The following is a 57,671-nucleotide window of genomic DNA, read 5'->3' on the forward strand; positions in this document are numbered from 1 at the left end:
CGGACCGTATTCGTCGGCGTCCACACCGATATCGCGCATGCGGTCGACCTCGAGGCACACCGAGCCCGACCGCACCGCGCGCACCGCGAGCGCGGCCGCGAACAGCACGGATTCGTCGGATTCGCGTCCGAGCCTGCCCAGACGCAGTGCGACGTGCACATCGGCCGCCGACAGCACACCGGCCTCGTTGAACGTCCGCAGCAGCCCGGTTCCGCGCTGCGCGATCTGGATCGAGGTCACGGCACCGCCCCGGCGAGCAGATCCGAAACCGCCTCGATCAGCGTGTGCGGCGGCCGCCAGGTGAGCACGCCGCGATCCGGCGGTGTGTCCGGGCCGATCATGCCGCGCACGAACAGGTACGCGCAGCCGCCCAGATGGCGGCCGGGTCGATAGCCGGGCAGCCGCCAGCGCAGATAGCGGTGCAGGGCGACCGAATACAGCAGCGCCTGCAAGGGATAGTGCGAGCGGGTCATCTCCGCGACCATGCGATCACGGGTGTAGTGCTCGACGGTGAGGTCACCGGTGCCGAGCCGATTGGTCTTGTAGTCGACGATGACGAAACGTGGCGTGTCGGCGGCCACGGACAGCCGCAGAACCGCGTCGATACTGCCGGTGAGGTAGCCGCGCAGCGGGGTGTCACCGAGTGCGGCGACCTGATCGGCGTAGCCGCGGAAGGGATCGTCGGCGGGCAGGTGGGCGCGCAGCAGGTCCGCGATCCGGCGCAGGGTGGCCGCGCCCGCGGTCGGCGTGTCGCCGCCCGCCAGCGGCAGCTCGAATTCCAGTTCGTTGAGCTGGTCGCGGGCGGCGATGTCGGCGAGGCAGCCGAAGCCGAGCGGTGTGCGCAGCACGGCGAGCAGGGCGAGCGCCAACCGGTCGACGTCGATCTCGCCCATGGTCTCGGCCACCGCCTCCCGGCAGCGCTGCCGCACCTCGGCGGCGAGGTCGGCGGCGTCGCGGTCGACGCGTTCGAGTACGCCGTGCACGAGGGTGCCGAATTCCGCGCCGTAGGGCAGTGCGTTCATCAGTGACGGGGCGCCCGCGAAGGTCTCCGGCTCCCAGACCGCGACCTCGGCGGGCTCGTCACCGGTACCGGGCCCGTCCTGCTCGTCGGCGGCGAGGTCGTGCGCACCGGCGGTCAGCGCGGAGTAGGACGTGCGCCGCCACAGATGATCCACCACCCGATCGAATCGCGCGGCGGCGAGATCCCCCGGCTCGGTCGAGGTGCGCGCGCGCCGCACCTCGACCGAGTCGGGCGCGTCGACGGCGGTCACCGACACAGCGCGCGGAACCACCGACGCCCAGGTCGTGAGCGTCGCGTAGGCGACGGCGTCGGCGGGCACGGCGGCGCGGACCGGAACCCGCGACCCGCCGTCGGGTCGGCCGAAGATCAGGCGGTGCAGCGGCGCGGTCGAGGTGGTGAACGCGGGCGCCCACCACGCCACCACCTGCGATCTCGCCCGGGTCAGCGCGACGTAGAGCAGCCGCAGTTCCTCACCGGCCTCCTCGTTCTCCGCGCGCAGTCGACGTTCGGCGAAGCCGGGGGCGTCCTGGCCACCGACATCGAGCATCCGCGTGCCGTCGTCGGCGTGGAAGAGCAGGATGCCGGGATCGGGTTTGGCGTTGTCCCACGCGAAAGGCAGGTAGACGATCGGGAATTCGAGGCCCTTGCTCGCGTGCACGGTCGCGATCTGCACGGCCGCGGCGTCGCGGTCGAGGCGGCGGGCGCGGTCGGCGACACCGCCGGAGGCGGGTTCACGGATGCGGTCGGCCAGCCACCGGGTCAGCGCGGTCAGGCCGAAACCCTCCGCCAGCGCGACCTGATCCAGCAACTGGGCGATATGGCGCACATCGGTGAGCCTGCGTTCGCCGTTCTCGACCCGCAGCAGCCGCCCGGCGAGATCGGCCTCGGCCGAGAGCTTTTCGAAGACCGCGGCGAAGCCCGCGCGCGCGAACAACCGCGCGGCCTCGCGCAACTGCGCGCTGACGCGCCCGACCAGATCGGCTCCGCCGCTGTCGATCTCGGCCGCGGTCACGCCGAGGACGGGCGTGCGGGCCGCCAGCCGCACCCGGTCGGACCGATGCGGCTGTTCCAGTGCGCGCAGCACCCACAACCAGTCGGTGGCGCTCTCGGTCTCGAAGACGCTCGTGCCGCCCGCGGGCACCGAGGCGATGCCCGCGCGATCCAGTGCCGCGCGCACGACCTCGATCTGTGATCGGCGACGCACCAGCACGGCGATGTCTCCGGGGCCGACCGGCCTGCTCTCGGTCTCGCCGTCGCCCGAGAGGTGCAGGCGCGTACCGGATTCCAGTAGACGCACCAGGTCGGCGGCCAGATCGTCGGCGACCTTGGCGCGCAGCCGTCCCACCGTGGGGAACCCGGACTTGTTGAGCGGTCCGGCGCCGGTGCGCGGCAGACAGCGCAGGCGCAGCGGGGCCGCCAGTTCCCCTGGGCCGGACAGCCTGCTCCACGGCCGGGTCGCGGTCACCGGATGCACGACGATCCCGGGGTGGCCGAGGGCCGCGCCGCCGTGCAGGTGGTCGAGCGCGGCGAGCAGACCCGCGTCACTGCGCCAGTTGTCGGTGAGTTCGCGGCGACCGTCGGCGTGCGCGACCGCGTCGAGATAGCTGAGCACCTCCGCGCCGCGGAAGGCGTAGATGGCCTGTTTCGGGTCGCCGACCAGAACCGTGGTGGCGCGGCCGTGGAAGGCGCGGCGCAGAATGTCCCATTGCAGCGGGTCGGTGTCCTGGAATTCGTCCACGAGCGCGACCCGGTAGCGCCGTCCGATCCGCGCGCACGCCGCCGCGCCGTGCACCGGGTCGGCGAGCACATCGTGCAGCAGCACCAGCAGATCATCGAAATCACGCAGTCCGGCCAGGCGTTTGCGCCGCGCGGTCTCCGCGCGCACCGCCGCCGCGAAGGCGACCCGTTCCGCCGCCACCGCGCCGACGTCGCCGGTCGGGGCGAGTGCGGCGTGCGGGTCGGCGACCGCGGCCAGCGCGAGCGCGTGCGCCTGCTTCAGGTCGAAGGGTGGTCCACTGCGGGCGTAGCGGTGCAGGTAGAGGTCGTCGGCGACGGTGCGCACCAGATCGTCCACGGATTCGACCAGGCGCGCGGCGGGGTCGTGTTCACCGGCCAGACCGAGTTCGTCGAGCATGCGCTGACAGAAGCTGTGGGTGGTGACGATGGTGCCCGCGTCGAAATCCGACAGTGCCGTCAGCAGCCGCTCGCGCCGCCGTCGGGTCCGCTCGTCTCCGTCGCGGGCCAGATGCCGCACCAGAGCGTCGCGGTCGGTGCGCGCCGCTCGCGGGTCGGCCAGTGCGGCGGCCACCGCGACGAAGCGGTCCCTGGCGCGTTCGCGCAATTCCTGGGTCGCGGCGCGGCTGAAGGTCACCAGCAGCAGTTCGGAGATGTCGATGCCGGTCTCGGCCACGTAGCGGACCGCGAGACCGACGATCGCGTGGGTCTTGCCGGTGCCCGCGCTGGCCTCGAGCACGGTGGTGCCGCTTGGCAGTGGTCCGAGCGGATCGAACGGCTCGGCGGCGCCGAGTGCGGGCGAGGCGAGTTCCGTGTCCTGAATCGTCATGTCGGACCCCGACTTCCACCGTCCCGCGCCCCCGGGCGCACCGCAGCGCACAGCCTACTGCGCGGCGGCCGCGAATCCGGGGAGCACACGCGGGCGGTGCGGTGATCGGTCACGGCTGCCCTTGCGTCTCGACCGCCAGCAGCGGGGCCCACAGCCTGCGCGCGAACGCCCCGAAACGCGTCCGCTCCCCCGCCTCGCCCGCCGGGGCGGGGGCGGCGGTGAGGTCGTCGAGCCGCGGTGCTGCGCCCCAGACATACCGCAGGTGGCGGTCGGTGTGGTCACCGTATTTGCCGGGACCGTTGGGGCCGCCGTCGAATTCGCGCTCCGCGGCCGCGAACGCCTCCTCGGCGCTGCCACCCCGGAATCGGCGCTCGGCGTATGCGGCGGTGGCCGTCGGCGAGACAGGCAGCGGTTCGGTGAGCCCGAGGTCGCGCAGCCGCACCAGTTCGCGCAGGATCGTGACGGCCTCGGGCGCGGCGGGCGCGGTGATCTCCGACCGCCACACCGGTCGCCGGAACTGGCCGCGGCCGGTGGTGACCGCCTGCCAGCCGCGATCCTCGGTAGCGGCCAGCGCCAGCACCGAGACCCACGCGGTGAGGCGGTGTTTGGGCGCGAGGCGCGAATACGTGGCGCGCACCAGCATCTCACCGCGCACCTCGGGCACGGTTCCGGTCAGTCTGCGGCCGTTGCCGAGATCGATGGCGATATCCACCGCGCGCGGCTGGGCCTCGTAGTGGCCCGCGCACGCCCGCACGAGGGTGTCGACGGTGTGCTCGATCTCGTCGAGCACCGCCGCGCCGAGTCCGAACGGCGGCAGCGTGCCGCGCCGCCATTCCGCCGCGCGCAGCGCCGCCGCGTCGGCGCCGGTCAGCCGGGCGGCCAACATGCGTTCGCCCAGTTCCCATTTGGCGAGGCCGTCCAATTCGATGGGAATCCGGTCGGCGATGTCCTGCTCGTGTTCGGGGACGCGCAGTCCGAGCCGTTGCCACAGGAAGGCCCGTACCGGATGTTCGACGAACGACAGCAGATCCGCCAGCGCCACATCGCCGGATCCCGGCGATGACAACGGTTCCGGCAGGAAGGCGGGCTGCGGCCGGGCGGGCGCGGCCGCGGCCACCGCGCCCGCGAGCGCGACGGTGTCGAAGCTGAAGGGCCGTTCGGGGTGGAAGTTCGCGCGGTCGAAGCTCTGCAACGGATGGCGAACGAGCACGCCGGACAGGTCCTCGCCGACGTATCCGCGCACCACGTCCAGCAATTCGGCCACCGGAATCGCGGGCGGGCGCTGCACCCCCGACACCGGATCGGCCCCGGTGTGCAGCAACAGCAGCGTCTCCCGCGCCGCCAGCAGCGAGTCCAGCAGCAACTGCCGATCCTCGGCGCGCGGATCGCGTTCGCCGACGAGGGGGTCGCGGGCGAGCGCGTCGTCACCGTCGGTGCCGCCCCCGCGCGGGAACACCTCGTCGTCCAGACCGAGCAGCACCACGACGCGATGCGGCACCGACCGCATGGGCGTGAGCGCGCACACCGTCAGCTCACCGGTGCGGAAGTTCGCTCGGGCGGGCGCCGCGGCCAACCGTCCGGCCAGCAGCACCCCGACATCGGCCAGCCGCAGCGGCGTATCGCCCGCGTGATCGGTGGCCGCGGCGAGTTCGCGCCTGGCCTCCGTGCGCAGCCACGCCTGACTGTCGGGCACGTCGGTGAGCAGGTCGAGCGCACGCCCCAGCACCGCGGCCCATTCGTGCGCGGGCCGGGGGCCGCGCAGGTCGCGCAGGCAGACCGCGAGCCGATCGATGAATTCGGCGAAGCGACCCGCGAGGTCGACGTCGTTGCTGTCGACGTCGTCGAGCGGCAGCGCCAGATCCAGCCAGTCCTCGGCGGTGTCGTCGGCCGTGACGCCGAGCAAGATCCGGTCCACCGCGCCGTTGAGGGTGTTCTGACCGAAATCGCTCAGACCGAACAACTGCCGTTGGCGCTGCCCGATCCCCCAGCGCGCACCCGATTCCGCGGCCCACTCGCGCAGGCGCTCGATCGCGTCGTCGTCGAATCCGCAGCGCCTGCGCACGGTTTCGGCCGCGGCCAGATCCAGGACCTGCGTCACCGTGACGCGGCCGTCGGCCAGTTCCAGCAATACCGCGATCACCGACAGCAGCGGATTGGTCACCGCCCGGCCGCGATCGGCGAGGCGGACCCGCAGCCCCTGCGCCGGATGCGCGCCGTCATCGCCTGTTTCGCCCGCCCCGGCCGTGCGCGCGCCGAAGGCGGCCATGATCAGCGGCGCGTACACCTCGACCTCGGGGCACATGATCAGCACGTCGCGCGGTTGCAGGGTGGCGTCGGCGGCGAAGAGGCCGAGCAGCGCCTCGCGCAGCACCTCGACCTGGCGGGCAGGTCCGTGGCAGGCGTGGACGCGCAGACTGCCGTCGGCGACCGCGCCGCAGCCGGGCGGCCACCGGTCGTCCCTGATATCGGCTTGTACCGCGCCGAGCAGGCTCGAGACGGGCGGCCCGGATTCCGCACGTTCGTCGGTCGCCGCCGCGCTCGCCACGCGCTGTTGCAGTTCCCGCGCCTCGCGGGCGAGCCCGGCCAGCAGCGGGTGGCGCACCAGGGCGGCGGAGCCGTCATCGGCGCGGCGACGCACGAGCGGCGCTCCCGACAACGCCGACCACATGGCCGGACTCGGGTGCGCCAGCCACAGATGCACATCGCGTGCCGCGCCGATCGCGACGAGGGCCTCGAGATGGTCGACGGGCAACCGTGTTACACCGAACAGCGAGATCCGTTGCGGCAGAGCGAGAATGGCGGGGTTCTCACGCAGTGCCGCACATCCCGGGGCCAGCCGTTCGGCCGGGCTCGGCACCCCGATCTCGGCGCGCAGCCGCCGCCACAGTTCCGGTTGCCAGCGCAGGTCCTCGGGCAGCGCGGCACCGGCGCCGTCGGTGTCCGCGCCCGCGGCCCAGCCGTTGAGCAGGGCGGGCCGCTGCGAGGCGTAGCCGTCGAACAGGTCGCACAGATGCGCGGCGGTGGCGTAACGGCGGCCGACGCGGTGTTCGGCGTCGACAGACTCGGCCGCGCCAAGGTGCCGGGTCAGCACCGCCGCCCACGGCTGCCCCACCGCGGCGTCGATCACCCGCAGCGCCGCCCATACCATCCGTTCGCGCGTCCACGGGTCGTCCTCGGGCGCGACGCCGCAGGCCGCCGCCAGCGCGGAGGCGACCAGCGCCGAGGGGGTGGGGAAGGCGATATTGGCCGTCACGCCGTCGCCGCCGACAGAAACGGAGCCGCCGACAGAAACGGAGCCGCCGACAGAAACGGAGCCGCCGACAGAAACGGAGCCGACAGATACGGACCGGTCGGTGGGTCCGACGCCGAGCGCGCGCGAAAGCCGTTGCACGAGCCAACGTTCCACACCCTTGGCAGGTACCGCGACCACCTCGGCGGCGAAGGGATCGGGCAGCGCGATCGCCAGCAGGTCCGCCAGCGCGTCCGCCAGGGCGCCCGCGTGCTCGGCCCGGTGGATGTGCAGCGGCATTGGTCGTTTATACGCCGGCGACCGCGTCGCAACCGACCCACCCTCCGCCGAAAAGTGAAATGAACCACAGCTCGACCGCACGCGCGGCCGTGTCGCGGCGGGCGCGCCCGGCCCGTATGCGACAGTGCTGCCCCGGGGAGGAACGGAGAGCAGGATCGAAAGGCTGGTTTCGCGTTCATGGATGCGTCGGTGATTCCCCTCGTCCCCAAAGACGGATTCACGGTTCGCCGGGTCGGCGAGCGCTGGGAGTTGATCAACTCCGGGTTCTACGGTCGCGGCGTCGTCGTGCACACCTGGCCGCGCGAGCGGCACGCGGAGGCGTTCGCGCACTGCTACCGGCTCAACGGGCGCGCCGTCGAGGAGCTGTACGCGGCCTTCCGGTGACGAAATCCGCTGTGGTGCATCGCTAGCGCTCGCCGCCTCGATGTGCCATTGTGGACCCTCGTGCGTTACCCCTCGGCCGACACCCGGACACCTTCCCGCGTGGCCACATCAGCTTGTGTCCTCGCCACCGCCGCGATCATGCTGTCGAGCGCGCCCGCCTTTCTGCCCGCGGGCGGATTACCCGGAGCGTCCGCCGCGCCGGTCGTGCCGGTGCGCGGCTGCCTGGCGGGCTTCGACTGCGATATGAGCCAGCGCATCGAATCGGTCGACAACTATCTGCGCGGCCGTCCCGGCAGCACCGGCTACGTGCTGCGCGACCGGGTCAGCGGCGGGATCTACGCCAACGAGAACGCCGAACAGTCCGTGTGGACCGCGTCCACCATCAAGCTCGCCATCGCCGTCGACCTGCTGAACCGTGCCCGTGTCGGCGCGATCACCCTCGGCCCCGACGACCGCGGCCTCATGGAATCCATGCTCGCCACCTCGAACGATCAAGCCGCCGACGTGCTGTGGAACAAGTACGCCGGACTCGACCGGATGGCCTACAACAACGCCTTCCGCGCCAACGGCATGTCCTCGCTGGTCCCCCAGCCCACCTCGACGGCGCTGTTCCCGGACTGGTCTTTCCAGAAGTGCACCGCCGCCGACCTGGACCGGCTCATGGACTTCGTGCTCACCCGCATGCATCCCGACGATCGCAACTACCTGCTCGACCGCATGCGCGCGGTGGATTTCAACCAGCACTGGGGCGTGTGGGGCGCCGGTGCGAGCATGCGGCCCGGCCTGAAGAACGGCTGGTCGGCCGAGGAGGGCGGCTGGGTCGTCAACTCGGTCGGCTTCGCGGGCCCCGGTGAGCGCTACACCTTGGCCATCATGAGTTCGCTCGGCTCCGAAGGCGGATACACCGAAGGCGCCGAGACCGACACCAAGGTCGCGCAGATGCTGCTCGCCGGACGCTGATCGCCGCCGCTGACGGGCCGGTAACCCGGGCGCGCGGCTCCCACGCGCCCGGCCCGGGTCGGCGTCGTGGCGCGCCGCCGAAGATCACGAACCGGGAGTTCGCCGCGACGGCCTCCGGTGCGCCGACTACCGTTGGTCGGGTCATGGAACCCTTTCGCCGGGGCAGACCCCGGGCCAGTCGAGGAGCACGACGATGAGCACTCAGGATGTCGAAACCCATCGCCACCGCGTTGTGGTGATCGGTTCGGGCTTCGGTGGCTTGTTCGGCACCAAGCACCTCAAGCGCGCCGATGTCGACGTCACCCTCATCTCCAAGACCTCCACCCACCTGTTCCAGCCGCTGCTCTACCAGGTCGCAACCGGCATCCTCTCGGTCGGCGAGATCGCCCCCGCCACCAGGCTGGTGCTGCGCAAGCAGAATAACGCCAAGGTCCTGCTCGGCGAGGTCATCGATATCGATCTCGAGTCGAAGACCGTCACCTCGCGACTGCTCAACCAGAACACCGTCACCGAATTCGACAGCCTCATCGTCGCGACCGGCGCGCAACAGTCCTATTTCGGCAACGACCGTTTCGCCACCTACGCCCCGGGCATGAAGACCATCGATGACGCACTGGAGCTGCGCGCGCGTATCCTCGGCGCCTTCGAGGGCGCCGAGCTCGCGACCACCCAGGAGATGCGCGACAGGCTGCTGACCTTCGTGGTCATCGGCGCGGGCCCCACCGGCGTCGAGCTGGCCGGGCAGATCGCCGAACTGTCCGATCGCACCCTCGAGGGCACTTTCCACAACATCGACCCGCGTGACGCGCGGGTGATCCTCATCGAGGGCGCGGGCGCGGTCCTCGGCCCGATGGGCCCGAAACTCGGCGGCAAGGCCCAGCGGCGGCTGGAGAAGATGGGCGTGGAGATCCAGCTCAACGCCATGGTCACCGATATCGACGCACACGGGGTCACGGTCAAGGACGCCGACGGCACCGTCCGCCGCATCGAATCCTCGTGCAAGGTGTGGTCGGCGGGCGTGCAGGCGAGTCCGCTGGGAAAGATGCTCGCCGAACGCTCCGACGGCACCGAGACCGATCGCGCCGGCCGGGTCATCGTTGAACCGGATCTGACCATCAAGGGGCACCCGAACGTCTTCGTCGTCGGCGATCTGATGTCGGTGCCGGGTGTGCCCGGACAGGCACAGGGCGCCATCCAGGGCGCAACGTACGCGGCCAAGCAGATCAAGGCGGGCCTGAAAGGCCAAGCGCCGCAGGACCGTAAGCCCTTCGCCTACTTCAACAAGGGCAGTATGGCCACGGTGTCGCGCTTCAGCGCCGTGTGCCAGGTCGGCAAGCTGGAGTTCGGCGGGTTCGTCGCGTGGCTGGCCTGGCTTGCGCTGCACCTGTACTATCTGGTCGGCTACCGCAGCCGGATCATCACCGTGATCCAGTGGTTCGTGACCTTCCTCGGCCGCAGCCGCGGGCAGATGGCGGCCACCGAACAGTGGGTCTTCGCCCGTCTCGCGGTTGAGGCGGTGCAAGCCGATCAGGATGAGGCCGACGAACTCGCGGCCGCGCTTGGCGCGCCACCGGCCGAGAACGGCCGCACCGCCGCGGAGAAGGCCGCCGCCGAGCGCCGCGCGGGCTGAACGGGAACGTACCCCCGCACCGTCGCACGCGGGGGCCGTCTCGCCCCGCTCCCACCGCCCTGTGCGAACGAACCGGTCAGACCTCGAGTTCTTCCTCGATGCCCTTGAGCCGGTGGCGGGCCAAGGCGAGGTTGGCGCGGTTGCGGTCCAGCGCCAGGTAGAGGAACAGGCCCTTGGATTTGCGGCCGGTCATCGGCCGGATGATGTGGTATTGCCCGGACAGCGTGATCAGCATGTCCTCGATGTCCTCGTTGAGCCCGAGCTGCTCGATGGTGCGCATCTTCGCGCGCACGACCTCGGTGTTGCCCGCGCTCGCGACCTGGAGGTCGAGGGCCTTGGAGCTACCGAGGGTGCCGAGCGCCATACCGCTGTTGTAGTCGACGACGGCCGCACCGAGCGCGCCGTCGATCACCATCATGTTCTTCAATGACAGATCCATATTGGACATGTCGATTCCCTTCTTATCCATCGGTGTTCGATGTCTGGTCTCGTCCGTCGGCGGTCGCCGACAGATGATCGGCGATACTGCGCGCCACCGGCCGCGACTCCAGGTGGAGCCTGCCCACGTTCGCCTCGGGCCCGGCCAGCACCGTCAGCGAGGTCCAGCCCGCCGCGTACACGACCACGTGCCCTTCGGTGCCGCGCACGACGACCTCGTGGAATCCACCGCCGTGCGCGGTCGTCGCCAGCCGGTAGGACAGCGCCAACTGCGAGGCCGACAGCGCGGCCATACCGTTGGGCTCGATGTGGGAGGGCAGATCGTGGGCGATGAGCAGTCCGTCGCTCGATGCCACGAGCGCACCGGTCAACTGCGGCAACCGATCTCGCAATGCCTTCAGTTCGGCCAGCACCACTTCGTTCGGATCGGGTACAGACACCGCCACCTTGGTCAACCTTCCCATCAATTCGCCGAGCAGTTTTCTCCGCGCGGTCACGCAAGCTCCTCCAAGGCCGCCAGGACGCGGACGAGCGTCCCCCGGTCGACCGGCTCCCAGCGGTCGGGCACGACTTCCGCGGTCCGGGTCCGCCGCCGGGGCAGCGGGGCGGGGCCCGCGACCGGCTCGGCGATCAGGCCCGCCGCGGTGAGGTCCCGTACCGCGACCAGACAGCCGTAGGTGGTACGGCCGAGGTCGCGCGCGATACCCGCCACGGTGCGTTCGGAGTCGGCGGCGGCCAGCACCTCGGCCTGGCCCCCGGGCAATGGGCGTCGCGGCAGTCCGCGCACGGGCACCACCGGGGCCCGGTCGACCAGATCCGCGGGCCACGGCCCGGATTCCGGGTCGCCGCGGCGCGCGCATTCGCGGACCAGGTCGCGCGGCGGCACGCGGCAGACCGGAGCCAGCCAATGCGGTGGCGCCGGGCGGAATTCGGGTTCGGCGCGAGCACCGGAGGCGAGCAGGAAGTAGCCCGCGTCGAAGACCGACAACAGGGCCAGCGCCTCCAGGCGTGGGTGGCCGAGCAGGCTGGCGGGATCGCCGCCCGCTTCGACGACGAGCCGGTCCAGTCCCGCGGTGCGGCGGCATTCGACCGAGGCGATGGCGCCGCCCGCGAGGTGGAACGCGCCGTCGCCCGCGCACAGCGTCCCGGTCCGCCCTTCCTGTTCCAGCCGCCGCAGTTCGACGGCCAGGTCAACGCCCATTGCCGACCTCGGCGAAGTCGGCGAGTATGCCGCGCAACCGGAATCGCGCAATGGCCAGGTTTCCGGTGTCGCCGTCGAAGACGACATGCACGAACAGCCTGCCGTCGAAATCGCCGGGGACCGGGTTGAGCAGGTGATAGCCGAGTGTGCCGCACACGATCAGTTCGGTGATGTCGTCGCCCTCGCGCGCGGTGCTCAGCGCCGGACAGCCGACCACCGCGCGGATGACGTCCGTGGTCGCCGCGGCGTCCTCGTGTTCGTCCACCAACTCGTGCCTGCCCGCCGCGGCGATCGCCAGACCGCTCGCGCCGTCGACCAACGTCACACTGCGCGCACCCGGAATCTCCATGATGCGTTGCAGGCAGCCGTCTATACCGATCACCACGCCCCGCCCTTGTCCTGTAAGGGTTTCAGGATTCGAGACGCTACACAGGATTCACGAGCCGTGTAAAGGTATCAACTGAGAATTCTCGGGGCTCGAGGCATTTTCCCAGCAATCGCGCCAAGAATACCTTTCGGTTTCAATTCCATTCGGCCCCGAATGCGACCACAGGTTCGAATACCAGCCGGTAACAATACCTTTCGGTCTATGAAGTGCGCATCGATCCGGCCCGACGGCGCACGGCCGCCCGAACCGAGCCGCCGCCGACCGCGCCGCGCGGCCGTCGCGCGAATCCGCACCCGGGAGCCGGCACGACAGCGCATGGCCCGCAAGCCCTCGACGGAGGGCCCGACGAGCAACGATACGGACACCCCGGGCGGCACCACCGCGGAAATTATCGGTACGGCACAACGGAACTCGATGAAATCCGCGACGACGCCCCACCCCGCGCCCGTCCATACCTCCCTCGATAACCGAATGGCGACGCCGCCGCGACCGGTCCGCATCCGAGGAACCGACGACCGCCGTTCTGCCGACTTCGGATCCGACCACCCCCGATCGAATACTTCACATACCCGGGCGCGTCGCCCCCGAAAGGTGGACGCCGCCATACCACGCACGGCTCTGTCCAGCGCTTATCGGTCACCACCACAATTCCGCGAAAAGGCGGATCACCCAGATTCTCCTTTATCGCAAAGAAATAGGACACATCAGGTATCCACGATTTCAGGCTGGCTCGATAATTCTCGCCCCGCAAATTTCGCGGTACGTGTCTCGCGCACCATAGAGCACTCCACGGGAAAGTGCATTCGCAATCTGGCGACCGCGAATTCGACCGGCCACGCGCCGCGCCGGAAAACTTGCCGCCACGCCGACGCGACCACGGCGACGCCATGCGGCGCCGCTCGGATAGCGGCGTGTTCGCGGTCAGCGGACGGTAATCGGCGACGCCACCGGGAGGACCGGTGCGTCGCGCCGGTCGGCCACCGGCAGTGTGCGGCCAAGGCCGGTGAACAGCGAGCCGCCGCCCGCCAACGGCAGCCGCGCCGCGGTCAGCCCGTCGACCGATGCCGGACGGTCGTCCGGGTAGACCAGTTCGCTGTCGAGGGCGCGCGGGGCGGCGAGCACATCGTCGGTACCGCACCCCACGCCGAGCGCGAGCCGGTGGCGCACCAGCGCCACACCGTCCACATCGGCCACCAGGTCACCGACCCAGCCGCCGCCGTCCTCCCCCACCCGGCCGATCTGCACCCGCTCCCGCAGTCGAATTCGCGCGTCCGCGGCCAGCAGCACCTCGGTGCGCGCATGATGGCGCGCACCGCCCGCCACGATCATCGGCTCCGGTTCGACCTCGAGCAACGCACCCGTGTCGACCTCGTAACGCCAACGCGCCCACGAGGATACGGTCGCGGCACCGGGCAGGGCGAGCGTCGCGGCCACCGACCGGATCACCAGTCGGGCGCCGGGGCCGACCACGATGCGAATGTCCAGGTCGTCCCCGCCGAGCGGGGTGGCCGCGGTGCCGATCAGATGGATCGTGTCGGGCGCGGTGTGACGGGCCGTGAGACCGCCGGTCGCCGTGATCCGCGGCAGTTCGCCCGCCCGCGCGAGGACGCGTAACTCAGTGCGCAACGACGGAATCCGCCGCGCTCTCGGCCGCGCGCAACTGCTCACGCACCCAGGCGAGCACCGGCGTGGCCGCGGGATCGGCGGTGAGCGAGATCAATACCGTCGGCCTGCCCTCGCGGACCCCCGCGGCGTCGCGTTCCATCACCCCGAGATCCGCGCCGACCATCGGCGCCAGATCGGTCTTGTTCACCACCAGCAGATCCGAGAACGTCACCCCCGGTCCGCCCTTGCGCGGCACCTTGTCCCCGCCCGCCACGTCGATCACGAAGATCTGCACGTCGATCAGACCGGAGGAGAAGGTCGCGGTGAGATTGTCGCCGCCGGATTCGACCAGGATCAGATCGAGGGGCGGATTCGCCTCGATCAGATCGTCGATGGCGTCGAGATTGGCGGTGATGTCGTCGCGGATCGCGGTGTGCGGGCAGCCGCCGGTCTGCACGGCGGCGATGCGCTCGTCCGGCAGCACCGCGTGCCGCCGCAGGAAGTCGGCGTCCTCGGTGGTGTAGATGTCGTTGGTCAGCACCGCCAGCGACAGTTCCTCGCGCAGCTGACGGCACAGCGCCGCCACCAGCGCGGTCTTGCCCGATCCGACCGGACCGCCGATGCCGATGCGCAACGGCTCCCCCGGTGTGCGCTCGCGCCGGGGACGGTCGTGCGAATGATCGTGCGGTGCGCCATCGATCAGATGCGGCGGCATGGCGAATTCCCTTCTCTCGGTAAACGCGGTCAGCTCGCGAACAGCGGCATCTCGCGATGCGGGTGCCGTTCGGCCAGAACATCCTGGAGCGGATCGGAGAACGCGGCGAGTTCGACCGCGGCCTCGGCCGCGGTTCGGTCGCACAGCTCGGTCAGGCGGAAGGTGCACGCGGCGACGGCGGCCGGGTCGAGGGCCAGCAGGCGCTGCGCCGCGGTCGCCGCCCCGGTCAGGGTGGTGTAGACGACCACACCCGCGATCTCCACCGAACTCGAATCGCAGGCCGCTCCCACCGCGCCGAAGACCGTCGACAGATGCGGCCGCGGCCCGAGTTCGTGCCATGGCTCCCGCGGCCACACCTGTTTGGCCAATCGCAGCAGCCCGCGCCCCTGCGCCCGCGAAGCTGCCCGCGCCGCGGGTGCGAGAGTGCGCGCGTCGGCCTCGGCCTCCGCCGCGGCGACCGTGAGCCCGCCACCGCACACCGCGGCCGCCAGCGAGGCCGCCACCAACGCGGAGGTGCGGATACGGCGGCTCAGATACGCCTCGACGGTCGCGATATCGCGCACGATCCCCGAGGACACGGCCTCCTCCATGCCACCGGAATGCACGTGCCCGCCGATCGGCAGCCGCGAGTCGGCCAGGGCCAACAGGATCGCCCGGCTCGTCGCACCGCTGTCTCGCATCCGCCGATCCTATGCCCGCACTCGCGACCGAGTAGTACTACGCATGCCGACGAGGTGGAACCCCGTTCGCGCGGGGCGCCGATCCGGGTGAGGATGGTCGGATGTCGAATCAGGGGGAATCAGCCGACCGCGCCTCGGTGGGTCAGTGGATCGCGCGCGGGGTCGCGGTGGCGATTCTCGTTCCGGTCCGGTTGCTGTGGGAAGCGCTGAAGCTGCTCGGCCGCACGACGGTCGCCGCGCTGGTGTTCCTTCTCGAACGGCTGCTGACGCCGCTGGGTTCACTGGTACGGCACTGGGTGATCCGGCCCGCCTGGCATCTGCTGAAGGATTTCGTATGGGACTGGTTGCTGCACCAGGTGCTGTGGGGTCTGATCCTCACCCCCGTGCTCGCCTTCCTGCTCGACTTCGTGCTGCGACCGCTGCGGCGCGCGATCGAGGAATGGCTGTGGCGGCGCGTGCTGGTGCCCGCGGCGCTCACGCTGTGGCGGCATGTGCTCGTTCCGGTGGCGACCCAGCTGTGGCGATGGGTGCTTCGGCCCGTGGCCCGCGTCGTCGTCGGCGTCGTGGCACTGCTGCTGGAATGGCTGGTCGCGCGGCCGATCGTCGCACTGTGGCGGTGGGTACTCGCGCCGCTGTTGCGGGTCTCGCGGGTCACGCTGCGCTTCGGCTGGCGGATGGCGACCCGCGTCGTCACCGTGCTCGTGGTCATACCGTGCGTGTACGTCTACCGCACGGTGTTGCGGCCGGTGTCATCGGCGCTGGGGACCGTCTGGAACGCGCTGGTCACGCGGCCGGCCCGCTGGGTCCACCGCGGTGTCGTCGTGCCCATGAACCGCTGGGCCTCCGAACTCGTCGGCTCGGTGTTCGGGCGATGAGACCGGCCCGGACGACCCGCGCGGCGCGGCGGCGCGTTCGGGTCGACGGTTCGCCATCAGCGCGATCACGGCCATGACCAACAGCAGCGCCGCACCGACCGAGGTCGCGACGTGCAGGCCCTCGACGAAGGACTGCCGTGCCGAGTCCACCAGCGCGGCGTCGCCGCCGGAACGCTCGACGGTCTCGCCGAGGGTCGGCGCGTAGTCGCCGCCGGAGCGGAACACCAGCGCGGCCAGCGAGCCGAGCAGCGCCAGACCCAGCGCGTTGCCCAGCTCGAAGCTGGTCTCGGAAATGCCTACCGCCGAGCCCGCGCGCTCCGGCGGCACCGAGGACACCGCGACATCGGAGACCAGGGTGAACGACAGGCCGTAGCCGATTCCCGCGATCGTCGAACCCGCGAGATACCAGGCGGGACCGCCGTCCACGCCGAGGCCGAGCAGCAGGAGATTGCCCACGCCCGAGGCGATCAGCGCGAGCACGAAGGTGGCGTGCACGCCGATACGGTGGCCGACCCGCGCGCCGCCCATCGAGCAGACGAACACCGCGAGGGCCATCGGAATGCCGAGCAGCGCCGCCGCCAGCGGCTCACGACCGGTGACCGACTGGAGGTACACGCTGGTCAGATAGCTCAACGCGGCCAGCGACATCATGCCGACCAGACTCGACCCGATGGCGACCGAGAACTGTGCGCGCTTGAACAGCCGCAGGTCCAACAGCGGTTCGGCCAGGTGGCGCTGACGCCGGACGAACAGGGTCAGCACCGCGAGACCCACCGCGAGAATCGCGATTCCCGCCGCGTCGACGCCCTCGGCCGCGGCGTGTTTCACCGCGTACACCACCGGCAGGATGCCGCCGATCGACAGCGCCGCACTCGGTAGATCGAGCGGTCCCAGGACCGCCGAGCGATGTTCGGGCAGGACGAACGGACCCAGCGCGAGCAGAATGACCAGCACCGGAATATTGATGAGGAATACCGCGCCCCACCAGAAATGGTGCAGCAGCAGCCCGCCGATGATCGGGCCGACGGCCGAACCGCCCGCGAAGAAGGCCGTCCACACGCCGATGGCGGCCGCCCGCTCGCGCGCGTCCGGGAACAGACCCGAGATGAGCGACAGACTCGACGGCAGCAGCGTCGCGCCGCCGATGCCCATGAGGGCCCGCGCCGCGATGAGCACCGCGGCGCTCGGCGCGAAGGCGGCAACGACCGAGGCGATGCCGAAGACCGCGGCTCCCGCGAGCAGGATATTGCGCCGCCCGACGCGGTCGCCGAGATTGCCCATGGTGATCAGCAGGCCCGCGATGAGGAAGCCGTAGATGTCGAGTATCCAGAGCTGTTGGGCGGCGGAGGGGTCGAGGTCGAGGGTCAGCCTCGGCATGGCCAGGAACAGCACCGAGATATCCATCGAGACCAGCAGCACCGGCAGCAGCAGCACCGCGAGACCGAGCCTGGCCCGCGGCGGGCGGACCGGCGCGACCCCCGCCGTCCGGGGCGCCTCGACGTGTGTCATCGCCGACATCCTCTCTACTCGCGTACACCGTACGCGTCGTCGGGTACAGTGTACGCATACCGGCACGACAAGCGGAAGCGGGTCATGGGATGACCGATAACAAGCTCACTCGCACGGCGATCGTCGACACCGCCATCACCCTCGCCGACGACGAGGGCATCGACGCGCTGTCCATGCGCCGCATCGCCGACCGCATGGGCGTTGGCGCCATGTCGCTCTACCGCCACGTGGCCAACAAGGACGAACTGCTCGCCGCCATGACCGACGAGGTCTCCCGGCGCAATCCCTACCCCGATGCCACCGGCACCCGCTGGACCTGGCGCGACCGCGTGCGCATCGCGGCCGAGACCGACTGGGCTCTCTACCAGCAGCACCCGTGGGTCATACTGGCCTTCGCGACTCCGCGCTACAGTTTCGGCCCCGCCGGACTGGCCTGCCTGGCCTGGCTGGTCGAGGGCTTCCGCGAACTCGACATCACCCCGCGCGAAGCCATGCAGATGTCGTTCTCGGTGTGGAACTACATCTCCGGCGCGACACTGCCGCAGATCAGTTCCTCGCTCATGACACGCCGCGGCATCGAACCCGACGCCAACAACGGCCTGCGCGCCCTGCTCACAGGCTGTCCGATGTGGACGCCGCCGCCCGCGCTCGCCGACCTGGAGGGCGCGGGCGTCAGCGAACTGACCTCCGAGGAATTGCTCTACGCGGGCCTGGACACGCTCTGCGACGGCATCGAGGCCCGAATCCGCGCCCGCACACCGCTGTTCGAGCCAGCCCCGTCGACCTGACCCGTCGATCGCCGGGACCATCGATACCAGCGCCACGGCGGTAATATAGTTTGATGCGCATATCTACGTATCGGCAAAAATCACGGTAGGCGTGCGGAATGACGGCGTCCGAAAAGCGCTCAGCGATAGCTGGGGTCGCGTTCCTCACGGTGCTCGGTGACGGTGAAGCGGATGAGCCGCTCCAGATCGAATCCGAGTGCCGACCGGTCCACCGGTTCGGCCTCGATCCTCCCGTCGCCCGCGCGGACCAGATAGCGGCCGTCGGGGTAGTCCATGACGTGGAATCCGCGGGCGGGTGCCGAACTGTTGTTCCAGGACGGACCCGGATACACCGCCACATGCACGACCAGACTGCGCGGTCGATCGAAGAACTTCTCGGCTTCCGCCCGCGCCGAGCGCCTCGCGTCGTCGTGTCCGATGCGGTAGGTCGCGTCGGCGATCTCCACATCGTGGCGCGACACCTCGAGACCGGGCCCGCTCCCCCGCGGGGCATCCGGCAGCAGGGTCACCAACCGCCCGGGTAGTCGATCCGCGTCGAACATCGTCATCCGCACCGCGCCACCGCGATACGGCGATCCGGTCGGCTCCTGCACCAGCAGCACGGCGTGGTGGTAATGCACCGCGGCGTGGATGCGCAGCTTGTCACGGGCCACCTCGCCCGCGACCTCGACCCGCGCCTCGGGCTCGGCCAGCACCCGCATCGCCCCGTACAACTCCTCGTCGAAGACGCGATGCAGGTTGTTGGCCTCGGTCTTCCACGCCTCGTCGTACTCGGCGACCGTGTCGAAGGTCGACCGGTACTGGAGCGGATAGGGCAGCACATCCCGTTCGGCGGCACGCCACAGCACCTTGAACGCCAGTGGGGAGAACTCCCACTCCCGCGGGCTCATAGGCCGGTCACCGACGGCACGGTCCTCGCTCGGCTCACCTCGTCCAATCCCGTCAGTTCCTCACCGCTACGCTGATCGCATATTCTGACATGATTCCGTGCCGAATTCGCCGCACATTCGGTGACTTCCGTCGTATCGAGACCGTCGACCTCCGGCAGCGTGAACGGGCCCTCGTTCGGGGCGTGCCACACGGGCTTCTCACGTAAACTTCCGTATCCCGCTGCTTTTCGATCCGCACTCGACCAGCGGTGCGACGGCGGGTCGTAGCAGGGGCGGGCGGGGCATTGGAGGCCATACCGAAAATGCCCGGGGGACGGGGGCTTCGGCGTTCTCGCCCGCGCGAAGTCGGCGATCGAATGGTGAACCGGAGGCTGTTTCTGCATGTTGTCGGACTATGTGGCCAAAGACCATCGGCTTGTCGAGGAATTCCTGGACCGGTTTCCCGAGATACTCGCCGCCCACGCCGGTGCTGTGGAAGGGCTCGAGGGGCTGGAACCCGCCTGGTCGACCGACGACGCGGCCGCGGTGGCGCGCGGCGACGACTCGGATCAGGGACTGGAGGCCATCATCGAGCGTTTCGCGCGCCCGGTATACCTGGTTCAAGACGGCCGGATAACCACTCCGGGCGACAGCTTCGCCAACAGTGAAGTCATCGAGAGCAAGGTCCGCTCCGCACGTTCGCCGATAGAGGCGGCGATCCCGAGTGTGGGCAGGATCGACCTGCGCGATCACCTCATGGACTGGGTGGGGACCGGATGGGTCGTCGCCCCCGACCTCGTGGTGACGAACCGGCACGTCGCCCGGGAATTCGCGGAGCCGAACGGAAGCGGATACGCATTCTCGGTGCACTACGACGGCAATCCGACCCGGGTCACCGTCGATTTCCGAAGGGAATACGCGCGCACCGCCGAGGCTCGGTTCGCCGTACCCGAAGTCGTGTGGATCGAACCGCCCGGCGGCTACGACGTCGCCGTCCTACGAATCACCGGAGTCGGAGCGAACGACGAAAGACCGATTCCGCGGCATCTGGAACTCGCGGAAGCCGGCGACGCGGCGCCGGGCTCGTGGATCGCGGCGGTGGGGTTCCCGTACCTCGACACCCGCTGGAACCTCGAGGACCAGCAACGCATCTTCGACGGCATATACGGCGTGAAACGGATGTCACCGGGGCGAATCACCGCGGCACACGCCGACGACATCGTCGAACACGACGCGACCACGCTCGGCGGATCTTCGGGCTCCGCGCTGGTCGACATGGAAAGCGGTCGCGTGGTGGCGATACATTTCGGCGCGGACCGGTACCGACATCCGACGAGCAACCTCGCCGTCTCCGCGAGTCGTATCGCCGATATCGTGCACCGGCATGCCCGATGAGGTCCGACCCGTGAACGACACGAGGCAATCCGGCGCGGGAACGCCGCCCGAAGACGGGCTCGAGGGTCTCGTCTCGCCCCGGTACGGATTCGAGGACGCCTCGACGAATCTTCGACTCGCCGCGGAACGGTCCCGCCGCACCTGCTTGATCCGTCGACACGGACATCCCGCGGGCAGCGGGGTACTGATCGGGTCCGACTTGATCCTGACGGCGGCTCACGTCCTCGACCCGAGGTCGTGGCCGCCCAGGGATGGGGTCGAGGGACTGACGGCGGCATTCGACTATCGTGCGGCGAGCGAGCCCGCCGCGAGCTTCGACGTCGAGGTGGACGTCATCGAGCTCTTGGAGGGCTCACCGGCGCATCAGTCGGAGATACTGGGGACCGCCGTGGTCGGCTGGGACGCCCCCGAGGACACGATGGACTACGCCGTCCTTCGGCTCGCACACGCCGTGGGAACCGAGCGCGGCTGGTTCCCGTTGTCCGAGAGGGGCTACGACTTCGCGCGCGCACCGCTGCTCTACCTGGTCCACTACCCGATCGGACATACGCAGACCATCTCGTACGTCCTCGAACCACCCAAGGTGAGTCCTCGGAGCACACGTGTCCGATACGTCACCAATACCGCACCCGGCTCCTCGGGAGCGCCGCTGATGGACATCCGAGGGCGCTTGGTCGCCATCCACCACTACAGTTCGAAAGGGGGCAATCAGGCCGTACCGACGGCCGCCATCGCCCGACGGCTCCTCGCCCGCGGGTACGCGAATATCGTTCGCTCCGTGGTTGATTCGGGCACCGGACACGGCCCGTCCGCCACCGGGAGCGAGCCGTCGATCGACGTCCCCGCTCCCCCGCCCTCCGTCGATCTCGCCAGGGAGATCCTGAAGGACTCTCCGATCGGCGTCGTCGCGATCGCGCCCGACACCTCTGCGGCACGGGACTGGAAATCGGTGCTCGACGGCAGCCCGCTGTCACCGATCATGGCCACCGAAGGAGCGATAGCCCCACGTTCGGTGGTCATCGACGGCACCGAAATGGACGAGGTCGAGTTCCTGCGGTGGCTCCGGGACAACCCCAAACAAACCGTGATGCTCGCGAGCGAACCGGGCGAGGGCAAGACCTCGTTCCTCAACCGTGTCGCCGCGAACTCCACCGACTCGCATGTGTTCTTACGCAACGCGCGCGGCCGGCGAGTCGAGATCGGCGAGATCGAGGAATTCCGTATCGCGCTCACCGAGCGCGCACGGCAAACCGGCCGGGACGGTGCGCCCGTCGTCGTGCTGGTCGTCTCGCTCGATATCGGCCGTGACGAAGCGCGCGACGCCGAACTCGTCGAGGAGTTGCGGGCGCGCAAACGGGACGACGGTGCGGTCACCGTCGTCATCGAGGGGCGTTTCGCTCCGGTCGCCCGCATCAGGGCGCGCGTCGGAGCGGTGAGCTCGGCCCACCTGACCCCGTTGGGCCCGTTGGACGCGCGGCAATGGGTCGAGATCTATCGCGAGGCGCTGGAGCAGGCGATCGCGGCGGGAATGGCGGACAACGCGATCGCGGCGCGATGGCCCAACCTCCGGGCCTTCCTGGACATGTCCCAGCAGCAGCAGGACGACATCCTGCTCGACCCGACCTCGCCGGTCATCGTCCGCGTCATACGGGCCGTCTACGGCGCGGATATGTTGCAGCGGCTCGTGGACGAGTTGGACCAACTCGCCCCGGAGGACCGACTCGCCTACTTCCAGATCTGTTTGGGTACGCTGGCTGAGAATAAACTGCTGGAATCGCATGTGCTGACGATGTTCCCGGGAGCCGCCGTCGAGGAACGATCCCGGCATGATCCGTGGGTCGAGGACGACGGCTATCACTTCGCCCGCCATCCGCTCGTCGCCCAAATCGTCCTGCAAGAGGTGGGCGGCGCGCACCGGATGCTGTCACACGCCATAGGTCTGCACATCGAACGCATGGCCGATTCACCGGAAGACGCCGATGCCGTCCTGAGACTGCTCTCGGTCGTCAACACGCTTCCGACGATCACCGAGTCCGCGTCGCAACGGCTTCGGGCCTCCCTCGTGGAGGCCCTGCGCCTGCGCCTGCTCGACTTCGACGAGTTGACCACGGTCATCTCCGACAGCGAGGACAGCGAGATCATCTACCGATGGGCATGCGCGGTACGCGAGCTGATTCCGAACGACGGTGAGAAGGGACGCGGGCGCAGCGGCAGAGGGGCGATGGCCGCGCGCCTGCGCGGGTTGGCCTCCGACCTGTTCGCACTCGCGGGCGAAGCGCCCGGCGCGCGCTGGCCCGACCGGGCGAGATTCGCGCGGCGATGCCTCGATCTGGACACCGCCGCGATCGACAATACCGTGACCAGCGACGACATTTACGAATTCGTCACCACGTTCGCCGAATTCCGTGCCGAGTCCTGGTGGACCCGAAGAAACCATCTGTATATGTACACCTGGGCGCACGCCGGTGTACGCGCACTGCCACTGCACGAACTGCGCGGCGAGGAACTCGCCAAGGGACGCGACCTGTACGAGTCGATGTTCATCTTCTACGAGTACGTCGCGTCGACATACTCCGATACCGATCGACACACGCGACAATTCCTGCGGTATGCGGGCACGATCATCGACCTCCATCTACCGGACGACGCTTTGACGATGGTGCAGAACGCGATTCGTCTCTCCATCGAGCTCGGCTCCCCGGACTGGCAACTGTGCGTGATCTATTCCGAATCCCTGCTCGACGGCCGATGCGACAACGCGCGAATGCGAAAGGTATTGGCAGCACAGGCATACCACAACCTCACAGAGGCGGCGCGCTACCACCCGAATCGCCACGAGATCCTCCTGCATCTGGCGTTGTTGCACACCCGCTTCGGGACGGGTTCGAGAACCCGACTCCTCGACCTCCTCCATGAGAACGTCCCCCCGTCCGGATCGTACGGCCACGGCTACTACCTGCACGCATTGGCGCTGCTGGACGACGACGACACGGCGAAGGAGCAACGCCTGCTGGACGCGGTGGCGAGTTACTGGCAGCGCACGTCGATCGAGAGGAAGCCGAACGACGACATCAGCAGGGAATTGCACGGCGCCAAGTGGAAGTTCTCACGAATCGAGATCCTGTGGAGGTTCGCGGTAGCGGAACTGACGAAGACGCAATCCGAACCCGCGAAGTCGGCGCAGCGCAAATTCTATCAACGCCGAGCCGAATACGAGTTCGTCGTCTGACGGCTCGGCGACCGATCGAGTTCGCCGACGGTCGACGATTTCGCCCCGTCAGAACAGGAAATATCGTTGTGCCATCGGCAGTTCGGTGGCGGGCTGTTCGGTCCAGACCTCGCCGTCGACGCGAACGGTGAAGGTATCGGGATCCACCTCGATGCGCGGCATGGCGTCATTGTTCGGCATATCCGACTTGGTGAGGCCGCGCACGTTCCGCACCGGCACCAGTTCTCGTCGCACGGCCAGGCGATCGGCGAGGCCGTCGGCGACGGCGTGTTCGGAGACGAAGTGCACCGAGGTCGCCGCCGCGGCGGGGGCCGCGGCGCCGAACATGGGGCGGGGCAGCACGGGCTGGGGCGTGGGGATCGAGGCGTTGGCATCGCCCATGGCGGCCCAGGCGATCATGCCGCCCTTGAGCACCGCGTGCGGGCGGACACCGAAGAACGCGGGCTCCCACAGGACGAGATCGGCGAGTTTACCGACCTCCACCGAACCGATCTCCCGGTCGAGTCCGTGCGCGACGGCCGGGCAGATGGTGTACTTCGCGACATAGCGGCGCGCGCGCAGATTGTCCGCGGCGCCGTCACCGGGCAGCGCGCCGCGGCGGCGCTTCATGACGTGGGCGGTCTGCCAGGTGCGCATGACGACCTCGCCGATGCGTCCCATGGCCTGGGAGTCGCTGCCGATCATGGAGATAGCGCCCAGATCGTGCAGCAGATCCTCGGCGGCGATGGTGGAGGGTCGGATGCGGCTCTCCGCGAAGGCAAGGTCCTCGGGAATCGAGGCGCTGAGATGGTGGCACACCATGAGCATGTCCAGGTGCTCGTCGAGGGTGTTGACGGTGTGCGGGCGGGTCGGATTGGTGGAACTGGGCAGCACGTTCGGGTGGGCGGCGACGGTGATGATGTCGGGGGCGTGTCCGCCGCCCGCGCCCTCGGTGTGATAGGCGTGGATGCCGCGTCCAGCGATGGCCGCGAGGGTGTCCTCGACGAATCCGGCCTCGTTGAGGGTGTCGGAGTGCAGCGCCACCTGGACCCCCGATGCGTCGGCGACCCGCAGGCAGGCGTCGATGGCGGCGGGGGTCGATCCCCAGTCCTCGTGGAGTTTGAAACCCGAAGCGCCGGAGCGCAACTGCTCCCACATGGCCGCTTCGCTGACGGTGTTGCCCTTGCCGAGCAGCGCGATGTTCAACGGCCAGTGATCGGTGGCCTCGAGCATGCGGGCCAGATGCCAGGCACCGGGGGTGACCGTGGTGGCCTTGGAGCCCTCGGCCGGGCCGGTGCCGCCGCCGACGAGGGTGGTGATGCCGCCGCCGAGCGCCTCGTCCATGAGCTGCGGGCAGATGAAATGGACGTGGCAGTCGACGGCGCCCGCGGTGAGGATGCGGCCGTTGCCCGCGATGACCTCGGTGGAGGGGCCGACCACCAGATCCGCGTGTACGCCGGACATGGTGTCGGGGTTGCCCGCCTTGCCGATGCCACAGATGCGGCCGTCGCGAATGCCGAGATCGGCTTTGACGATTCCCCAGTGGTCGAGGATCACCACGCCGGTGATGACGGTGTCGGGCGCGCCCTGCGCGCGGGTGGCGCGGGACTGGCCCATCGATTCGCGCAGCACCTTGCCGCCGCCGAAGACGGCCTCCTCGCCCGCGAGTCCCGGTCCGCCGCTGCGATCCTCGGTGATCTCGATGAGCAGATCGGTGTCGGCCAACCGGATACGATCGCCGGTGGTCGGCCCGAACAGCTCCGCGTAGCGGGCCCGACTCAGTTCACTCATGACCTACCTCCCGAGATGCCGTGCGGCGCACCGGCATCGACCGTGCGGTGCGTAGCATCGCCCTATGCATCGAGCCGACCGGGCGGTGTCAGGCTGATCCCGTGGACTTCCCGGGAGCCGCCGAGCGGAACCAGCGAAACCCGCTGCGCCAGCCCGGGTTCGAAGCGCACCGCGGTGCCCGCGGGTATGTCGAGCCGGTGCCCGTGCGCGGCGGCGCGGTCGAATTCGAGTGCGGCATTGGCCTGCGCGAAGTGCACGTGGCTGCCGACCTGCACCGGCCGGTCACCGGTGTTGACGACCTCGAGTTCGAGCCGCGGCGCGCCCGCGTTCAACGCCACGACGCCCTCGGCGCACAGGTATTCTCCCGGGATCACGTGCGCGCCTAGCCGATCGGGTGATGGACGGTGACCAGTTTGGTGCCGTCCGGGAAGGTGGCCTCGACCTGGACGTCGTGGATCATCTCCGGCACGCCCTCCATCACATCCGCACGGGTGAGGACGGCGCGACCCGAGGACATGAGTTCGGCGACCGAACGGCCGTCGCGCGCGCCCTCGAGGACATGGTCGGTGATGAGCGCGATCGCCTCGGGATGGTTGAGTTTGAGCCCACGCGCCTGCCTGCGACGGGCCAGTTCGGCCGCGTAACTCAGCAGCAGCCGCTCCTGCTCGTGCGGCGACAGTCGCATGCGGGCTCCTCACCGGATTCGGACGACACGGGTGACGGACATTCTGGCACGCCGGTTCGGGTGATGCGGCGCGAGCGTCAGCCGCGCGCGGTCAGATTCTGCAACCGCACCTGTCCGCGGGCGACCTGGCGCTGCTGTTCGTCGGTGATCACGACCTGCCACAGTTGCTGGGTGCGGCCGCGATGCACCGGGGTGGCCTCGGCGTAGAGGGTGCCGTCGCTGACGGCGCGCAGGAAGTCGGTGTTGTTGTTGACGCCGACCACGGTGCCCTTGTCGCCGAGCCAGACCGCGCCAGCGATGCTGGAGAGTGTTTCGATGACGGTGCAGTACACCCCGCCGTTGACGATGCCCATCGGCTGATGCAGATGCGGTTTGACGATCCACTCCCCGCGCACGCGGTCGGGGGTGACCTCGGTGTAGCGCAGCCCGATCAGATCGGCGAAGGTTCCCTCGGCGGCGGCGGTCATCTGCTCGGGTGTCATGCCGGCCAGAGACCGGGCGGACGAAGGCTCCTGTTGTGTCATGCGTCCACCTTGACATGCCGTGATCACGGCATCCGCGCAGGGATGGCTCCGATCGCCGACGATACCCGAACGACGAAGCGGCGGATCGCGGGTCACCGCAGCCCTCGGGACTCACGCCCGATCCGAACGCCGACATCAATATAGGTCAGGCTTACCTAACTAGGCAACTTCGCCGTACCGGTAGGCCGCGCTCCTCGAGCGCGAGCAGCAGACCCTGCCCGTGCCGCGCCCCCACCAGGGCGTCGGTGCGCGCCAGATCCGGCACGTAGGTCGCGGCGCCACCGATGGATTCGCCCACCAGCGACCAGAATCGGCGCGGACCGAGCCCGGCGCAGCGACCGAGTCCGTGCTGGACGAGCGAGAGCGAGGCCCCACAGCGGTGCGCGAGCCACAGGTACATCGCACGCTCGCACGGCAGCACCACGACACCGGGATCACCGACCCGGCGATCGCCGGCGACCACTCGGATCGTGGTGTCGGACAGCCCCGCCCAGTCGATGCCGCCGTCGTTGTCGTTGCGCACCCACAGGTTCTCCAGTCCGGGATCCCAGGCCGAGCCCTCGGCCACCAGCAGCGCCGTGACCCGTCCGATCACCGCGTGGATGAGCGCGGTGGCGACCACCTCGGCGGCGGTGTCGGCGCTGATCATCTCCGCGGCGTGACGCCGGAACATGAGCTCGATCCGCCCCTCGCGCAATCCCTCCGAGAGTTTCCACCACCGGCGTTTGCCCTGATCGGCCATGGCGGCGACGGCGTAGACGCGCGGATGCTCCGGTTGCAGTCCGCGCAGCCGGGTACAGGCATGACCGAAGACCGCCGGGGTGTGGCGGGGCGTGCAGGTCGTCATGGGCTCGCGCATCGAACCTCCTCGAGGTCGGCTCCGTCGTAGAGTCGGATTCGAAAGATAGGTTAGGCTTACCAGACCCAGTAACCTCGGCACCACCATCGGGCAGGAGTAACTCGTCGCCGTGACACCCCTCGGTTCCGTCAGGCGACGTCGCCTTGTCGGACTTCTGACACTCACCGCCCTCTTGGCCGCCGCGGTGATCGCGAGTATCGCCGTCGGTACCCGATCCTTGGCTCCGACCACGGTTTTCGACGCGCTGCACTCCGCGTTCGCCTGCCCCGACGGGCCGTTCACCTGCCCCGCCGAATCCACGGCCGCCGAGATCGTCCGCGGGCTGCGCCTGCCCCGAACGGCGCTGGCGCTGGTGTGCGGTATCGCACTCGGCGCGACCGGCGCGCTGATCCAGGGCTACACCCGCAATCCGCTCTCCGACGCCGGGCTGCTCGGGTTGAACGCGGGCGCGGCCTTCCTCGCCGCACTCGGCATGTACCTGTTCGGCCTGACCGCGCCGGAGCAGTACATCTGGTTCGCCTTCCTCGGCGCGCTGGTGGCGGGTGTCGTGGTCTTCGGCGCGGCGGCCGTCGGCGGCGGCAAGGCGGGCCCGCTGAGCCTGGTGCTGGCGGGCGCGGCGGTCACGGTCTTCCTCCAGGCCATGACCAATGCCGTGGTCACGCTGGACAACTCGGCGCTGGACACCTACCGCTTCTGGGTGGTCGGCACCGTCGCCGGACGCGATGCCGAGGTCTTCTGGCAGGTGCTGCCATTCCTGGTGATCGGCATGCTCACCGCCCTCGCCGCCGCGCCCGGCCTGAACCTGCTCAGCCTCGGCGACGACGTCGCGCGCGGTCTGGGGGTGAACATCGCGCGCAGCCGCGCGATCGGCCTGGCCGCGATCGTGTTGCTGTGCGGCGCGGCGACCGCGGCCGTCGGCCCCATCGCCTTCCTCGGTCTGGTGGCCCCGCACCTCGCGCGCGTGTTCACCGGACCCGACTACCGTTGGCTCGTCCCGTATTCGGGCCTGTTCGGCGCGCTGTTGCTGATGACCGCCGATATCGTCGGGCGCGTGGTGGCCCGGCCGGACGAACTCCAGGTCGGCGTGATGCTCGCGGCGCTCGGCGCGCCGGTCTTCATCGCCTTCGTACGCCGCCGGAAGCTGGTGAGCCTGTGATCACGCATGCGGAAACCGCTCGCGCACCGCATCTTCGAGCCGGTGCGGTGACCCGATGAACACGACCCTGCGATCCGGCGCGCAGGATTCCGGCCGCGCCCTGCGCACCGTCCGTCCCGCCCTGCGGATCGGACCGTTCTCGACCGTGCTGCGCCCGCGCGTGGTGCTCGTCGCGGCGGTGCTCGCGGTCTTGGTCTTCGGCCTGTTCTGCCTCGATGTCGCCACCGGCGAGACGCGTATCCCGCTGGACCGGGTGCTCGACGTGCTCTCGGGCGGCGGATCGCGCGCGCAGCGCTACATCATCTGGGAGTCCAGGATGCCGCGCGCCCTCACCGCGGTGGTGGTCGGTGCGTGCCTCGGCCTCGCGGGCGCGATCACCCAGTCGATCCTGCGCAATCCGCTGGCCGGTCCCGACATGCTCGGCATCACCTCCGGTGCGGGTCTCGGCGCGGTACTCGCGCTCACCGGCATCGGGAACACCGGCCTCGCGGCCACGGTCGGCGCGCCGGTCGCGGCGCTGGTCGGCGGTCTCGCCACCGCGCTCGCGGTCTACGTGCTGGCCTGGGGCCGCAGCGCGACCGGCGAATCCGGCGCCACCGGAATGCGATTGGTGCTGATCGGCATCGGCGTCAACGCGCTGATGCTGGCAGGCATCAGCTGGACACTGACCCGAGGCACCCTCGAGGACGCCGCCCGCGCGCAGCTGTGGATCAACGGTTCGCTCAACGCCGCCGACCGCAAGACCCTCGTCCCGGCGGCGATCGCGCTCGCCGCGGCACTGGTGATCACCACAGTCTCCGCGCGCACCCTCGCCGCGCTGCGCCTCGGGCCGGAGAGCGTGCGGGTACTGGGCGTGCGGGTGCAGACCCAGCAGGCGATCCTGCTCGGCACGGCGGTGGTCGTGGCCTCGGTCGCCACCGCCGCGGTGGGACCGGTCGGCTTCGTGGCATTGGCCGCACCGCAGATCGCGCGCATGGTGTTCCGCACCCCCGGCGAACCCGTCCTGGGCTCGGCGCTGTTCGGCGCGGCCCTGGTGGTCGGCGCGGACGTGGCCTCGCGCACCCTGCTCCCCGTCGACCTGCCGGTGGGCATCGTGACCGCGGCATTCGGCGGACCGTTCCTGCTGTACCTGCTCGTGCGTATGAACCGGAAGGCCACCCTGTCATGACCACCGCACCCGAATCCGACCGACACCGGCTCGCGGCCGAGGCCATCACGGTCGGCTACGGCGACCGCGTCGTCATCGACGGTCTGACACTCGAGATCGGCCAGGGCATCGTGACCACCGTCATCGGGCCCAACGGCTGCGGCAAGTCGACCCTGTTGCGCGCGCTCGGCCGATTGTCGCGCCCCGCGCGCGGCCGTGTCGTACTCGACGGCAAGGCGATCTCATCGATGAAGACCAAGGACGTGGCGCGGGTGATCGGCATGCTGCCGCAGACCCCCGTCGCCCCGGAGGGTCTCACGGTCGCCGATCTGGTCGCGCGGGGTCGTCATCCGCACCAGTCCTGGATCCGGCAGTGGTCGGCCGCCGACGAGGCCGAGGTCATGAGCGCGCTGGAACAGACCGGCATCGCCGATCTGGCGGGCCGACCCCTGGACGAGCTGTCCGGCGGCCAACGCCAGCGCGCGTGGATCTCGATGGCGCTGGCACAGGGCACCGACATCCTGCTGCTCGACGAGCCGACGACCTATCTGGATCTGGCGCATTCCATCGATGTGCTGGACCTGGTGGACCGGCTGCACGACGAGATGGGCCGCACGGTGGTCATGGTGCTGCACGATCTGAATCTGGCGATCCGCTACAGCGATCGGTTGCTCGTGATGCACGCCGGTCGCATCGTCGCCCAGGGCGCCCCGGCCGACATCATCGACGCCGACCTGTTGCGCGAGGTCTTCGGACTCGCCGCCTCGGTGCTCGAGGACCCGGTGTCGGGGCGGCCCATGATCGTGCCGATCGGCACCCGGCACGTGCGCGGGTCGGCCCGCGCGCCACGCCCGGTGTGCGAGGTATGACCAATACCACACAGTTACCAGACAGTTACGACAAGATGTAGTACGCCTTTGCGTCGTTGAGTCTCTAAACTTGTGGGATGGCAGGACTTGGTGAACTCGAGAAGGCGGTCATGGACCAGCTGTGGTCCAGCGATGAACCGCAGACGGTCCGGCAGGTGCACGAGGCATTGGCCGCCCGCCGTGAGCTCGCGTACACCACGGTGATGACAGTGCTACAACGACTCGCGAAGAAGAATCTGGTGGTCCAGCGGCGTGACGACCGCGCCCACCGGTACGCCCCCGTGCACACTCGCGACGAATTGGTCGCGGGTCTCATGGTGGACGCGCTGCAACAAGCCGACGAGGCGGGCAGTCGAGCCGCCGCGCTGGTCCACTTCGTCGAACAGGTCGGCCCCGACGAGGCCGATGCCCTGCGTGAGGCACTCGCTAAGCTCGAATCATCCGAAGGTTCCTGATACCTTCGGCGCGACGCCCACAAGGCCGTGGGCGTCTTGGCCCCACAACGCAGTGAGCTGAGTCGATGAACGCAACCGCGCCGGTCTTCGCCGGTCTCGCATTGCTTCTCGCGGGGCCTGCTCCAGCGCTGTTGAGCCGCGCGAAATGGCCCTACCGCACACCGCGCGCGGCGTTGGTCCTGTGGCAGGCGATCGCGCTCGCCGCCGTGCTCAGCGCCTTCGGCTCCGGCCTGGCGATCGCGGCGGAACTGTTGGTCCCCGGCCCCGACGGCCGTCCGACCACCTCGCCCACCCGGGAGATCGACGCGCTCGGCCTGCCGCTGTGGCTGGCCTACGTATTCGTCTTCGCGCTCACCCTGCTCGTCGGCGGGCGGCTGATCTTCTCGATCGTGCGCGTCGGGGTGCACACCCGCCGCAGACGCGCCCGCCACCGCATGCTGGTGGACCTGCTCGACCAGAGCGGCCCGCATCGGCGCGCCGCCGATATCCGGGTGCTGGCCGCCACCGAGCCCATCGCCTACTGTCTGCCGGGTCTGCGACGGCGCGTGGTGATCAGCGAGGGCACGCTGCGGAGTCTCGACGATGCCGAGGTCACGGCCATCGTCAGCCATGAGCGCTCGCATCTGCGCGCCCGCCACGATCTGGTGCTCGAGGCGTTCACCGCCGTGCACGAGGCATTCCCGCGCCTGGTGCGCAGCCGGGCCGCGCTCGGATCGGTGAAGCTGCTCATCGAACTGCTCGCCGACGACTCCGCTGTCAAGGTCACCGGTCCCGCACCGCTGGCCCGCGCGCTGGTGGCCTGCGCCAAGTCCACCGCGCCGCAGGGCGCCCTGGCCGCGGGCGGCCCCACCACGCTCATCCGCATCCAGCGGCTCGGCGACCGGATGGGTGATCTGCGGGTCGCGACCGCCGCCTATCTCGGGTCCATCGCCATCCTGGTGGTACCCACCCTCGCGGTCGCGGTACCCTGGCTGGTCGAACTCAGCAGACTGTTCCACGGCTGATCTCTCGACGTCATCGTCCCGACACGAGTGCCCTTCGGCGCATCGTGCGGTGGGCCCGGTCCACCGATACCGATCGGCGCCCATGCTCGCGCCACACAGAAAGGCACCCGTTGACCTCATCGCCCCCTGCCGCCGTGACCTTCGCGGACCTGGGTCTACCCGTCGCGCTCGTGCAGGCGCTGCGCCGCAACGGCATCGAGGCCCCGTTCCCGATCCAGGCCGCGACCGTGCCCGACGCCCTCGCGGGCAAGGACGTGCTGGGGCGGGGGCCGACCGGGTCGGGCAAGACACTCGCCTTCGGACTCCCCATGCTCGCGAGCCTGGCCAATGCCGCCGCGCGGCCGGGCCGCCCGCGCGGTCTGGTGCTGGTGCCGACCCGCGAACTGGCCGCCCAGATCGAGCGCGCGCTGGACGAGGCCGCGCTCGCCCTCGGACTGCGGATCGCCTCCGTGGTCGGCGGCGCCCCGATCAAACGGCAGGCCGACCGGCTCGCCCGCGGCGTGGATCTGCTCATCGCCACCCCCGGCAGACTCGAGGATCTCATCGCCCAGGGGTCGGCGAACCTGTCCGAGGTGCGCATCACCGCGCTGGACGAGGCCGACCACATGGCCGACATGGGCTTCCTGCCGCAGGTGGTCAAACTCCTGGATCGCACGCCCGGAGACGGTCAGCGCCTGCTGTTCTCGGCCACCCTCGACGGTGAGGTCGACAAACTCGTCAAACGGTATCTCCGCTCGCCGGTCACCCATTCCACCGCGCCGCCGTCGGCCTCGGTCGCGACCATGTCGCACCATCTGCTGTTCGTGCGCGACAAGGTCGTCAAGCGCGCCGTGGTCGCCGAGATCGCCGCGCGCGACGGCCTGACCATCATGTTCGTGCGCACCAAGCACGGCGCCGACCGGCTCGCCAAACAGTTGCGCGCGGTCGGTGTCGCCGCGGGCGCGCTGCACGGCGGCAAGGCCCAGAACAATCGCACCCGCACCCTCGCGGCCTTCGCCGATGGCGCCACCCCGGTCCTGGTGACCACCGATGTCGCCGCCCGCGGCATCCACGTCGACGGCATCTCATTGGTCGTCCACGTCGATCCGCCCGCCGAGTCCAAGGCGTATCTGCACCGGGCGGGCCGCACCGCGCGCGCGGGCGAGGACGGGGTCGTGGTCACCCTGGTCACCGCCGAAGAACGCGCCGAGGTGGAGAAGATGACCCGCAAGGCGGGTGTTGACATCGTCGGCGTCGAGGTCGGGCCCGGCGATCACGAGCTCAGCGAGATCACCGGATCGCGCACCCCGCCCGGTCGTCCCGTCCCGGCCGAACCCGTGCAGTCCACCGCGCGCGACACGGCAGCCGCGGATCGGCCGCGCCGGTCGGCCGCGCGGCAGTCGGAGGCCGTCGGTTCGCGAGCGGGCGGCCGGTCGCGCGCGTCGTCGGCGGGCACCGCACGGGGCGCGGCCTCGAACCGCGGGTCGCGGGCCATGGCGGGTGACCAGGGCGCACGGACCCGAACGGCATCCGGCACGGCGTCGACGAGCGGCGCCGAGGGATCGCCCGCGAGCCGCCGGACGCGGCGGACCGCCAATGCCCCCGACGCGCGGCAGACGCCGGATACCCGCGGCGGCCGAGGCGCACCCGTCCAGCGCGGTGACTCCCCGGGGCGCGAGAGCGGTGCGCGCTCCGCCGCGGGTCGCCCGGACAGGCCGGGTGGCCGCAAGGCCGGTTCCTCCGCCCCGACCGTGCGCGCCGACGGTTCGGCCGCCCCCGCGAGCCGGTCCGCCAAGGCCGCGACCGGCCGGGCCGCGGGCAAGCCCGCCGTCGCGGCCGCGGGCAGGCAGGCGCGATCCGACACGCCTGGGCAATCCCGCAGACGCGCCGGTCGTCCGCAGGGTTCGCCATCTCACGGCAATCGCCGGGCCAACTGACCCGGGTACGGCGCGCCGTCTCGGCGACTCGACCGAGGGCAATTCCACCGCGCCGCTGCGCGATTGGCTCGTCCCGCCGAACCGCTCGCCGCGGCGCTCTTCGGCACGACCGTGCCCGACGAACGGCTACGTACCGGGGCGCTCGGCGCGGTCGTGCGCCCGCATCGCTGATCGTCCTGTGCGCCAGCACGATTCGGCTCTCCTGTGGGCAGGCGCGGGGATCGGAACCCCCGAAGTCCGCGCGACGGGGCGACCGTCCGGTTAGTATCGGTCAAGTGCGCTTTCTCCCGGGACATCAGCCGCCGTACGATCTGACCTACGACGACGTCTTCCTCGTGCCCAACCGGACCGATGTCGCCTCGCGGTTCGACGTGGATCTGTCCACCGCCGACGGGTCCGGCACCACCATTCCCATCGTCGTCGCGAATATGACCGCGGTCGCGGGTCGCCGGATGGCCGAGACCGTCGCCCGCCGCGGCGGCATCGTGGTGCTGCCGCAGGATCTGCCGATCAGCGCGGCCACGGCCACCATCGGATTCGTCAAGAGCCGTTCGCTGACCGCCGACACCCCGGTCACCCTCGAGCCGGATCATTCGGTGTCGGAGGCGGTCGCGCTCATGCACAAGCGCGCGCACGGCGCGGTGATCGTCACCGAACGGGGTCGTGCCGTCGGTGTGGTCACCGAATCGGCCTGCGCCGACGTCGACCGCTTCGCCCGGCTGCGCGATGTCGCCGTCGGCGATTTCGTGCACGCGCCGGTCGCCACCTCACCGCGCGACATCTTCGACCTGCTGGACGCCGCACACGCCGACCTTGCGGTGCTGACGTCGGCCGACGGCACGCTCGCGGGCGTCATGACCCGCACCGGCGCCGTTCGCGCCGGCATCTACGAGCCCAATGTGGACGACCGGCGGCAGTTGCGGGTCGCCGCGGCGGTCGGGATCAACGGCGACGTGGCCGCCAAGGCCAAGGCCCTGGTGGACGCGGGCGCGGATCTGCTTGTCATCGACACCGCGCACGGCCACCAGGCCAAGATGCTCGAGGCGCTGCGCGCGGTGTCGGACCTCGGGCTCGGCGTGCCGCTGGCGGCGGGCAACGTGGTCTCCGCGCAGGGTACCCGCGAACTCGCCGAAGCGGGCGCCACCATCGTGAAGGTCGGCGTCGGACCCGGCGCCATGTGCACCACGCGCATGATGACCGGCGTCGGCCGTCCCCAGTTCTCGGCGGTTGCCGAATGCGCTACCGCGGCAAAGGAACTCGGACTCGGCACCTGGGCCGACGGCGGTGTGCGGCATCCACGTGACGTGGCATTGGCGCTGGCCGCGGGCGCGTCCAACGTCATGATCGGCTCCTGGTTCGCGGGAACCTACGAATCCCCCGGCGACCTGCGCGTGGACCGCGACGGCAACGCGTACAAGGAGAGCTTCGGCATGGCCTCCAAGCGCGCCGTCGCCGCCCGCACCGCCGCCGACAGCGGATTCGACCGCGCCCGCAAGGCGCTGTTCGAGGAGGGCATCTCGAGTTCGCGCATGCGCCTCGACCCGGAGCGTCCGGGTGTCGAGGATCTCATCGACCACATCTGCTCGGGCGTGCGCAGCGCCTGCACCTACGCGGGCGCCCGCACATTGCGCGAATTCCACGACAAGGCGGTGCTCGGCGTACAGTCCGCGGCGGGCTTCGCCGAGGGACGACCGCTGCCCGGCGGTTGGTGACCGCGACACGCGTCGGAGGACCGGCCACCGGCCGAGGCGTCCCCATGCCTCGGCCGGTAGCATGGGGGTTGCCGGTCGCCGCCGGCCGGAAAACTCCCGCATGCCGAAAGGAACAAGTTGTCACCCGCGTCCGAGGGCGCCGTACAGGAGGGCTCCTCTACCGAGCCGGGTGACAAACCCGGCGCCCTCCTTCCCGCAGCGGTCCCATCCGAACCAGTCGCACGACCCCGCCTATCGCCTCCGATCGCCTTCGGCGGGCGGTGTTGATCGTGTCCGTTCTCCTGACCGTGCTCAGCCTGATCGGCTTCGTCGCCCTCACCGCGGGCACCGCGCTGTTCGTCGCCGCCGAGTTCTCACTCACCGCACTCGAGCGCAGCACCGTCGAGGCACACGCCCGCGAGGGCGACGCACCGGCCCGCATGGTGCGCCAGGCGCATCGGACCCTGTCGTTCCAATTGTCCGGCGCCCAACTCGGCATCACCATCACCACCCTGATCACCGGTTATATCGCCGAACCCGTCCTGGCCCGGCTCATCGCGCCGCTGCTGGACGGCATCGGCCTGAGCCGCGGCGCCGCCGACGGCATCTCGCTGGCGCTGGCCCTGATCGTGGCCACCTCGCTGTCGATGATCTACGGCGAGCTGGTGCCCAAGAACATCGCCATCGCCAAACCGCTGGCGACCGCGCGCGTCACGGCCGGTCCGATGATCGCCTTCTCGGTGGTGTTCAAGTGGATGATTCGTTTCCTCAACGGCACCGCGAACTGGATGGTGCGCCGATTCGGTGTCGAACCGGCCGAGGAACTGCGTTCGGCGCGCTCCCCGCAGGAGCTGGGATCGCTGGTGCGCACCTCCGCGCTGCGCGGCGCCCTCGATCAGCGCACCGCACTGGTCATGGATCGGTCGCTACAGTTCGGTGAGCGCAGCGCCGAGGAACTCATGACACCGCGGGTCAAGATCGAATCGCTGGACAAGTCCGACACCATCGCCGATCTCATCGCCGCGGCGAGCAGTACCGGCTACTCCCGTTTCCCGGTCATCGACGGCGATCTGGACAACACCCTCGGCGTGGTGCACGTCAAACAGGCGTTCACCCATCCGGCCGCGGACCGGCGCACGGTCACCGTGCAGTCGCTGGCGCGTCCGGTGCCGGTGGTGCCCGCCAGTCTCGACGGTGACGAGGTGCTGGAACGGGTCCGCGCCGACGGTATGCAGATCGCGGTGGTCGTCGACGAATACGGCGGCACCGCGGGCATCGTCACCATGGAGGATCTGATCGAGGAGATCCTCGGCGACGTGCGCGACGAGCACGACGAGGAGGAGCGCGACGTCCGGCGCGTCGCCGACGGCTGGGACTGTTCGGGTCTGCTGCGCGTCGACGAGGTCTCGCGCGCCACCGGATACGACGCGCCCGAGGGCGAATACGAGACACTCGGCGGTCTCGTGCTGACCCGCCTCGGCCGCATCCCCGAACCCGGCGATGAAGTGGTGCTGCCGGAATCGCCCGCACACCAACACAATTCGTTCGATACCGAGGGCGGCGGCTGGATCGCCCGGGTCGAGCGCATGGACGGTCGGCGCATCGACCGGGTGCGCCTGATTCCCGTCGACGCGCCGACGCTGCACGCCCGCACCGCGCACGAAGGCACCGGAAGCGGCGCGCGACCGGGCACGGCGAACCATTCGGAGCACAGTCATGGGTGATCTGTTCGGCGTCGCGCTCACCGTCGTACTGCTCGCGGGCAACGCCTTCTTCGTCGGCGCGGAATTCGCGCTCATCTCCGCCCGCCGCGACCGCCTCGAGGCGCTCGCCGCGCAGGGCAAGCGCAATGCCACCACGGTGATCAGGGCCGGGGAGAACCTGTCGATGATGCTGGCGGCCGCCCAGCTCGGCATCACGATCTGCTCGATCCTGCTCGGCCGGGTCGGTGAACCGGCGATGGCACATCTGCTCGAGGTCCCGTTCGACCTACTCGGCGTGCCCGAGCAGCTGCTGCATCCGGCGGCCTTCGCCGTGGCGTTGACCATCGTGGTGATCCTGCACATCCTGCTCGGCGAGATGATCCCGAAGAACATCGCGCTGGCGGGCCCGGAACGTACCGCGCTGCTGCTGGTCCCGATTCACCTGATGTGGTTGCGGCTGGCCCGCCCGCTCATCGCGCTCTACAACCTGGCCGCGAATCTGACGCTGCGGATGCTGCGAATCGAACCCAAGGACGAGTTGGAGGCGACGGTGTCGAGTGTCGAATTGGCCGAGATGATCGGCGAATCCCGTTCCGAGGGTCTGCTGGACGAAGAGGAGCACCGCCGCCTGACCCAGGCGCTGACCAGCTCCGATCGCACGGTCGGCGATGTCATGGTGGATCTTGCCAGCACCCACTCGGTGCCGCTGCGCGGCGGCGGCACAACCCTCGGCGAAATCGAGACCGCGGTATCGGAGACCGGATTCTCGCGGTTCCCGGTGCAGGCGGACGACGGTTCCCTCGTCGGCTACCTGCACGTCAAGGATGTGCTCGACAAGGTCGCCGACGAGAATGCCGGCCCGAACACCCCCATTCCCCGCACCGATATCCGGCCGCTGCCCACGGTCAGTTCGGGTGCGACGCTGTACGAGGCGCTGGCCCGGCTGCGCCGCACCAGCAGCCATCTGGGACGCGTGGTGGACAGCCGCGGCAACACCATCGGCATCGTCGCGCTCGAGGACCTCGTGGAGGAATTCGTCGGCACCGTCCGCGATGTCACCCATCGGGGCGCGGAATGAGCCGAATACCGAGGTGAGCGTCGTGGAGGTGATGTCGTCGACCCGGTGGCGGGCGCGGGCGCGGGCCCACGCCGACCGGGTCGACGACCTCGTCGGACCGTATCTCGAACGCAGGGCGGCCGGTGCGGCACATCCGGTGATCGATTTCCTGTTCACCTATTACGGGAACAAACCCGCGCAATTGCGCCGCTGGCATCCGGGTTTCGGGATCGCCTTGGCCGACGCGCCCGAATACGAGGGCGCGCGCGGATACGCGCGGATACCGGACGCCCGCGGACGCGATCTGGTCACCGCCGATCCCGACCATCTCGCCCGCCGCCGCGACACCGTGGAATTCGTCGCGAACCTATTGCGCGCCACCGCCTCCCGACCCACACAGCTGTCCTGTTTCGGCCTGCACGAATGGGCGATGGTGTACCGCACCGACGATATCCGCCACGAGACGGTGCCACTGCGGCTGACCCGCGCGCAGACCGACGCGGTGGTGGAGTCGATGCCGTTGCGCTGCACCCATTTCGACGCTTACCGCTTCTTCACCCCGGAAGCGTTGGGCCGCAACATCATTGCGCTCACCCGGGTCGATCAGCTCGCCCACGAACAGCCCGGTTGTCTGCATGCCACCATGGACCTCTACAAATGGGGTTTCAAACTGGTGCCGCTCCTCTCCTCCGACCTGCTTCTGGAGTGCTTCGAACTCGCCTACGCGGCACGTGAGCTCGATATGCGGGCCAGTCCCTACGATCTGTCGGACTTCGGTTACGAGCCGGTCAGGGTGGAGACGCCCGGCGGCCGTGCCGACTACGTCCGCCGCCAGTCCGAAATCGCCGAGCAGGGGGCGGCGCTTCGAGCCCGCGTCCTGCGCGCCTGCCGCGCACTGTTGGCCGAACAAGTATCCCGGGATGGCTGAGGCGTTTCAGCGCAGACCGCCGCAGCGGTAGCTCCGCTCCGGGCGGGTCTCCCGTATCCACGTCCTCGCCATCCGCGTCGCCATCCGCGTCGCCATTCGCGCTCACGCGGTCGGCGAGCACCCGAAAATTCGCCTCGGGAAAGCGAAGACGCGGTCGATGCCCGCAATGGTGGCCCGGGTGCGCATATTTCGACCCGATCGGACGATTTCGAGGAATCCCGCCACGCGGTTACCCACCGGTATTAGCATTCAGTCAGAAGTTCAGCTGTCCCAGTCAGCAGTTCGCCTGCCGACACCGAAGTTCGAGGTACCGCAACGATGCGCGCACTCACGACATTGCGCCACGCCCGACCGCTCGCTCTGCTCACGGCGGGTCTCATCACCGCCATGATGCTTCCGAACAGCGCATCGGCCGATCTGCAATCCGATATCGGCACCGCCGTACAGGAGTTCCTCGACGTGGGGCGCACCTCCGTGCCGCGCGCAGACTGCGGACCCGGCTCGCTGCCGGAGACCGGGCTCCAGGGCGATGTGCCCGCCGCGGACCGGGACAGTGGCCGCAGCACCGAGGGCTACCGGTGCAATATGTCCATGATCGGCAATTTCGCCGGTCGCGGCGCGGGCATCACCTCGACCAGTTTCGAGCACTGCGCCTATATGGGCACCCTCTTTCCCGGCGACCTCATCGGCGAGGGCCGCGGCGTGCAGGTGCTCGACGTCTCCGATCCGGCGAATCCGCGTCCGACCGCGACCTTGACCGAACCCGCCATGCTGGCGGGCACCTGGGAGAGCCTCAAGGTCCATCCCGACCGCAAACTGCTCGTCGGCACGGGTGTCCCGGTGGGTACCGGCATCGGCTACCTGTCGGTCTACGACGTCTCCGATTGCGCGCATCCGCGCCTACTGAATCCGGGACCGGGCACCAACCTGGCCATGCCGCTGCCGATCACGACCCACGAGGGCGGCTTCTCCCCCGACGGCAACACCTATTGGGCGTCAGGACTCACGCCGGGTCTGGTGAGTGCGGTCGACCTCTCGAATCCGGCCGTGCCCCGGGTGATCTGGCAGGGACTCACCGGAATCGAATCGCACGGCATGGGTTTCAGCCCGGACGGCACCCGCATGTACATCTCGGCGCTCAGCGGGTTCACCGTGCTCGATGTGGGCGCGGTGCAGCGGCGCGAGCCCGCGCCGCAGGTCCGGCATCTCGGCCGCGTGTTCTGGAGCGACGGTCAGGCCACCCAGCACAGCGTCGCGGTGACCTACGACGGATCGCCCTATCTGTTCACCGTGGACGAAGGCGGTTCGGGTGGGGTCAAACTCATCGACGTCTCCGACGACACCGCCCCGAAGGTGGTGTCCAAGATCAAGCTCGAGATCAATCTGCCGCAGAATCTGGACGCCAATATCGGCTCCTCCATGGGCGGTTCGATCTTCGCCTACGAATCCCACTACTGCGCCGCCGACCGTCGCGACGATCCCACCGCGCTTGCCTGCGGCTGGATCTCCTCCGGTATCCGGGTCTTCGATGTGCGCGATCCCGCGAACATCAGGGAGATCGCGTATTTCAATCCGCCCGCGCGCACTGGACAGAATCCGGAACTGTGGAATTCGCCGCACGCGCTGGCCTCCATCATCGGTGTGCCCGCGCTCAGCGCGATTCCGGCCGCCCGCGCGATCCTCGAGGGCCAGTTCGACCCGTGGCAGGCGCTGACCTCGCGCACTCCGCGCGTGGCCTTCGGCGACATCTCCACCGACTGGTGCTTGTCCCCGCCGGAATGGCGCGGCGACCAGCTCTATGTGACCTGTTCCGACAATGGTTTCATGGTGCTGCAACTCGACAACGACGTCTACACGCCGCCGCCGGACCAGCGTTCCACCGTGGGGTCCTGATATGGTCGCCCCGCGCCGCGGCGCCCCGCTCGCCGTGGCCGCCGCCGTCGTCCTCGCCCTCACCCTCGTGGTGCTCGGCGCGGCCATGCGCCCCGTCGTGCTGCCCGAAAAGCACACCGAGACAACGATTCTCACCGCGATCGAGATCGGTTTCGCCCAGGACATGACCGCCCATCACCAACAGGCCCTGCTCATGACCCAGCGCTTGGCCCCCGACGCCGACCCGGCGGTGCGCCGACTGGCCCAGCAGGTCTCCGATACCCAGCGCACCGAGATCGGCACTATGCTCGGCTGGCTCCGCCTCGCCGACGCCGCCCCCATGTCCGCTCGCCCGATGGCCTGGATGGACACCGAAACCCACACCGCACACCACCGAGCGACCCCTGCCGACACCACGATGCCCGGCATGGCGACGACCGCCGAACTCGACACCCTGGCCGCCGCCACCGGCCGCGATGCCGCGTTGCAGTTCCTGCGCCTCATGATCCGCCACCACGAGGGCGGCGTGAGCATGGCCGCCGCGGCCGACACCATGCTGGCCTCCGGCGCCGTCAAAGAGGCCGCCCGCGCCATGCTCCGCAGCCAGACCCAGGAAATCGGCATCATGAGCATCATGCTCACCCAACTCGGCGGGTGACCCCGACCTCGCTTTCGGCCGTCGGCACTCGGTGGAAGGCGGGTCAGTATTGTCGACTCGTCGGACAAGCGGGTGGAGAGGTGCGCGTGATCATGGAGCGAGTCGGTGGGCTGAGGATTCCGGCTCACGTGCACGGGTATCCGCGGGTCGCGTTCGGAGGGTATGTCGCGGGCCTGCTCGCCGCCCGGGCCGGGGCGGACGCGGAACTGCGCGTCGATTTCCGACGGCCCGTTCCGGTGGAGGCTCCACTGATGCTCACCACCACCGATTCCGGCGGGCACGCGCTCACCGATCCCGACGGTGCGATCCTCGCGGAATCGTCCAAGGCCGCGGTGACCATCGGCCACCCGAGCGCCCCGTCCTGGGAGCAGGTGGTCGCCCGCACCGAGGCCGTACTCGACGACCGCCGGGTCACCGACTGTTACGGCTGCGGTTCGGCCTGCGCCCCCGGCCGTGGTCTGCGCCTGTTCCCGGCCGTCCTCGACGATATGATCGTGGCCGCGTGGACCCCGGCCCCGGAACTCGGCGGCCCCGACGGCACCCTCTCGCCCGAGAACGTCTGGGCCGCACTCGACTGCCCCGGCGGCTGGGCGGGCATCGAACTGCTCGGCATGCGCTACGGCAGCGCCGTCACCGCCGCCCTCACCGGCACCAGGTACGCGCCGATCCACGCGGGCGAGCGCTATATCTCCTACGCGTGGCCGATCTCCGCCGAAGGTCGCAAATACACCGTGGGCGTCGCGATAGCCACCCCCGACGGCGCCCCCCGCGCCCTGGCCGAGGCCCTCTGGATCCAACCCCGCACGACCCCGACCCGCTAGTTTCCCGCATCCGCGACCCTGTTCCGGGAGACCTCTTCAGGAGTTGTCGACGAAGCGGTACCACGGGAGGTGATAGGGCTCGTAGCTGATTCCGCGGTCGGCGGGTGATCCGAGATAGGGCGGGGGTGTGTCGGGAAAATAGCCGTAGCCCCAGGATTTCTTCTCGTCGCCCTCGAAGTAGAACAGGCAGCCGCCGTCCTTGCGGTCGACGTAGCGAATACTGTAGACCCCGAGGCGGGCGCGGTGGCCGGGATTCACACAGTCGACCGCCTGGTCCTCGAGGATGCCGCGCGACAGTTTCCAGCCTGCCCGCTCGGGGATGTCATACCACACCAGGGCGGCCAGAACGACGATGAGCAGCGGCGCGGTGAGGGTCAATCGTATTGCGCGGTAACGGAACAGGCCGAGCAGTCCGAACAGTGCCGCGAGAACGCCGACCACGCCGAGGCATACCAGCAGCACCGCTTTGGTGGCATCGGTGCCGTGGGAGGCGAGCACCCAGATCAGGCCGAGACACAGCAGGGTCGTGACGCCGATCAGCAGCACCATCCACCACACGAACCAGTACGGGGTACGCACCCGCGCCCGACCTCCGACGCTCATGCACAAAAGATAGCGGCGGCATCGTCGGATCGCGCGAGGTAACTCCGGTCGCGCACGGGCACAACGAGATTCGTCCGATCCGATCGGCAGGACCGCGCCACCGCAAGCCGACACCGTGGCCGCGCGGAAGACGGCGTCGCCGGACGGCCCCCGCACGCGGGCGGCGCGGCGATCGCCCCGGCGTCAGAAAACGAGAAACCCCCGCCCGGAAGCGGAGGTTTCTCGCAATCGGTACAACTCAGAGCGGGGGGAATCCGGACGAACCGGTGGCCAGCCAATTCCAGAACGCGGCGGCACGGTTGGCGACCAAAGCGACAATGTCGAGGACAACACTTCCCATACTTTTCCTGACCTCCAACTATCTCCAGTGCAGCGACCAGGGTAACGGATCGGTCTCGGACCCGTGCACCTGGCGACGGTAGCCCCGCCGCACTCGGCGAGGGCTACCGTCTCATACCCATTCGCACCGGCACGCACACCGACCTTCGACGCTCAGAGGCAGTGCAGCGCCTTCCTCGTCTCGGCCGCCTTCATCGTTCCCAAGACGGACCCGGCTAGCGTGATCTCGGTCCAGCCACCGCCGATAACCTGGAATGCCGAGCTGGATGCAAGGGCGGTGGTCCGGCCGGTGGAGAGGCGACGTCACGCCGGGGCACCGAGCGGGGGGTGCTCGAGAACGCGAGGCTTGTACTCGACCAGCTGGATGCTGCCGTCGAAGGTGCGCTGCTCGATCATCTCGAGGGCAACATCCGGATAGCCGTCGTAGATACGTTCTGCGCCCGTGGCACCGGTGATGACCGGGAACATCACGACCCGGAATCGGTCGACGAGTCCGGCCCGCAGCAGGGACCGGCACAGGCTCAGGCTGCCGATCGTGGTGAGGAGCCCCGAACCACTCGATTTCATGGTGCGGACCGCCTCGATGGCGTCGTCGCGGACGAGCGTGGAGTTGGCCCACGTCAGTGGCTGCTCGAGTGAGGAGGAGAACACCACCTTGGACGCTTTTGTGAGCCCGTCGACGGACGCCTCTTCTTCTGGCCTGAACTCGTCTTGGCCATCGGGGACCTCGCCGGCGGCGAAGCCCGACATAAGGCGGTAGGTGTTCGCTCCCATCAGGTGGGTGGCCTCTGGCTGCTCGCCGAGCCATGCAAGGTACTCCGGACCCTCGAGGCCCCAGAACCCGGGCCATCCTTCTCCCGATGCGTAGCCGTCGAGGGAGGTGATGAAGTCGACGAGAAGCTCCGACATGGCGATGTCCTTTCCTAGGGTGTCATGGGCTTCGACCGCCCGGAAGCCACAAACTCATCGGCCGAGCTGTTCGGTGCTGACAAGTCTGCCTTCGGGCGATCCTGGAGCAATGCAACCACCGTCTGCCGCGTCGGGTGCCGTACGCTCGGGAAGACGAAACATCATGAGGAGCTGACCGTGACGGTATCGAATCCCGACGCGCGTCCCCGAATCACCGCCGAAGAGTTCCTGGCCACCGAGCCCGACGCCTTCAGCGCCACATTCGGCGACGTTGAGATCGTCGACGGCACCGTGATACGGCTGATGGCCCAAAGCGAGGCACACAGCCGCGTCGTTCGTCGACTGGGGGCTGCGCTGGAAGAGGCTCGCGATCCCGCCGGGCCGTGCCTGCGTATCGGATCCGATGTCGCCGTACGGTTCCCCGACGCGGACGATCGCCGAAGCGACCACCGACTCAACGTCCGCTACCCCGACATCTTCGTCCGCGATTGCGAACCGTATGACGTCAACACCGTCCGCGACCACATCGCCCTCATCGTCGAAGTCGTCTCCAAAACCACCGTCGATACCGACACCAGCGAAAAACACACCCTCTACGCGCGCACCGGGATACCCGTCTACCTGATCGTCCATTTCGACAAGAGCTGGGAAACTATCGATCGTATCGAGGAATACCGGCTCGACTGGTCCGGACTGCGCTACATGCCCCACAAAGTCCACCGCACCGCCCTCGTCCTCGACACACCGGTCACACTCGCCATCACCTTCGACGCACTCCACCGACCCTGACAACCAGCCACAGGCAGCACTCACCACAGACGGAAGCGGCGCGCGCTCACCGCAGCCCACCGGGTGGAGCGGGCCAGTCGAAACCTTCCGCTCGGTGAGGCCCGTCCCTCCGAGCAGACTGGTTCCCCGACGGGACAACCCGGCACCGTCGCCCCTGCCTGGCCCCAGCGAGTTATCGCTCGTCGTGGCCGGCGCGCGGACTCCTCGCGCCAGCCACGCTGATCTCCGGTGATAACAGAGGCCCCGCACCGGTGTTCCACGTGCGGGGCCTCGAGTCGAAAAGAGCTGTCAGAAGCTACTTTTCAATCACCGAACATCACTCACTCGCACGCGGCCTTGGCCTCGCGCCGACGGCGGTGCAGGATCGGCTCGGTGTAGCCTCGTGACTCTGTTTCCTCGCCTGACCTGCGGGTTAACATGGATTGCAGTCTCCAGTGACCGTTTTGTGGCCGTTTTCGGGTGGTCAGCACCAACCGCCTGCGTATCACCGGGCATCCGCGAGATCGACAACGTCACGAGCCTCTGGGACGTAGTGCCTAGCGGTCACGGCTGAATCCACCTCGTGTCCCAGGATCAGCCGTGCGGCCGGAAGCCCGTACTTTTCGGCTACGCGCGTCGCACGGGTGGAGCGGAGCGTCTTCACAGTCGACCACTCGAGGTCCATCCCCTTGACAATCGCCGCCCACGTCTTAGACATCTGCTCCGACCGCACCACTTGGCCGGTCCGGCTCGGGATCACCAGCCGGTGACCGGGCACCGCCGCTATCTGTCGCCGGCGCAGCATCGCCATGCAATCAGGGCCGACCTTGATCGTCCGCATGGATCGTGCGGTCTTCGTGAACGGCTGACGGTAGGCGACGCAAACAACGTCGTCGTCGTCGAAGTTCGGCCATCCACGAGGCATGACGATCTCGTCGTGAGGCAGCCGATACTGCTCGATGAGTTCCCTGAGTTGCCGCACACGCAGTTCGGTATCGATGATAGTGCCGCAAACAGTCACTTCATGCGTATCGAAGTCGATGTCAGGGAAGCGAATGGACAAAGCCTCGCTCGGGCGAGCAGCGAGCTCGTACATCAGCCTCGTGAAATCCATGTACCGCTGTTCGAACACACGGGATTGGTTGGGGCGAGGAAAGTAGTCACGCTCAGCCTCCCAGTACAAGCTGAGCTCTTGAGGGGTGAAAGGCTGCGGCTCATCGGGGAAATACGGGTTTCGTATCTTCCCAGCGCGGCGACCCAGCTGTTTGCCCCGGCTTCCCTTGTGCCCCTTCACCGAGTCGACAGGGTTGTCATCACGGAAGCCGTCGTCGACAAGCATCTGAAACGCGTTGCGCAGGATGGACTTCTGACGGGCGTTCTTGTACGAAAACCCGTTCAGCAACTCCAAATGTATGCGGATGTGGAACGGCCTCGTCTCGGCCGCCTTCATCTTTCCCAGGACCGACCCAGAGATCGTGATCTTGTCGGCTTTCCCTCGGCCCTTCGTGGCCGGTTCGATCTCGCGTCGATAATGCTTTGCGTTCTGAGGCCGCTTATGCTTGTCGTTCTCATAGGTCCGGAGCCACGCCCTGCACAGCTCCTCGACGGTCACATTTGGCGGATACGTACCAACCGATTGGGAACGCGGCTTCCATGCAGCAAGCCGCTTCTTGAGATTCGCGATGGCCTTCGGTCCGGTCTTTCCCGAGGAATGGACTTTCGATGGATCGCCGTAGGGCTCGCCAACGAGGCAATGAACCTGGTAAATCTTCCGAGCTTCGTTCCATTTGGGCTCACTGAACCTCCCGGCGGCTCCAGGGGTCAGCTCAATCTGCGACATACGATGCCACCTCTTTTTCGACTGTACCGCCGACGTCTCGCGGGCCTCCGCGTAACGGTTTGTTGAGACAACCGAGCGATAACCGCCGTCCATTCATATTCACAGTCCTTTCCAGCTCGCTCGTTCTCGACCGCACAGCGGGGCATTTCAGCAATGCGGTTCGGCAAGGAGCGTAGGAAATACCGAGGACGAGATGAAGCCCCTCGGTGGTAGCTGTGAGATTGCCCAATATCTGGTGAACTGCACCGTTATAGACCGCGGATCGTGCGCTCCTCGACAAACGCTCGCAAGGACTCCCACGGATAGAGGACTTTGCGACCAAACTTCACATAGGGGGGCCCAACGCCGAGGTGCCTGTCGTTGGCGAGCTTGCCGACGGTGGTCCGCAGGTACTCCGCCGCTTCTTTCGGCGTTGCTAACTCAGCCATGGCGAGGCCCTGCGCTGGAGCGGAAGGGCACGCACACACGTTGTGGGGCACTGGGATCTACTGCCATCGCTGCAGAACCGCGCTTTGTATGCACGCGCGAACGCGGATGTGGGGGTGCGACAGCCATTGCGACCGCAGCGGTACCCACACCATGTCTGGCAGATCGGCGACGTCGTCGTCGGTGCGGCTGGCCAGATCCGCGAATGACCACCACTCCATCCGGATCAGCGATCAAACCCACGATCGCAGCGGCTCCGTCTTCGACGACGCTGATCCGCCGACGCGGTTCAACCACCTGAGCGCCGCACTCGGTCTCGCAGGCAGCGACCACCTGCCACTCGGACGGAGAGCAGCACACCGCCGCGGCGTTCACGCGGTCGCGATCGCAGGTGAGTTCACGGACACAACGCACGCGCTCGCGTGAACATTGTGCCCGCTGGGCCGAGTTTGATGACCGATCCGATCGTGACGAACACGGCGGTCGACATACAACCATCAGCTGACCTCCAGAAGTGCCGGCCAGTCTGCTGATCCTCCAGCAGCGATGCTACTCCATCACCAGCGACCCCAAACCTCGGCTGTCCCGGTTCACGCATATCGATACAGTCGCGCCCGAAGCCAGCACGACACTTGGCAAAACCGCCAGATTTCGCCCCCTGCACAGCATGTTTCCATGTGCGGTAGTCCCCTCTCGCGCACAGATCCCCGTCATTCGTGACGGATATCCGTGCAGTGTGCGCGAGGGCCCTTTATCCCAGGAGCCTGAGCTGTGATTTCACCTTCTGACCTGCGCCTTTCGGTGGCGCGGACGCCATTTTCCGTCATTTGTGCCGTCTCCCGGATGTTTGCTGACGGAAGCGATCGGCGGTGATCGCGCCGGTCATCCCGCCGCAGTCGGGGTTGCAGGAACGTGTTTCAGGACCGCAGGTCACGAACCGCGTGGTCCGTCCCCGAAACGGGCATATCCAATACGGGCTGTGCACCGTCGGGTCCGGCGGTCGGATCGTGGACCGGACAGTGTTCACCGCGCTCGGATGGCAGCCGGGGATCCGGCTCGAGTTGACATGTCTCGATGCCGGTGCTTTGCTGGCGCGCCCCGTACCCCACGCGAACGTCACGTTCGCCGAGGGCGGTTATTTTCGCGTCCCCTACCGTCTGCGCCGCCGAATTCGGCTCGACATCGGCGACCGCGCCCTGTTGATCGCGCACCGCACCGCTCATCAGCTGCTGATCCACCCACCCGCGGCGATCGATGAACTGTGCGCGGCGAGCCTCGCGCTGGTGAGCGAGGCGAACCGATGACGACCTCCACTCCCTCCCTCGTTCCGGCCGAAACCCTCGCCGCCGCACGATTGCTGTTGACCCAGATGGGTATCGCCCCAGCCGATCTCGTTGATCCCGGCGCCACGGTGCCGACCTTCGCCGAGGTCATCCCGAAGCTGCGAGCCCGGCTCTCGCCCGGCACCCTGCGTACCTACGAGACCCACTTCACCCACCTGCTCACCCACTGCGCCGAGAGGCGCCTGGACGAACCGGCGAAGGCCGAGTTCGAGGACATGGCCCGCCGCATCCAAACCGAAGCCCGCACCAACCGGGCCTCACGCGGCGGCACCGGCGCCGCCGAGAATTTCGTCAGCGCCCTGCGGTGCGTGTACCGGTTCGCCGAGGACTCCGGCTGGATCCGACCGGTCGACAACCCCGCCCGCGGCATCGCTCGACCGACACGACGCCCATCGAATCGGTACGCGATCGCATCAGATCAGCTGACCGAGATCTGGACCGTCGCCGCGACCACCGGCGACGACCCCGACCTCGACGCGCTGGTGCTGCGCCTGTTCATCGAGACCGCCTGCCGCCGCAGCGGTTCCCTTGCCCTACGCCCGCACGACCTCGACCCCGACCAATGCCTGATCTATCTACGGGAGAAGGACGGCAGCGATCGGTGGCAACCGGTCTCACCAACACTCATGCGGGGCCTACACGAACACGCGGCCGAGCGCGGGAGTCCGCGCTCGGAACAGTTGCTGCGCTACCGCGACGGCAGACCCATCACCTCGCGCCGATACGACCACATCTGGGCTCGTATCGGTGAGGAGTTGCCGTGGGTCGCCACCCAGGGCGTCAGTATGCACTGGCTGCGTCACACGACCCTGACCTGGGTGGAACGCACCTTCAGTTACGCCGTCGCCCGCGCGTACGCCGGACACCGCGGCAAGAACGCCGGCGTCACCGCCACCTACGTCAAAGCCCACCTGCACGAGATCGCCGCCGCGGTAGCCGTACTCACCGGCGAACCCCATCCACTGGCCCCCGCCTACCGCCACGACCGGACGGACCGTCCGCACGCACAGCCCGCGATCGAAGGAACCCGTTCATGACCGACTTCGCTCTCACCTCATCCACCGGCACCGTGCACACGGCCCAGCCCGAGGCCGACGCACCGAAATCGCGTGCGCACAGCTTCTTCTGGATTGTGCTCGCCGCAGCTGCCACGGTCAGTATCACCGGCAACGCCACCCAGGCCCTTCTACATGACACCGCGCTGCCGGTCGTTGCCGCCGCGGTCGCGGTCATTCCGCCGTTGGCGCTGCTGGCCGCAGTGCACGGGGTGACGGTGCTCGCGCGTGCGCACACCGCGACCCGCGCCACACGGTGGGTCGCCACCGCGATGACGGCTCTCATTGCCACAGGCGCTTTCTGGCTGTCGTTCACCGCGCTCCGCTCACTGGCAATCACCGCCGGTGTGCCTCGGACAGAAGCGTGGCTGTGGCCGGTAATCATCGAAGGATCCATGGCGCAATCCACCGTCGCCCTGCTCGCGTTCGCCCACTCCGCTCACGGCGTGGAGCGTGCACACGTCACCAATCTCGCGCAGCCGATCCCCGAGCCAGTACCAGACCGCATGGAGCCCACCCGAGAACCACCTGCGATGCTCGAGTCCGCGCCCGCCCCCTCGCTCGCATCGAGATCCACAGATCGAGAGTTTGCTCAACTCGCACTGCGACTGTGCGCACGGGATCCGGCTCGACGTCGAGACCCCGACCTCGTCGCCAAAGCGCTGGCTCACCATCACCTCGACGGCTGGAATCCCACCCGCATCGCGAACGAACTGAACAAGAGCCGCTCCACCATCAGCCGAATACTCAGCGAAGCCGCAGCTTTCAGTGACCACAAACCTTCTCGGCCGCATAGGACTCCGACGGCTGAAGGCGACCTCGAGCTGCGAAATGGACAGTGACTGCGTGAGCTCAGATGTCTCCGCCTGCGGCTTGGCAGGCGGTCGAGCCAGCACACCGAGGGACTGACCGACCGGTCAAGCGAGTTGGATTTCGAACCTGAGATTGGTACAGATTGACGGTCGCTTCGGGCCGAGACGCACGCTCGCCCGAAGCGCCTCCAACCCAGACTTCTCGGAATCCCAGGGAGTAGTCGGGCTCCAGCTTTGCCGCATCCGGATCGTAAGGAGTTCCAGCGTTGAACGAATCGCCCGACGACGTCCTCGCTCAGATGGTCGGCGAATGCCGGAAATCCGGTTGGGCTTCCGCGGTGATGCCACTCCATTATGTCAAGATTTTCGCGCGGGAGCACGGTTGGGAGCCGGTAGCGACAAGACGCGGTGACTCCCCGGTATCCCGACTCAAACCCACCGAGACCAACGCAGCAAATCCCCGGTCGATCAGCGCCGTGACCGGCTTGGACGAGCAACTGCTACATGTCGATGGTTCCCACCTTCACGCGGTTCCCGACCTCGTGGTCATGCACACGTCCGCCCCCAGTTCCACACCGACACGAATATGGAAACCGGGATTCAACGTAAGACACTCGAACGCGGTGCGGCACGGGGTCTTCTTCGTGGGAAGCGGACGGCAGACGTTCCTGGCGACCGCCGTCGATGACCGCGGACTGCGGTTCGATCCCTACTGCATGATTCCAGGTGACAAGAGGGCGCGGGACGCCTGGACGGCGCTGACAACCTACGGTGATATCCACGAACACCGATGGGATGTTCCGAACTCGCTGTTGTTCGTGGACAACCGCGCCGTTCTCCACGGGCGTGCGAAGGCATCCGCGGACCAGGATCGCGAACTCACCCGAGTCGCCTACCAGACGGGGACTTTCAAGTGACGACACCATATGGGTACGACGAGTTCTGGGTGAAGGCGAAGCTGTTCATGAATCGGGCAATGGACCCGTCCGACGACAGAACCGAGGACGAAAAGCAACTGTGGGCTGCGTTGGCTCTCGAACTTCTCGCGAAGGCGGCGTTGTGCAAGGTGTCGCCGACTTTGGTGGCCGAGCCGACAGAGGACGGAGCACACGTCCTGACGGCCGCGGGTTTGATCGAAGGCGAGACCCACTTCACAACCGCACGCGCATCAACGATTTTCAAGCGGTGCGAACGCGCGTTCCGGCCGTTCAGTGCATCAGAAGCATCCAAGATCTCCAATGGGCGCAACGAGTACCTTCATGGCGCCGCGCTCGGCATCACCAGGATTCCCGCACATGCTTGGTGGCCGCAGTTCTGGGCGCAGATAGATATCCTCCTCGCGGCGCAAGGCACCGATACTTCGATGCTTGTCGGCACAGACCGGACCGACGAGGTCGAACGGCACCTCGCCCAGAACAAGCAGAACATTCAAAACCAGGTGATGGCACGTATATCCGCTGCCAAGCAGTCTCTCTTGCGTTTTCGCGAGGGCAGGATGACCGGACCCGAGCAGGCCAAGTGGACGACGGCCTCACAATGGATGCCGATCATGGCATACCGAACCGCCACGACCTGCCCAGCATGCGACAACACCGGCTGGCTGGAGGGAGACGAAGTCATCGATCGGAGGGTCGACGAGTACGGTGCCGACGAGCGGGATCACTTCGTCGGGACCATCGCCGAGGTCGATGTCGCGCCAGACTATTTCAGTTGCCCGACATGCCATCTCGTGCTCGAGAGAGCAGAATTGATCGCCGCCACCGACCTGACAGATGACGCGTTCACCGTCGAGGTAGACCCGGAAGATCTCGATGACTGGCCGGACGAAGCAGAATACGGCAACGACTGAGATTCTGGACCCAGCACGCTGCGGATACGGCATCTCCGTTGGTCGCTGCTTCCGGCATTCCGATGAGAATGTTGAGCTGAAGGCCGGATGAGGCAGGACAATGGTTTCATGACCGCGTGGCCGTCTCCTTTCGCCGAAGAACCGGAAACGGTCACCTCCAGGAAGCTGGTGGTGTCGACGCGGACCCTTCGCGCCGCGATCGATGACGCGTTGATGGGCGCGTACACCCGGGTCGACCTCGAGGTCGTCCTTGCAGATGAGCTGAAACTATCTTGGCCCCAGACCAACTCGCCTGGCGATGCCCCCACAAAGCGGGACCTGATCTGGTCCTACACCCCCGATTGGACCGTTCCTCAACTGGTTGGACTGGCGAGGCGGATCGTCGCCGAATGCGATGTGCCCGCACGCAGCGAGTTGCCGGACCTCATCGCCGAGTACGACAAACGAGGAGGTGTCACATCACCCGCCAAGAACTTGATCTTCGCAGCGAACGGCCCCAAGCCGGAATTGGTTCTGCGCGACGCCGTCAACAACGACATCGAGATCACCAAAAACGCCGAATACTGCCTCGTGTTCGACGCACCCATCCCGGCGGGCGGCCTCACCTTCTCACAGATGATCCAATGGTGGCGCCAGCAGGCACGGTTCGGCGATGACATCGATAACCGCACGGTAGGTCTATCTCTCCACAATCGCCTGCGCGCGAGCATGGGCGACAACGGTGCCGAACAGCTGATCTTCGACACCTACTGTCGCCGTTACAAAACGCACGGCTTCGAAACTCCCGCGCTGATCCCGCAGGTCTATCTCCACTACGACCCGTACACGATCCGCGCCCGAGGCGAGGAGAACAAGCCACTCGCTCGACAACGAATGGACTTCATGATCTTCTTCAGCGACCGACAACGAGTCGTTATCGAACTCGACGGAAAACAGCACTATTCAGACAAGCACGGAGCCGCTGACCCAACTCTCTACGCACGGTTGATGGCCGAGGACCGCCGACTGCGGCTCGCGGGTTACGAAGTCTATCGATTCGGCGGTCAGGAACTCACCGAGCCCGATGCAGCGGGCAAGCTAGCTCGATTCTTCGACGAGTTACAACGCCGCATGCGATGACAGGACCGAGCGACCTTCTCATCGAGTCGTAGCCGAAACGAATCTCTCAACGGCGCAGCGCCGCACCACCACGCTGTGTCGCAATGATGGTCATCGTGGTCCTCTCGCACCGCGTCGGTCAGCGCTTCCAGATCGCCGCTCAGCAGCTTGTTCCATTCTGACAGCAGCCACCGCGAAGGTTGACCACGATTGCGAGGGAACGCGAACTGCGCGATGATGTATCCTGAAGGGCCGCAGGGTATCCGAGGGACGCAGAGGACTGGAACCTTTGCCCTGTTCCCTCTGTTTTCCCTGGTCAAAGAGTCAGTCTCAGCAGCTCACTCGCTGTTTCATGACTCTTCGTGCCCTTTCATGACCCAAACTAGCCGTTTTGTGGTGACCGCGTCAACGCGCAGGTCACCACCGCGCGGTGACCGCAGGTGGTGACCGCGTCACCAGCCCTCGGCGGCACCTCGTAGACACCCGGTTCTGGGATCATCTCGACTCCTTCCGGACAGCCCACCGGCGCATGAAAACGTTCCCATCGGTGTGATCTGACACACATTTCACGCACTGGAGACTCTACCTCATTTGGGTTCTCGCGGTCGTTATCTGCGCGAGATTCGCGCCTGACACTCACCTCTGTTTACCAGCGATTTGCCCACTTGCGCCCCAGGCGAGCGGAACGCGCCGGGCCTCCTGCGTGAAAGGAAACAGACCATGCGTTACGCAGATTCGGATCATCGACACATCCGCGCTGGCGGTGTTCAATACGATTTGCCAGAGGTTTCATCGCAGGCATCCCCGCGCCGCCGTCAAGTCGACGTGGTTGCCCGATCGGGAGATCCGCGGATGGATATCGACATCACCTGCCCGAGCTGCGGGCAGTTCGACTGGGTCCAGAGTGTGCCCGCGTTGTGCTCGGACGGGACCACGGTCTCATACGGCAGCGGATCGTATTCCGGGTTCGGTATCTCGAGCGGCGGGCTCGTGCCCGTGTTCGGCACCATGACCGTCGATCGCAGCCACACCACCGCTCTGGCCAGCAGCTTCGCCCGGGAACCCGCCTGGAAACCGACGCGGCGACTGACCCGTTGGGGCTGTCTGTTGCTGATTCCCGCGTTCTTCATGGCCCTCGTCCTGACCCTGGGCATCCTCTACAGCATGGAACCAGGAGTAGACCAGATAGACACGGCATTGGCCGGGGTGTTGATGGTCGGGTTCACCGCGTCCCCGGGTCTGTTGTGCCTGGCTGTTGTGTGGGCGCGGCGGCGGCACAACAACCGGATTCTGCGTGGGCGCCCGGCTGCGCACGGGTTGTGGCGGGCCGGGTTCTACTGCCATCGGTTCCCTATTAACTCTGTGTGTTGCAGCTGATCATGTTGCAGTACATGGAGGAGGGTGATGTCCAGGTTGTGGACGGTGCATTGGGTGTCTGCGGAGCTGGTTGCTCCGCCGGGTCGGCATCCGCTGCTGGATGAGTGGCGGGATCTGGTCGAGCGGGAGGAGTCCTTCGGGCTGGATCCGGGTGACCCGTTCATGGTGGATCCGGATTTCCGGGTGGATGCGCGGTTGACGCGTTACTTCGGCCGGTCGTCGTTTGCGAACCTTCGCAAGGCGACGAAGCGCTCATACACCACGGATTATCGAGTGTTTTTCAATTTCTTGTGGAGCCGCGGGAAGTACTGGGACACAGCCGATTACGATGATCTGCTCGACTTCGAGGATTGGCGGCGGCGGTCGCCGCGGAACATGCGGCGGATCAGCGGCTCGAAGTGGAACCGGGAGTTGGCGGCGTTGAGCCGGCTCTATCGGTGGGCGACCAAGCAGGGGTATGTGGCCCAGAGCCCGGTCGGGGTCAAGACGATCCGCAACCGTCACGGGGACCTGGTGGAGGTGGCCGAGGCGCGGGCGAAGGACGTCCGGTCCTCGAATGTGAAGTGGTTGACGCCCAGGGCGTTTCGGTTGTGGCGCGATGTCGGGCTGCGTGGTTACACCCCGGAAGGCCGCATGGACCCGTCCTGGCGCGGCCGTCACGACGACCGCAACGCCGCGTTCGCCGACCTGCTGTTGAGCAGCGGGTGCGGCTCGGGGAGGGCGGGTCGCTGTTGACGATCGAGCTGGCTGCCTCGGCGAATACGCCGCAGCGGTATGTCGATGCCCGGTTGGCGGCGGCGGTGGCCAAGGGCAAGCGGGCCCGCACGTTCTACATCTCCGCGACCGTGCTGCGGGAGGTCGAGTCGTATTGCGCTACGACCCGCAGGGCGGCGATCCGGCGGGCGCAGGCCGTCGGCCGTTACGACGCGTTGGATGATGTCTGGCTGGTGGTGAAACAGTCCGGGTGGCAGCAGCGGGTGCTGCATTGGCGTGACCGGCACGGCCGGACCGGGGAACGGCGGATCGATGCGCTGGAGCCGGACGAGCGGCGGCGGTTGTTCGTCCAGGGTGATAGCGGGTTGGAGCCGCTGTGGTTGTGGCTCGCCGAGGACGGGACCCCGTTCGGCACCCATTCCTGGGAGGCGGTGTTCCGGGCAGCGTCGCGGCGTTGCGCGGTGATGCTGGCGGGGGTGGTGCCGGATCCGCCGTTCGCGACTCCGCACATGGCGCGGCATTCGTTCGCGCTCTACATGCTGGTGGCGTTGCACCGGGCGCTGGACAAGCGGCTGGATCTGACGCCCGAGGAACGCCGTGACTACATGCTGCTCTACATGTCCCCCTGGCGGATGGTCAAAGACCTCCTCGGGCACGCGAGCGAGCAGGTTACCCGCGATATCTACCTGGCCCCGGTCTCGGACTTGGAGGTGCGGTCACTGTTGATCGAGGACGACGACCCGGATGTCGCCGAACTGCTGACGAAGCTGGCGGCGGCGTCGGACCGGATCCTCGATACCGAGGTGGCCGGCTGATGGCGCGGGGAGCCCACGCTGCGCTGCCGGCCGAAGGGCACCGTCGGCCATCGGTGCTCGACGATGCCGTTCCGGTGGTCACGCACATCAGCGAGAAGGGTGATCAGCGGGCGATCTTCGACTTCGGGGTGTTGCCGGTGTCGGCTGCGTTGCAGCGATCTCTGGCTGCGGCGTTCGCGAGCCGGATCTACCCGCCGGGGGAATGGCGGTCGACGGTCACGAGCACGGAGGTGTGGTTGCTGGTCCGCACGTTCACTCGGTGGCTCGCGCAACTGGACTCCCCACCACAGTCCATCGCCGACATCACGCCGCTGGTCTGGAACCAGTGGAGGATCAGTCGCGCACATAAGCCGTTGGGGCAAAGGCAGATTCGCAAGATCGCGGCACTGCTGAAGCATGCTGATCAGCTTCCCGAGGCGACTCGCGAGGCGGTTCTGCGACGGGTCGCTTACTCGGGCGCCACGGAATCGGCGTATTCGCCGGAGGAATTCGAGGAGATCAGACAGGCTGCGGCCGGCCACTTCAGGCGGGCCTGGCAGCGGATTGCAGAGAACCGGGCGCATCTGGATGCTTGGCGGTCGGGCGCGTTCGCCGACGGCAGCCGCGAGTGGGTGCTGGGTGAAGCGCTCGACCATTTGGCGCGGACCGGGGACGTTCCTGTCGATGTCGGCGCGGACGGTCACCGTCGGGTCGTCGCGCGCTACCAGGACGCGCTGGGCGGGACCAGCGCGGAATGGACTTGGCAGCGGCTGTTTCTCGACCGGGTCGAGATGGTCTCGCTGGTAACGCTGATCGTGAGTGCGCACGGGTGGAATCTCACGGCCGTCTC

At 68.2% G+C, this 57,671-nt stretch carries 48 protein-coding genes and 2 pseudogenes (1 of these 50 running past the window's edge); 30 read left to right on the plus strand and 20 right to left on the minus strand.

Annotation, left to right across the window (positions count from 1 at the left end; all coding sequences use genetic code 11):
- From APZ21_RS09465 to recC, 3 genes and pseudogenes are all read right to left on the minus strand, one after another.
- Nucleotides 1-240, minus strand: a pseudogene (locus APZ21_RS09465) (exodeoxyribonuclease V subunit alpha); the annotation flags it as partial.
- Entirely contained in the window at nucleotides 237-3,584 is a 3,348-nt protein-coding gene (locus APZ21_RS09470; RefSeq protein WP_054812889.1) for a UvrD-helicase domain-containing protein, read from the minus strand. The pseudogene APZ21_RS09465 and the gene APZ21_RS09470, both read right to left, overlap by 4 nt.
- Before the next feature lie 109 nt (nucleotides 3,585-3,693).
- Nucleotides 3,694-7,113 (minus strand): exodeoxyribonuclease V subunit gamma, encoded by a 3,420-nt coding sequence (gene recC / locus APZ21_RS09475; protein ID WP_054812890.1) that lies wholly within the window; start codon nucleotides 7,111-7,113, stop codon nucleotides 3,694-3,696.
- Nucleotides 7,114-7,302: 189 nt separating this feature from the next.
- Between recC and APZ21_RS09480 the strand changes: the two genes are divergently transcribed.
- The 3 genes from APZ21_RS09480 to APZ21_RS09490 all read left to right on the plus strand — a co-directional run bounded on the left by APZ21_RS09480 (nucleotide 7,303) and on the right by APZ21_RS09490 (nucleotide 10,087).
- The gene (locus APZ21_RS09480) at nucleotides 7,303-7,497 is read left to right on the plus strand and encodes a hypothetical protein (protein ID WP_239476558.1); all 195 of its coding nucleotides are present in this window, start codon (nucleotides 7,303-7,305) and stop codon (nucleotides 7,495-7,497) included.
- 99 nt (nucleotides 7,498-7,596) lie between these two features.
- Nucleotides 7,597-8,457: a serine hydrolase gene (locus APZ21_RS09485; RefSeq protein ID WP_239476559.1), complete on the plus strand. Its 861-nt coding sequence runs from the start codon at nucleotides 7,597-7,599 to the stop codon at nucleotides 8,455-8,457.
- Between the two features lie 193 nt (nucleotides 8,458-8,650).
- On the plus strand, nucleotides 8,651-10,087 hold the full coding sequence (locus APZ21_RS09490; protein WP_054812892.1) for an NAD(P)/FAD-dependent oxidoreductase: 1,437 nt from the start codon (nucleotides 8,651-8,653) through the stop codon (nucleotides 10,085-10,087).
- Between the two features lie 76 nt (nucleotides 10,088-10,163).
- Here APZ21_RS09490 and APZ21_RS09495 read toward each other — a convergent pair whose 3' ends face one another.
- The 8 genes from APZ21_RS09495 to APZ21_RS09535 form a co-directional block, all read right to left on the minus strand.
- A complete protein-coding gene (locus APZ21_RS09495) occupies nucleotides 10,164-10,535 on the minus strand; it encodes a hypothetical protein (RefSeq protein WP_054812936.1) in 372 nt (123 codons plus the stop codon).
- Between the two features lie 13 nt (nucleotides 10,536-10,548).
- Nucleotides 10,549-11,022 (minus strand): roadblock/LC7 domain-containing protein, encoded by a 474-nt coding sequence (locus APZ21_RS09500; protein WP_239476560.1) that lies wholly within the window; start codon nucleotides 11,020-11,022, stop codon nucleotides 10,549-10,551.
- A complete protein-coding gene (locus APZ21_RS09505) occupies nucleotides 11,019-11,726 on the minus strand; it encodes a hypothetical protein (RefSeq protein ID WP_054812893.1) in 708 nt (235 codons plus the stop codon). The genes APZ21_RS09500 and APZ21_RS09505 overlap by 4 nt, the downstream gene beginning before the upstream one ends.
- Nucleotides 11,716-12,111 (minus strand): hypothetical protein, encoded by a 396-nt coding sequence (locus tag APZ21_RS09510; protein WP_239476561.1) that lies wholly within the window; start codon nucleotides 12,109-12,111, stop codon nucleotides 11,716-11,718. The genes APZ21_RS09505 and APZ21_RS09510 overlap by 11 nt, the downstream gene beginning before the upstream one ends.
- 924 nt (nucleotides 12,112-13,035) lie before the next feature.
- Nucleotides 13,036-13,740, minus strand: a complete 705-nt coding sequence (locus APZ21_RS09515; protein WP_063125107.1) for an urease accessory protein UreD — start codon at nucleotides 13,738-13,740, stop codon at nucleotides 13,036-13,038.
- Nucleotides 13,730-14,434 carry an urease accessory protein UreG gene (ureG, locus tag APZ21_RS09520; RefSeq protein ID WP_054812894.1) on the minus strand — a complete coding sequence of 235 codons (705 nt, stop codon included), beginning with the start codon at nucleotides 14,432-14,434 and terminating at the stop codon, nucleotides 13,730-13,732. The genes APZ21_RS09515 and ureG overlap by 11 nt, the downstream gene beginning before the upstream one ends.
- A 29-nt stretch (nucleotides 14,435-14,463) precedes the next feature.
- Nucleotides 14,464-15,114 (minus strand): urease accessory protein UreF, encoded by a 651-nt coding sequence (locus APZ21_RS09525; RefSeq protein ID WP_054812895.1) that lies wholly within the window; start codon nucleotides 15,112-15,114, stop codon nucleotides 14,464-14,466.
- A 749-nt stretch (nucleotides 15,115-15,863) separates the two neighbouring features.
- Nucleotides 15,864-17,498: an MFS transporter gene (locus APZ21_RS09535; protein WP_082392966.1), complete on the minus strand. Its 1,635-nt coding sequence runs from the start codon at nucleotides 17,496-17,498 to the stop codon at nucleotides 15,864-15,866.
- A gap of 89 nt (nucleotides 17,499-17,587) precedes the next feature.
- Here APZ21_RS09535 and APZ21_RS09540 point away from each other — a divergent pair, with 89 nt between their 5' ends.
- Nucleotides 17,588-18,286 carry a TetR/AcrR family transcriptional regulator gene (locus APZ21_RS09540; protein WP_054812897.1) on the plus strand — a complete coding sequence of 233 codons (699 nt, stop codon included), beginning with the start codon at nucleotides 17,588-17,590 and terminating at the stop codon, nucleotides 18,284-18,286.
- Between the two features lie 119 nt (nucleotides 18,287-18,405).
- Here APZ21_RS09540 and APZ21_RS09545 read toward each other — a convergent pair whose 3' ends face one another.
- Nucleotides 18,406-19,176, minus strand: coding sequence for an ESX secretion-associated protein EspG (locus tag APZ21_RS09545; protein WP_054812898.1), 771 nt, complete (start codon nucleotides 19,174-19,176; stop codon nucleotides 18,406-18,408).
- A gap of 381 nt (nucleotides 19,177-19,557) precedes the next feature.
- Here APZ21_RS09545 and APZ21_RS09550 point away from each other — a divergent pair, with 381 nt between their 5' ends.
- Nucleotides 19,558-20,550 (plus strand): trypsin-like serine peptidase, encoded by a 993-nt coding sequence (locus APZ21_RS09550; protein ID WP_054812899.1) that lies wholly within the window; start codon nucleotides 19,558-19,560, stop codon nucleotides 20,548-20,550.
- A gap of 10 nt (nucleotides 20,551-20,560) precedes the next feature.
- The gene (locus APZ21_RS09555; protein WP_162240324.1) at nucleotides 20,561-23,779 is read left to right on the plus strand and encodes a trypsin-like peptidase domain-containing protein; all 3,219 of its coding nucleotides are present in this window, start codon (nucleotides 20,561-20,563) and stop codon (nucleotides 23,777-23,779) included.
- Nucleotides 23,780-23,827: 48 nt separating this feature from the next.
- Here APZ21_RS09555 and APZ21_RS09560 read toward each other — a convergent pair whose 3' ends face one another.
- The 5 genes from APZ21_RS09560 to APZ21_RS09580 form a co-directional block, all read right to left on the minus strand.
- Nucleotides 23,828-25,549, minus strand: coding sequence for an urease subunit alpha (locus APZ21_RS09560; protein ID WP_054812901.1), 1,722 nt, complete (start codon nucleotides 25,547-25,549; stop codon nucleotides 23,828-23,830).
- Between the two features lie 62 nt (nucleotides 25,550-25,611).
- Nucleotides 25,612-25,923 (minus strand): urease subunit beta, encoded by a 312-nt coding sequence (locus APZ21_RS09565; protein ID WP_054812902.1) that lies wholly within the window; start codon nucleotides 25,921-25,923, stop codon nucleotides 25,612-25,614.
- Between the two features lie 8 nt (nucleotides 25,924-25,931).
- Complete coding sequence (locus APZ21_RS09570; RefSeq protein ID WP_054812903.1) at nucleotides 25,932-26,234, minus strand: urease subunit gamma; 303 nt, start codon at nucleotides 26,232-26,234, stop codon at nucleotides 25,932-25,934.
- A 77-nt stretch (nucleotides 26,235-26,311) separates the two neighbouring features.
- The gene (locus APZ21_RS09575) at nucleotides 26,312-26,716 is read right to left on the minus strand and encodes a PaaI family thioesterase (RefSeq protein ID WP_054812904.1); all 405 of its coding nucleotides are present in this window, start codon (nucleotides 26,714-26,716) and stop codon (nucleotides 26,312-26,314) included.
- A gap of 193 nt (nucleotides 26,717-26,909) precedes the next feature.
- Entirely contained in the window at nucleotides 26,910-27,617 is a 708-nt protein-coding gene (locus APZ21_RS09580) for a hypothetical protein (protein ID WP_054812905.1), read from the minus strand.
- A 109-nt stretch (nucleotides 27,618-27,726) separates the two neighbouring features.
- Between APZ21_RS09580 and APZ21_RS09585 the strand changes: the two genes are divergently transcribed.
- The 13 genes and pseudogenes from APZ21_RS09585 to APZ21_RS09645 all read left to right on the plus strand — a co-directional run bounded on the left by APZ21_RS09585 (nucleotide 27,727) and on the right by APZ21_RS09645 (nucleotide 42,894).
- Complete coding sequence (locus tag APZ21_RS09585; RefSeq protein WP_082392962.1) at nucleotides 27,727-28,773, plus strand: FecCD family ABC transporter permease; 1,047 nt, start codon at nucleotides 27,727-27,729, stop codon at nucleotides 28,771-28,773.
- 55 nt (nucleotides 28,774-28,828) lie between these two features.
- Nucleotides 28,829-29,941, plus strand: coding sequence for a FecCD family ABC transporter permease (locus tag APZ21_RS09590; protein WP_054812906.1), 1,113 nt, complete (start codon nucleotides 28,829-28,831; stop codon nucleotides 29,939-29,941).
- Complete coding sequence (locus APZ21_RS09595) at nucleotides 29,938-30,789, plus strand: ABC transporter ATP-binding protein (RefSeq protein ID WP_054812907.1); 852 nt, start codon at nucleotides 29,938-29,940, stop codon at nucleotides 30,787-30,789. The genes APZ21_RS09590 and APZ21_RS09595 overlap by 4 nt, the downstream gene beginning before the upstream one ends.
- Nucleotides 30,790-30,866: 77 nt before the next feature.
- Complete coding sequence (locus tag APZ21_RS09600) at nucleotides 30,867-31,244, plus strand: BlaI/MecI/CopY family transcriptional regulator (RefSeq protein WP_054812908.1); 378 nt, start codon at nucleotides 30,867-30,869, stop codon at nucleotides 31,242-31,244.
- Nucleotides 31,245-31,309: 65 nt separating this feature from the next.
- Nucleotides 31,310-32,248 (plus strand): M56 family metallopeptidase, encoded by a 939-nt coding sequence (locus APZ21_RS09605; protein ID WP_054812909.1) that lies wholly within the window; start codon nucleotides 31,310-31,312, stop codon nucleotides 32,246-32,248.
- A 110-nt stretch (nucleotides 32,249-32,358) separates the two neighbouring features.
- Nucleotides 32,359-33,756, plus strand: a pseudogene (locus tag APZ21_RS09610) (DEAD/DEAH box helicase); the annotation flags it as partial.
- Nucleotides 33,757-34,439: 683 nt separating this feature from the next.
- Nucleotides 34,440-35,876 (plus strand): GuaB1 family IMP dehydrogenase-related protein, encoded by a 1,437-nt coding sequence (locus APZ21_RS09615; protein ID WP_054812911.1) that lies wholly within the window; start codon nucleotides 34,440-34,442, stop codon nucleotides 35,874-35,876.
- 269 nt (nucleotides 35,877-36,145) lie between these two features.
- Nucleotides 36,146-37,579 (plus strand): hemolysin family protein, encoded by a 1,434-nt coding sequence (locus tag APZ21_RS09620; RefSeq protein WP_054812940.1) that lies wholly within the window; start codon nucleotides 36,146-36,148, stop codon nucleotides 37,577-37,579.
- Nucleotides 37,572-38,636 (plus strand): hemolysin family protein, encoded by a 1,065-nt coding sequence (locus tag APZ21_RS09625; protein WP_054812912.1) that lies wholly within the window; start codon nucleotides 37,572-37,574, stop codon nucleotides 38,634-38,636. The genes APZ21_RS09620 and APZ21_RS09625 overlap by 8 nt, the downstream gene beginning before the upstream one ends.
- 31 nt (nucleotides 38,637-38,667) lie before the next feature.
- A complete protein-coding gene (locus APZ21_RS09630) occupies nucleotides 38,668-39,543 on the plus strand; it encodes a hypothetical protein (protein WP_054812941.1) in 876 nt (291 codons plus the stop codon).
- Between the two features lie 318 nt (nucleotides 39,544-39,861).
- On the plus strand, nucleotides 39,862-41,436 hold the full coding sequence (locus APZ21_RS09635) for an LVIVD repeat-containing protein (RefSeq protein WP_054812913.1): 1,575 nt from the start codon (nucleotides 39,862-39,864) through the stop codon (nucleotides 41,434-41,436).
- 1 nt (nucleotide 41,437) lies between these two features.
- Nucleotides 41,438-42,073 carry a DUF305 domain-containing protein gene (locus APZ21_RS09640; RefSeq protein WP_054812914.1) on the plus strand — a complete coding sequence of 212 codons (636 nt, stop codon included), beginning with the start codon at nucleotides 41,438-41,440 and terminating at the stop codon, nucleotides 42,071-42,073.
- 92 nt (nucleotides 42,074-42,165) lie between these two features.
- A complete protein-coding gene (locus APZ21_RS09645; RefSeq protein ID WP_054812942.1) occupies nucleotides 42,166-42,894 on the plus strand; it encodes a hypothetical protein in 729 nt (242 codons plus the stop codon).
- A gap of 36 nt (nucleotides 42,895-42,930) precedes the next feature.
- On the opposite strand, the gene APZ21_RS09650 is transcribed toward APZ21_RS09645, so the two are convergent.
- Together APZ21_RS09650 and APZ21_RS09655 are read right to left on the minus strand one after the other, a co-directional pair.
- Entirely contained in the window at nucleotides 42,931-43,497 is a 567-nt protein-coding gene (locus APZ21_RS09650) for a hypothetical protein (RefSeq protein ID WP_054812915.1), read from the minus strand.
- Nucleotides 43,498-44,139: 642 nt separating this feature from the next.
- A complete protein-coding gene (locus APZ21_RS09655; RefSeq protein ID WP_054812916.1) occupies nucleotides 44,140-44,745 on the minus strand; it encodes a dihydrofolate reductase family protein in 606 nt (201 codons plus the stop codon).
- A gap of 24 nt (nucleotides 44,746-44,769) precedes the next feature.
- Between APZ21_RS09655 and APZ21_RS09660 the strand changes: the two genes are divergently transcribed.
- Nucleotides 44,770-45,534, plus strand: coding sequence for a Uma2 family endonuclease (locus APZ21_RS09660; RefSeq protein WP_239476562.1), 765 nt, complete (start codon nucleotides 44,770-44,772; stop codon nucleotides 45,532-45,534).
- Between the two features lie 484 nt (nucleotides 45,535-46,018).
- On the opposite strand, the gene APZ21_RS09665 is transcribed toward APZ21_RS09660, so the two are convergent.
- Nucleotides 46,019-47,353, minus strand: a complete 1,335-nt coding sequence (locus APZ21_RS09665; RefSeq protein WP_162240325.1) for a tyrosine-type recombinase/integrase — start codon at nucleotides 47,351-47,353, stop codon at nucleotides 46,019-46,021.
- Nucleotides 47,354-48,648: 1,295 nt separating this feature from the next.
- On the opposite strand from APZ21_RS09665, the gene APZ21_RS09675 reads away from it, so the two are divergent.
- The 10 genes from APZ21_RS09675 to APZ21_RS09715 form a co-directional block, all read left to right on the plus strand.
- A complete protein-coding gene (locus APZ21_RS09675; protein ID WP_054812919.1) occupies nucleotides 48,649-49,083 on the plus strand; it encodes a hypothetical protein in 435 nt (144 codons plus the stop codon).
- Nucleotides 49,080-50,159 carry a tyrosine-type recombinase/integrase gene (locus tag APZ21_RS09680; protein ID WP_082392969.1) on the plus strand — a complete coding sequence of 360 codons (1,080 nt, stop codon included), beginning with the start codon at nucleotides 49,080-49,082 and terminating at the stop codon, nucleotides 50,157-50,159. The genes APZ21_RS09675 and APZ21_RS09680 overlap by 4 nt, the downstream gene beginning before the upstream one ends.
- Entirely contained in the window at nucleotides 50,156-51,019 is an 864-nt protein-coding gene (locus APZ21_RS09685; RefSeq protein WP_054812920.1) for a DUF2637 domain-containing protein, read from the plus strand. Before APZ21_RS09680 ends, APZ21_RS09685 begins: the two co-directional genes overlap by 4 nt.
- Nucleotides 51,020-51,255: 236 nt before the next feature.
- Nucleotides 51,256-51,906: a Fe(II)-2OG oxygenase family protein gene (locus APZ21_RS09690; protein ID WP_054812921.1), complete on the plus strand. Its 651-nt coding sequence runs from the start codon at nucleotides 51,256-51,258 to the stop codon at nucleotides 51,904-51,906.
- 29 nt (nucleotides 51,907-51,935) lie between these two features.
- Nucleotides 51,936-52,838 (plus strand): hypothetical protein, encoded by a 903-nt coding sequence (locus APZ21_RS09695; RefSeq protein WP_156370931.1) that lies wholly within the window; start codon nucleotides 51,936-51,938, stop codon nucleotides 52,836-52,838.
- Nucleotides 52,839-52,946: 108 nt separating this feature from the next.
- Nucleotides 52,947-53,957 (plus strand): hypothetical protein, encoded by a 1,011-nt coding sequence (locus APZ21_RS09700; RefSeq protein ID WP_156370933.1) that lies wholly within the window; start codon nucleotides 52,947-52,949, stop codon nucleotides 53,955-53,957.
- A gap of 831 nt (nucleotides 53,958-54,788) precedes the next feature.
- The gene (locus APZ21_RS09705) at nucleotides 54,789-55,313 is read left to right on the plus strand and encodes a hypothetical protein (RefSeq protein WP_054812924.1); all 525 of its coding nucleotides are present in this window, start codon (nucleotides 54,789-54,791) and stop codon (nucleotides 55,311-55,313) included.
- A 54-nt stretch (nucleotides 55,314-55,367) separates the two neighbouring features.
- Nucleotides 55,368-56,048 carry a site-specific integrase gene (locus APZ21_RS35055; protein WP_204249074.1) on the plus strand — a complete coding sequence of 227 codons (681 nt, stop codon included), beginning with the start codon at nucleotides 55,368-55,370 and terminating at the stop codon, nucleotides 56,046-56,048.
- Entirely contained in the window at nucleotides 56,045-56,842 is a 798-nt protein-coding gene (locus APZ21_RS35060) for a site-specific integrase (protein WP_204249075.1), read from the plus strand. The genes APZ21_RS35055 and APZ21_RS35060 overlap by 4 nt, the downstream gene beginning before the upstream one ends.
- Before the next feature lie 236 nt (nucleotides 56,843-57,078).
- A protein-coding gene (locus tag APZ21_RS09715; protein WP_162240326.1) for a hypothetical protein crosses the window boundary here: on the plus strand, nucleotides 57,079-57,671 show its start. 925 nt of this gene lie beyond the right edge of the window; the window shows 593 of its 1,518 coding nt (coding positions 1-593); the start codon lies at nucleotides 57,079-57,081; the stop codon falls past the right edge of the window.

The organism is Nocardia arizonensis (genome assembly GCF_001310275.1).
GTDB lineage: Bacteria > Actinomycetota > Actinomycetes > Mycobacteriales > Mycobacteriaceae > Nocardia > Nocardia arizonensis.

What these genes read in the sequence shown, in the direction of transcription:
- APZ21_RS09470 (WP_054812889.1), bottom strand. Translation starts at nt 3,584, where the DNA reads ATGACGATTCAGGACACGGAACTCGCCTCGCCCGCACTCGGCGCCGCC.
- recC (WP_054812890.1), bottom strand. Translation starts at nt 7,113, where the DNA reads ATGCCGCTGCACATCCACCGGGCCGAGCACGCGGGCGCCCTGGCGGAC.
- APZ21_RS09490 (WP_054812892.1), top strand. Translation starts at nt 8,651, where the DNA reads ATGAGCACTCAGGATGTCGAAACCCATCGCCACCGCGTTGTGGTGATC.
- APZ21_RS09495 (WP_054812936.1), bottom strand. Translation starts at nt 10,535, where the DNA reads ATGTCCAATATGGATCTGTCATTGAAGAACATGATGGTGATCGACGGC.
- APZ21_RS09505 (WP_054812893.1), bottom strand. Translation starts at nt 11,726, where the DNA reads ATGGGCGTTGACCTGGCCGTCGAACTGCGGCGGCTGGAACAGGAAGGG.
- ureG (WP_054812894.1), bottom strand. Translation starts at nt 14,434, where the DNA reads ATGCCGCCGCATCTGATCGATGGCGCACCGCACGATCATTCGCACGAC.
- APZ21_RS09525 (WP_054812895.1), bottom strand. Translation starts at nt 15,114, where the DNA reads ATGCGAGACAGCGGTGCGACGAGCCGGGCGATCCTGTTGGCCCTGGCC.
- APZ21_RS09535 (WP_082392966.1), bottom strand. Translation starts at nt 17,498, where the DNA reads ATGACACACGTCGAGGCGCCCCGGACGGCGGGGGTCGCGCCGGTCCGC.
- APZ21_RS09540 (WP_054812897.1), top strand. Translation starts at nt 17,588, where the DNA reads ATGACCGATAACAAGCTCACTCGCACGGCGATCGTCGACACCGCCATC.
- APZ21_RS09545 (WP_054812898.1), bottom strand. Translation starts at nt 19,176, where the DNA reads ATGAGCCCGCGGGAGTGGGAGTTCTCCCCACTGGCGTTCAAGGTGCTG.
- APZ21_RS09550 (WP_054812899.1), top strand. Translation starts at nt 19,558, where the DNA reads ATGTTGTCGGACTATGTGGCCAAAGACCATCGGCTTGTCGAGGAATTC.
- APZ21_RS09560 (WP_054812901.1), bottom strand. Translation starts at nt 25,549, where the DNA reads ATGAGTGAACTGAGTCGGGCCCGCTACGCGGAGCTGTTCGGGCCGACC.
- APZ21_RS09570 (WP_054812903.1), bottom strand. Translation starts at nt 26,234, where the DNA reads ATGCGACTGTCGCCGCACGAGCAGGAGCGGCTGCTGCTGAGTTACGCG.
- APZ21_RS09575 (WP_054812904.1), bottom strand. Translation starts at nt 26,716, where the DNA reads ATGACACCCGAGCAGATGACCGCCGCCGCCGAGGGAACCTTCGCCGAT.
- APZ21_RS09580 (WP_054812905.1), bottom strand. Translation starts at nt 27,617, where the DNA reads ATGCGCGAGCCCATGACGACCTGCACGCCCCGCCACACCCCGGCGGTC.
- APZ21_RS09590 (WP_054812906.1), top strand. Translation starts at nt 28,829, where the DNA reads ATGAACACGACCCTGCGATCCGGCGCGCAGGATTCCGGCCGCGCCCTG.
- APZ21_RS09595 (WP_054812907.1), top strand. Translation starts at nt 29,938, where the DNA reads ATGACCACCGCACCCGAATCCGACCGACACCGGCTCGCGGCCGAGGCC.
- APZ21_RS09600 (WP_054812908.1), top strand. Translation starts at nt 30,867, where the DNA reads ATGGCAGGACTTGGTGAACTCGAGAAGGCGGTCATGGACCAGCTGTGG.
- APZ21_RS09605 (WP_054812909.1), top strand. Translation starts at nt 31,310, where the DNA reads ATGAACGCAACCGCGCCGGTCTTCGCCGGTCTCGCATTGCTTCTCGCG.
- APZ21_RS09625 (WP_054812912.1), top strand. Translation starts at nt 37,572, where the DNA reads ATGGGTGATCTGTTCGGCGTCGCGCTCACCGTCGTACTGCTCGCGGGC.
- APZ21_RS09630 (WP_054812941.1), top strand. Translation starts at nt 38,668, where the DNA reads ATGTCGTCGACCCGGTGGCGGGCGCGGGCGCGGGCCCACGCCGACCGG.
- APZ21_RS09635 (WP_054812913.1), top strand. Translation starts at nt 39,862, where the DNA reads ATGCGCGCACTCACGACATTGCGCCACGCCCGACCGCTCGCTCTGCTC.
- APZ21_RS09640 (WP_054812914.1), top strand. Translation starts at nt 41,438, where the DNA reads ATGGTCGCCCCGCGCCGCGGCGCCCCGCTCGCCGTGGCCGCCGCCGTC.
- APZ21_RS09645 (WP_054812942.1), top strand. Translation starts at nt 42,166, where the DNA reads ATGGAGCGAGTCGGTGGGCTGAGGATTCCGGCTCACGTGCACGGGTAT.
- APZ21_RS09650 (WP_054812915.1), bottom strand. Translation starts at nt 43,497, where the DNA reads ATGAGCGTCGGAGGTCGGGCGCGGGTGCGTACCCCGTACTGGTTCGTG.
- APZ21_RS09655 (WP_054812916.1), bottom strand. Translation starts at nt 44,745, where the DNA reads ATGTCGGAGCTTCTCGTCGACTTCATCACCTCCCTCGACGGCTACGCA.
- APZ21_RS09660 (WP_239476562.1), top strand. Translation starts at nt 44,770, where the DNA reads ATGGGCTTCGACCGCCCGGAAGCCACAAACTCATCGGCCGAGCTGTTC.
- APZ21_RS09665 (WP_162240325.1), bottom strand. Translation starts at nt 47,353, where the DNA reads ATGTCGCAGATTGAGCTGACCCCTGGAGCCGCCGGGAGGTTCAGTGAG.
- APZ21_RS09680 (WP_082392969.1), top strand. Translation starts at nt 49,080, where the DNA reads ATGACGACCTCCACTCCCTCCCTCGTTCCGGCCGAAACCCTCGCCGCC.
- APZ21_RS09685 (WP_054812920.1), top strand. Translation starts at nt 50,156, where the DNA reads ATGACCGACTTCGCTCTCACCTCATCCACCGGCACCGTGCACACGGCC.
- APZ21_RS09700 (WP_156370933.1), top strand. Translation starts at nt 52,947, where the DNA reads ATGACCGCGTGGCCGTCTCCTTTCGCCGAAGAACCGGAAACGGTCACC.
- APZ21_RS09705 (WP_054812924.1), top strand. Translation starts at nt 54,789, where the DNA reads ATGGATATCGACATCACCTGCCCGAGCTGCGGGCAGTTCGACTGGGTC.